Source organism: Candidatus Latescibacter sp. IFSED24, from assembly GCF_058273205.1.
In genome coordinates this window covers 1036548-1094218 of record NZ_CM177850.1, presented here as the reverse complement: position 1 = coordinate 1094218, position 57671 = coordinate 1036548, and the positions used below count along the sequence as shown (strand labels likewise).

Genomic DNA, 57671 nt, shown 5'->3' with positions numbered 1-57671 from the left:
GCCCAGCAGGATCAGGAACTCGCCGACGAATCCGCAGAGGCCCGGCAGGCCGACGCTGGCCAGGGTCGTGATCAGGAAGATCGTGGCGTAGGCCGGCATCTGGTTGGCCAAGCCGCCGAATTCGGACATCTCGCGCGTATGACGGCGTTCATAGATCACGCCCACCAGGAGGAAGAGCGCGCCGGTGGAGAGGCCGTGTGCCAGCATCTGGAAGATGCCGCCGGCCGCGCCGCGCGCGGTCATGCTGAACAGCCCCAGAACCACGAACCCGAGATGGCTGACCGAGCTGTAGGCCACCAGCTTCTTGACGTCGGTCTGGACCCAGGCGACCAGCGCGCCGAAGATGATGCCGATCACCGCCAGGATGGCCAGGACCGGCGCTGCGGCCACGCTGGCCTCGGGGAACAAGGGGATGGCGAAGCGCAGCAGGCCGTAGGTGCCCATCTTCAGCAGCACACCCGCCAGCACCACTGAACCGGCCGTGGGCGCCTCGACGTGGGCGTCGGGCAACCAGGTGTGCAGCGGGAAGAGCGGCACCTTGATGGCGAAGGCCAGGGCAAAGGCCGTGAAGAGCCAGATCTGCTCGCTGAACGTGAGGTCGAGGGCGAGCCAGTCGGCCAGATCCATGCTGCCGGCCTTGAACCAGCAGAAGAGGATGGCCACCAGCATGAACACCGACCCGGCCATGGTGAAGATGAAGAACTTCACCGCGGCGTAGATGCGCCGCTGGCCGCCCCAGATCCCGATGATGAAGTACATCGGGATGAGCATGGCCTCCCAGAACACGTAGAACAGCAGCATGTCCCGGGCCAGGAAGGTGCCGATCATGGCGGTCTGCAGCACCAGGTACATGGCCATGAAGAGCGGCACCCGTTCGGCCAGGGCGCGCCTGGTCGACAGCAGCACCAGCGGCCCCAGCAACGTGGTCAGCATGATGAGGACCAGGCTGATGCCGTCGCAGGCCAGGTGGTACTGGACGCGCCCGCCGAGGAACCAAGCGACCTTCTCGACGAATTGGTCGGTGCCGGTGGTCGGGTCGTAGCCGAACCAGAGCACCAGGGAGAGCGCGAGGTCCAGCACGGCCACGCCCATGGCGGTCCAGAACGCCGCCGAGGCCTTGCGGGGCAGAGCCAGCAGGATCAGCAACGCGCCGAAGAGCGGCACGAAGGTGACCCAGGTCAGGATATGGTCGGTGACGAATGACAAACCCAGATCCTCCTAGCCCGTGCTAGCCGTTGAAAGTCAGATAGACGGTGAACACCGCCACGCCCAGGGCGAAGACCCAGGCGTAGAACCGGACCAGTCCGTTCTGGAAGAGTCGCAGCAACGAACCGGTGAGCATGGTCACCGCCGCCGAGCCGGTCACCAGCAGGCCGTCGATGACCCCGCGGTCGATCCAGCGGAAACAGAAGACCTCGGCCAGCTTCGCCAGCGGCCGGTAGATGACCAGGCCGTAGAACTCATCCACGTAGTACTTGTTGGCGAGCACGCGGTGGGGCAGGCCGCCCACCCAGGCGCGCGCCTGCTCGGCCAGCCGGGGCCGGCGGGCATAGACCAGGAAACCGAAGACCAGGCCGGCGATGGCCACCAGGCTGGAGGCCACCGCCAGGGTGATCTCGAGCGAGGCGCTGTGGTGGCCGCCCCCGTGGGCCGCGCCGTGCCCGCTGGCGAAGACCGGCGCCAGCCACTCCTGCAGCCAGGCGCCGCCACCCATGCCGTGAGGCCAGCCGATCCAGCCCCCCACCACCGAGAGCACCGCTAGGATCACCAGCGGCACGGTCATCGTCAGCGGCGACTCGTGGATGTGCGCCTGGACCTCGCTGCTCGCCCGGTTCTTCCCGAGGAAGGTCATGACCAGCAGACGCATCATGTAGAAAGCCGTGAGCGCCGCGGCCGCGAACCCGATGAGCCAGACCCAGGGGAACCCGCCGTGGGCGCCGAGGTAGGCCTCGAAGAGGATCTCGTCCTTGGAGACGAAGCCGGCCAGCGGCGGCACGCCGGCGATGGCGATGGTGGCGACCAGCATGGTCGGCCAGGTCAACGGCAGCTTCTGGCGCAGACCGCCCATGACCCGCATGTCCTGCTCGTGGCTCATGGCATGGATCACCGAGCCAGCGCCGAGGAAGAGCAGCGCCTTGAAGAAGGCGTGGGTCATGACGTGGAAGATGCCGGCGGCGAAGGCGCCCACACCGCAGGCGGTCACCATGTAGCCGAGCTGGCTGACCGTGGAGTAGGCCAGGACCTTCTTGATGTCGGTCTGGGCCAGCGCGATGGTCGCCGCCACGATGGCCGTGGCGATGCCCACGCCAGCGACCACCGACATGGCCAGCGGGCTCAGCACGAAGAGGAAGCTCATCCGCGCCATGAGGTAGACCCCGGCGGTCACCATGGTGGCGGCGTGGATCAACGCCGAGACCGGCGTCGGGCCGGCCATGGCGTCGGGCAACCAGATGTAGAGCGGGATCTGCGCCGACTTGCCCGTCACGCCCAGGAACAGCAGGAGCGCCGCCGCGGTGGCGATCCCCTCGAGCGCGTGGGCATGGTGCTTCAGCACGCCGAAGCTGAACAGACCCTCGCCTGCGCCCAGGTGCGGCAGCAGCGTGACGCCGAGCAGGAACATGGCCAGCAGCACGCCGAAGTCGCCCACCCGGTTGGTGAGGAAGGCCTTGCGGCCGGCGTCGGCATTGGCGTCATCCTCGAACCAGAAGGCGATCAGCAGGTAGCTGCAGAGTCCCACACCTTCCCAGCCCACGAAGAGCAGCGGCAGGTTCTCGCCCAGTACCAGCGTGAGCATGGCGAAGATGAAGAGGTTCAGGTAGGCGAAGAACCGCTGGAACCCCTTGTCGTGCGCCATGTAGCCCAGGCTGTAGATGTGGATCAGCAGGCCGACCCCGGTCACCACCAGGATCATCACCGCCGAGAGCGGATCCAGCAGGAAGCCGATATCCAGGCGGACCGGACCGAACTCGATCCAGCGCGCCATGGTATCGGTGAGGAGCCGCTCGTCGGCAGGCAGGCCGGCCAGACGGATCACCGCCCGCACCGAGAGCAGGAAGCTGACCGCCACCGTGGCGCAGCCGAGCAGGCCGGCCAGCTGCCGGGGCAGACGGCGGTTCAGCAGGCCGTTGAGGATCGCCCCCAGCAACGGGGTCAGCACGATCCAGCGGAGTGAGGTCTCGATCACGTTCTTCTCCCCTACTCCATGAGCGTGGTCAGGTCATCGGCATCGACGGTCCGGCGGTGGCGGAAGATCTCCACCAGGATCGCCAGACCGATGGCTACTTCGGCAGCAGCCACGGCGAAATTCATCAGGACGAACACGTGCCCGGCCTCGTTGCCCAGCTCGCGGCTGAAGGCGACGAAGACCAGATTGGCGCCCGAGAGCATGAGCTCCACGCACATGAGCATGATGATGGTGTTGCGACGGATCACGAACCCCACCATGCCCACGAGGAAGACCAGGGCCGCCAGGACCAGATGATGAAGCAGGCCTACTTCCACGGCTGGCTCCTCTCGCTCTTGCCCAGGGCCAGGGCGCCGATGATGCCCACCAGCAGCAGCACCGAGATCAACTCGAACGCCAGCAGGTAATCGCCCAGCAGCAAACCAGCCACCCGCAGGGGCTGACCGAACTGATCGGGCAGCGTCGCCGTGAAGGGTATGGTGCCGAGCGGGCGCAGCCAGAGCGCGAGGGCGGCCAGCATCACGGCGGCCGGGATCAGGCTCAGCACCGGCACCCACAGGCGCGGCCGCCGGGTCTCCGCCGGCATGACCGGACCCTCGAGCATCATGATCACGAACATGAACAGGACCATGATCGCGCCGGCGTAGACCAGGACCTGCAGCACCGCCAGGAACGGCGCATGCAGCCCGGCGTAGAGCCCCGCCGAGCCGAGGAACGCCAGGATCAGCCAGCACGCCGCGGCCACGGCGCTCCGGCTGGTGACCATGGCGATCCCTCCGAACAGGAGCAGGGCCCCGCCGAAGTAGAAGAGGAAGGCTTCCATCAGAGTGTCCCGTCCTTGTCGTTGTTGAGGAGGAACTCCTTGTCGACGACGAAGCTCTCGCGGTTGTCGGCGGCGATCTCGTAGATCCCCGTGTCCATGCGGATCGCGTCGCAGGGGCACGCCTCCTCGCAGAGGCCGCAATACACGCACCGCAGGAGGTCGATGGTGAACGTCCGCGGATACTTCTCGATGGTGGGATCGGGATGCTCGGCAGCCTCGATCTCGATGCAGTCGGCCGGGCAGACCGTGCTGCACATCTGGCAGGCCACGCAGCGCGGCGAACCGTCGTCGCGCTGCGTCAGCCGGTGACGACCCCGGAACCGCGGACCGTACTCCCTTTTCTGCTCGGGGTACTGGATGGTCGGCATCTCGTCGGTATGCAGGAGGTTCTTCACCAGGTGGCGGCCGGTGACCACCAGTCCCTTGAAGATCTCCACGAAATAGGCGCTCTCCCAGAAAGTGCGTCGGCGGTTTGTGACGACGTCGGGGAGTCCCTTGTAGCTCATCGCAACGTTCCCTTCCGGCGGCGTGGTCGCATCAGCGGTGCACGGCGGTCAACCAGAGCGCGGTGACCACCAGGTTCACGAGCCCCGCGGGCAACAGGATCTTCCAGCCCAGGCGCATGACCTGGTCGTAGCGGAAACTGGGCACCGTCCAGCGCACCCAGATGAAGAGCCAGGCGAAGAAGGCCAGCTTGGCCACGAAGAAACCGGTCTGCATCAGCGTGGCGAAGATGGAGGCGCCGCCGCTGGCGATGGACCATGGCTGCAGGACGAGGGCGCCCAGCATGCCCAGCCCACCCAGCGTGGTTAGCGTGCCGAGGAACGCGGGTTCGCGCTCGCGGCTGTCACGATACCAGCCCCGCTCGCGGCGAGCGCGCCGGAAATACGCGGCGGCGATGACGAACGACAGCAGGCTGCCGGCGATCAGCAACCCGGTCAACAGCGAGCCCGCGTGCTGCTCCAGGACCGGCCGCGGCAGCCAGGGGATCTGGTAGCCGCCGAAGTAGAGCGCTGCGATCAGGGCCGCGGCCACCACCATGTGGGCGTACTCGGCCATGAAGAAGAGCGCGAACTTCATGCTGCTGTACTCGGTATGATAGCCGGCCACGATCTCCGAGTCGCGTTCGGTCATGTCGAAAGGCGTGCGGTTGGTCTCGGCGTAGGTGGCGGCGATGAAGAGCAGGAAGCCGAGCGGCTGCACCACCACGCCCCACTTGGGCAGCCAGCCCCAGATCAGGTCGCCCTGGCCGGCGACCACGTCGGTGATGCGCAGGCTGCCGAAGACCAGGAAGAGCCCCATGAGCGCCAGGCCCATGGTGAGCTCGTAGCTGATCATCTGGGCGGTGGAGCGCATGGAGCCCAGGAAGGTGTATTTGCTGTTGCTGGCCCAGCCGCCCAGCGCCACGCCGTAGGTGGCCAGGCTGCTGATGGCCAGGATGTAGAGCATGCCGACCTGGAGGTCGGCCACCACCAGCGGGTAGACCTTGTCGCCGATCTGCAGGTAATCGCCGAAGGGGATGACCACGTAGGTCGCCAGGGCGATCACCATCACCAGCACCGGGGCGAAGGCATAGAGGAAGGGATGCCGTTGCGCAGGCACCACATCTTCCTTGAAGAGCAGTTTGAAGACGTCGGCCACCGGGTGGATCAGGCCAGCGAGGCGGATCCCCAGGACCCCGGCACGGTTGGGCCCGGTCCGGTCCTGGATGAAGGCCGACCCCTTGCGCTCGGCCCAGATCAGCACCACCACGAATCCCATGATCAGGGCGATCATGAAGACGATCTTCAGGAGGGCCTCGAGAATCACGGGCAGCATCATTCTCCTCCTGCGGGAGCCCGGGCCGGCAACTGCGGCACCAGTCCCTCGGCGGGCAGACGGTTCAAGGCGTCCTCGTCGGGCAGTCCCAGTTCGCGGGCTACCAGGCGGCGCAGGGCCGGCAGCCCTGCGATCTCGGGGTCGGTGTCGACCTGGGTCAGCAGGTCCACCAGCAGGCGCCAATCCTCGCGCGCCGAACCGGGCGCCGCGATGGCGCGCTGGCCGCGCTGGATCCGCCCCTGGCGGTTGACCCACAGTGCGTCCTTCTCGGCCCACATGCAGGTGGGGATCACCAGGTCGGCCAGCTCGGCGGTGGCGTTGCGGCGGCTGCCCAGGTAGACCACACGCAGGCGCTGCAACGCCGTGGCGATCTCGGGCTGCGCCGCCGGGTCCCCGCCGTAGATCAGCACCGTCCCGCGGCCCTCCGCGAGCGCGGCCACCAGGTCGGCGGGAGCGATCTCGGGCAGCCCCAGCCAGACCAGGGCCCTTCGGTTGGGGCGCCGGTCGGCATCGAGCAGGATCTCGTCGCCCTCGGCCATGCCGTCGCCAGCCAAACCGCCAGCCATCTGGGCCTCCCCCACCAGGCGCCCGGCCAGGCGCCGGAAGAGGGTCAGCTCCTCCAGCGATGCCGACGGATCAGCCAGGGCGAAGGCCAGGCTGCCTGGCTTGGCCAGCCCCAGCAGTTCCTCGCGGGCGTCGCGCCATGACGTGGACACGAGTCCACCGTCGCGGCGCACCAGCGCCGTGGTGAGCCGGTCCTCGGTGTGGAGTTCCTTGTAGACCATCCGGCCCAGATCGCACATCCAGGCGCCGTTGACCGCGTCGTTGCGGCGCGGCTTGAGCCGGTAGACCCGGCCGCCCTCGTGGTCGATGCGCACGTTGCAGCCGGTGGCGCAACCCGGGCAGATCGACGAAGTGGCGCGCAGCATCCAGACCCGCTTCTGGAACCGGAAATCACGGCTGGTGAGCGCGCCCACCGGGCAGATGTCCACGGTGTTGAGGCTGTAGTTGTTGGCCAGCTCCTTGCCGGGTGCCACGCCGATCTCGGCGCGATCGCCCCGGTTGAAGATCCCCAGCTCGCCGGTCTTGGTGACTTCCTCGCAGAAGCGCACGCAGCGGCTGCAGAGCACGCAGCGCTCCTTGTCGAGGATCACGTGGGGGCCGATGACCTGGGCCTTGTCCTTGTGGACCTTGTCGGCCTTCGGCACCTCGGACTCGTACAGACCGTAGTCCATGTACTGGTCCTGCAAGCCGCACTCACCGGCCTGGTCGCAGATCGGGCAGTCCACCGGGTGGTTGATCAGGTGCATCTCGAGGACCTGCTGGACCGCCGTGCGAACCCGCTCGCTGCGCGTGTGCACCACCATGCCGTCGCGCACGATGGTGTTGCACGCGATGGTCAGCTTGGGCATGCCCTCGATCTCCACCTGGCAGAGCCGGCAAACTCCAGCCACGCTCAGGTCTGGGTGAAAACAGAAATGGGGCAGATCCTCGCCCCGCACCTCGCGGCAGGCGTCGAAGAGGCGGGTCCCGTCGGGAACCTCGATCTCCACACCGTCGATGGTCAACTTGGCCATGTTGGGTCCCTCGTCACTCGCCACGGGCCCAGCGCGAAGCCGAACCCGGGGTGGCGGTCTCGTGGATACGGGCCTCGAATTCGGGGCGGAAGCGCTGCAAGAAGCTCTGCATGGGCATCACCGCGGCATCGGCCAGCGGGCAGATGGTCAGCCCGGCCATGCCGTTGCAGACCTTGTCGAGCAGATCCAGATCCTCGGGCACGCCCTCGCCCTTGAGCAACTTGCCCACCAGGCGATGCAGCCAGCCGGTGCCCTCGCGGCACGGGGTGCACTGGCCGCAGCTCTCGTCCCAGTAGAAGTGCATGAGCACCTTGATCAGCTCGACCATGTCGGCGCTCTTGGGGATGATGATCATGCCGCCGGAGCCCAGCATGGTGCCGGCCTCCTGCAACGACTCGTAGTCGAGCGTGCAGCCCATGATCTCCTCGGCGGTGAGCACCGGCACCGAGCTGCCGCCGACGATGCAGGCCTTCAATTCCTCGCCCTCGACCATCCCGCCCAGCATGTCGCGATAGAACTCGGCGAACGGCATGCCCAGCGGAATCTCGTAGACTCCGGGCTTCTGTACCGGACCGCTCACCGACCAGAGCTTGGTGCCCGTCGACTTCTCGGTCCCGAACTGCTTGTAGCTGCTCGCACCGTTGGTCATGATCCAGGGCACGGCGGCCACGGTCTCGACGTTGTTGACGATGGTGGGCTTGCCGAGGAAGCCGCTCACCGCGGGAAACGGCGGCTTGATGCTGGGCTGGCCCTTGGTGCCGGTCACCGAATTGATGAGCCCGGTCTCCTCGCCGCAGATGTAGGCGCCGGCGCCCTTGTGCACGATGAGGTCCAGGCTGTAGCCGCTGCCCAGGATGTCCTGTCCCAGATAACCCGCGGCATAAGCCTCGTCCACAGCCTTCTGGACCCGGTCGATGAGCCAGCCGAATTCGCCGCGGATGTAGATGAAGCCCAGGTTGGCCCGCACCGCGAAACAGCTGATGATGGTGCCCTCGATGGTCTGGTGCGGATCGTAGTCGAGGAGGTAACGGTCCTTGAAGGTCCCCGGCTCGGACTCGTCGGCATTGACGAAGAAATAGACCTGGTCGGCGTCCTTGGGCACGAAGCCCCACTTGACGCCGGTGGGAAAGCCTGCGCCCCCGCGGCCGCGCAGTCCCGACTCCTTGACCACGTCGATGACCTCGTCGGGCTGCATCCCCGCGAGCACCATGCGCAGCGCGCGATAGCCGCCTTCGGCCTCGTAGGTCCTGAGCAGGTGTCCGTCCTGGCGGCCGAAACGCGCCGAGAGGATGTTGCACTCGGGTCTGCTCATGCGTCCTCCTCCAGCTCGCGATCGGTGTCCGCGCGCGGCACGTCGCTCTTGCGCAGGCTCTCCAGCAGCGCATCGACCTTCGCGGTCGTCAGATGCTCGTAGAGATGCTTGCCCAGCTGCAGCACCGGACCGTGACCGCAGGCGCCCAGGCACTCCACTCCGTGCAGCGCGAACTTGCCGTCCGGCGTGGACTCGCCGAGCCGGATCCCCAGCCGCTTCTCGAGCTGGGCGATGACCTCGCGTGCGCCCATGATGTGGCAGCTGATGTTGTGGCAGACCTCGAGCACGTGCTCGGCCGGCGGCTCGGTGCGGAACATGGTGTAGAAGCTGAGCACTTCCTCGACCCGTGCTGGCGCCAGGTCCAGGGTCTCGGCGAGGAAGCCGACGCCCGCAGGCGACACGTAGCCCAGCTCTTCCTGGATCACCCAGATGCAGGGCATGAGCGCGCTCTGCCGCGTGGGATATCGGTCCAAGATGGCGGCGATGCGCTCGCGAGAGGCTTCGCTCAGCTGGAAGGCGGTGGCGGTGTCCGGATTCTCCATCCTCTGCTCCGTGTCGTGGGGTCGTGCCGCCTAGCGGTCCAGTTCCCCGGCGATGATGTTCAAGCTACCCAGAGTGGCGATGGCATCGCTGATCATGCCGCCGCGCGCGATCTCGGCGAAGGCTCCGAAGATGGGGAAGCACGGCGGCCGCACCTTCATCCGGTAGGGCCGGCCGCTGCCGTCGGAAACGCAATAGAATCCCAGCTCGCCGTTGCCGCCCTCGCCGAAGCCGTAGGCCCGGCCCGCCGGCACCTGGATCCCCTCGTACACCAGCTTGAACTGGTTCATGACGCCTTCGATGCTCCCGTAGACCTTTTCCTTGGGCGGCAGGATCACGCGGGCATCGTCCACGTTGACCGGACCGTCGGGAAGCCGCTGCAGCGCCTGCTCGATGATCCGCTTGCTCTGGATCATCTCGGCCATGCGCACCATGATGCGCGCGTGGGTGTCGCCGTCCTCCCCGGTGGGCACGTCGAAATCGTAGTCCTCGTAGCCCAGGTAAGGGTGCAGCTTGCGGGCGTCGTAGGCCGCACCGGTGGCGCGCAGGCACGGTCCGGTGAAGCCATAGCTGATGGCGTCCTCGCGGCTGATCACGCCGACATCGATGGTCCGGTCGAGGAAGATCCGGTTGCGCGCGGCCAGCTTGACCACGTCGGTGATGGACTCCTCGAGCATGCGCAGCTTCTCGCGCACTTCCTCCTCGAAGCCCGTATAGAGGTCGTGACTGAGGCCGCCGATCCGCGCGTAGTTCGTGGTCAGGCGGCTACCGCAGAGCTTCTCGATGATCTGGTACATCGCCTCGCGGACGTTGAAGGTGTACCAGTACATGGTCAGGGCGCCCATGTCCACGAGGTTGGTCCCCACGCAGACCAGGTGGTCGATGATGCGCGACAGCTCCGAGACGATGACCCGGATCACCTGACAGCGCTCGGGGACCTCGACCCCCAGCATCTTCTCCACCGCCTCCGCGTAGATCACGTTGTTGAGCATGGGCGAGCAGTAGTTCAGGCGGTCGGTGTAGGGCATCACCTGGGCCCAGGTGTGATCCTCGGCCTCCTTCTCGAAGCAGCGGTGCAGGTAGCCGATCTCGGCGCGGGCCTCGACGATGGTCTCGCCGTCGAGGAGGCACTCGGCGCGCAGGCAACCGTGCATGGCGGGATGGCTCGGCCCCAGGTTCACCGTGAGCAGATCCGAAGGATGCACCTCGTCGCCCATGCCGTCGGGGTTCTGCTCGAGACTGGCCCGGTGCGCTGCCCTGGCGATGTGATGGTCGGCCAGCAGCTTCTCGGGCTCGGTCAGCTCCTGCCCCAGCTCGATGGGATAGTCCTTGCGGAGCGCATGGCCCTCGAACTGGTGGTGCGTCAGGATGCGTCGCAGGTCGGGGTGGCCGTCGAAGGGCACCCCGAAGAGGTCGTAGACCTCGCGCTCGTGCCAGTCGGCCGACTTCCAGAGGCCGGTGGCCGTGGGCACGGCCTCGCCCTCCTCCACGTCGACCTGGACCCAGAGCTGCTCCGGTCGCTCCACCGAGCGCACGTAATAGACCACCTCGAAGCGCTGCTCTCGTTCGGGATGGTCGAGGCCGATCACGTCGGCCAGCATGGTACATCCCTCGCGGTTCTTCAGGTGCGCCAGGACCTCGGTCAACCGATCGCGGCTGACAGTCACGGCATGATCCCCGCAGTGGGAACCCGCCGCCAGAACCGTCTCGCCGAATTCCTGCCGCAGCGCCTGCACCAGCCTGTCGCTCATGTTCCCTTCCCGCTGCTTAACGGCCCACCTGGGCCGAGTCGCCGTGTCGCTCCGTGCTGGAGGCCAGCCCCTCTTGTTCGATCTTTTCCTGCAACTGGATCAGCCCGTGGAAGAGGTTCTCGGGCGTGGGCGGACAGCCCGCCACGTAGACGTCAACCGGGATGACCCGGTCGATTCCCTGCAGCGTGCCGTAATTCTTGTAGAAGCCGCCGCTACAGGCGCAGACCCCCATGGAGAGGACCCACTTCGGCTCGCACATCTGGGCGTAGATGGTCTTGAGGATGGGCGCCTGCTTGTAACTGATGGTCCCGGCCACGATCATCAGGTCGCTCTGGCGGGGCGAGAAGCGGACCAGCTCGGCGCCGTAGCGGCTCAGGTCGTGGTAGCTGGAGACGGCGGCCATGAACTCGATGGCGCAGCACGCGGTCCCGTAGGGGATGGGCCAGAGCGAGTACTTGCGTCCCCAGTTGACGGCCTGGCGCAGCCGGGTGGTCATGATGTTGGTGGGCTGGTTGAGATCTACTGCCATTCGAGGCCACCTTTCCGCCAGACATAGACCAGCCCCGTCACCAGGATGGCCAGGAAGACCCCCAGCTCGGCCAGCGCGAAGAGCCCGGCGCCACTCTCCAGGAGTCCCTGGAAGGCCACCACCCAGGGATAGAGGAACACGGCCTCGAGATCGAAGAGCAGGAAGAAGAGGGCCACCAGGAAGAAGCGGATGAAGAAGCGGATCTGGATGGTGCTCCGCGCCGGAATGCCGCATTCGTAGGGCGTTTCCTTAAGCGCGTCTCGCCGCCGGGGCCCCAGCCAGTAGCTCAAGCCGAGGAATGCGCCCGCGAAGACGACGGCGACAAGCAGCACGGTCAGCACTGGAAGGGCGTACGCGGTCATCTCAACTCCCCGGTTCGTCCAGCTTGGTGCTTGTGGGTGGGCAAATCTACGATACAACGGGTCCTATTGATAAGGGAAAACTCGCATAAATGCCATATGAATTGTTGCCGACTCGACATTTTCTGCGTCTGCGCTCACAACCTGGAGCAAAGTTGGCCCTTTTTTGATCAATACCAGCCCGAATGGCAGTATCCTGGCCACAGCTCGGCATCACGTCGGGTTCAGGGGTGAAAGATCGCGACCCTGTCGAAATATTATCTGCTTTATTCACTTTACTTTAAAGGCCTATCTCCTGGAAGGCACGTTGGTTGCAATGGATCGCCGCAAGGTCACCTGATGGTCAGGCGACCCCATGTTCCGAGGAGCGTATCATCATGTCCACCGACCAACGTGAAGAAGCCCGCCATGAAGAGTTCGTGGCCCTGGTGGCCGCCGGCCGGCAAGCCCTGGCCGACGGGGACCTGGACACTGCCAGAGCACGCTTCGAGGAAGCTGCCCGTCGCTTCTCCCAGGACCCCCTGAGCCACAACAATCTGGGCGCCTTCTACATCGGCCTCGGCGAGTACGAACTGGCCGAGGGGTGTTTCCTGCACGTGGTGGACCTGCTGCCCGACAACCCCAGCAGCCACTTCAACCTGGCCATGGCGCGCTACCGGCAGGGGCGCTTCGCCGAGGCCGCCGAGGGATTCGCGGCCGTGGCGGCCCGCACCCCCGAGGATCCCGAGGTCTTCAACAACCTGGGCGCCACGCGGTATCTCGTGGGTCAGGTGGAACAGGCTCGCCAGGATCTGGAGACGGCGCTCAGACTCCAGCCCAACTTCCCCAACGCGGTCCTGAATCTCTGCGATCTGGAGTACGGGACCGGCAATGTGGATGCCGCCATCGCCCTGTGCGAGGCCTACCTGGCCCACAACCAGGACCTCGGAGTCCTGCGTCGGTTGCTGGAGATCCTGGACGAACAGGCCACGGCCGTCGTGAACAGGGCCATCCCCCACGCCGAGGCCTGCGTGGCGGCCAACGCGCAGGACCAGCGAACCCGGCGCCACCTGGGCCGTCTCCTGGAGGCCCGGCAGGCGCTCACCGCGCGGGGCTGACCACCGGCATGGTTCCGAAAGACGGCCGGCCACCCGCTGAGCGGATGGCCGGCTTTCTCGTCACGTGCGACGATCAGAAATCGAAGGTCGTGTCCTGGACCTTGAAATCGTCGAAGCCATCGGCCGCCGTATCGATATCGTTGCGGATCTCCCGCTGCGGCGCCACGTTCAGCGCGACCTGATCCTTGAGGCTGGCCAGATCGATATAGCAATCCGCGGCCGCGATCAGGTCGGTGCTGGTCATCTCCCGCAGTCCGCAGACCTCGATGTGCTTGCCCCGCCGTGCCAGCGCGTCGACCAGCGGTCGGAAATCGCCATCGCCGGTGCAGATGACCACCGTGTCGAGCTGGGAGGAGAGCTCGATGATGTCCATGGCCATCTCCATGTCCAGCGAGTTGCGCACGCTGCGGGTGGCCCCGTCGCTGTCGGCGAAGGACTTGACCTCGCGGGTCACCACGGTGAACCCGTTCAGCTTCAGGAAGTTGATGAAATCGATCTTGCCCTCGGACTGCGAACTGACGGCGGTGTAGAAGTAGGACCGCACCAGCCGCCGCTCCCCGGCCAGGAGTCGGCAGAGCTTGAGGTAGTCCAGTCGCATGTTCAGGTGCTTGGCGCTGTAATGGATGTTCTCGCCATCGATGAAGATGGCCACGCGGTCGAGTGGGCTATGGGTATACATGGTCGTCTCCTGTCTTTCACGCGGCGCCCCGGTTCCGCGGCGCCCGGGAGCATCGACCGGCGGCAGCCCCCCAGGGCGCGTCGGAGATGCCTGTTCAATACGCCGCAGGCACGGCAGAGCCGGGCCCGGGCGGAATTCCCTCATGATTGCTGCTTGGCATCGATTAGGGTCGTGATAACCGCACCGATGGGTTTTTCATCAATCAATGGCCGCGTCAGGATGGGGCGGCGCCATGGGACCGGTCTGGATTGCCCCCCGGGCCAGTCCCGCCGCTCGTTCCAGCCAGCGCGATGTCAACCAATAATAGGCTGGTAGGACCAGCAGGGTCAAGAGCGTGCCTGCGGCCAGCCCGCCGCAGATGGCCCGGGCCATGGGATAGTACTCCAGCCCCGAGAGGTGCGTACCCTTCAGCAAGGCCAGGGGCAGCAGGCCCAGGATGGTGGTGCCCGCGGTCATGAGGATGGGGCGCAGGCGCTCCGAACAGGCCAGCAGGAGCGCCTCCTGGGGATCCAGTCCGCCGCGACGGCGCTGTCCGATATGGTCGATCAGGACGATTCCGTTGTTCACCACGATCCCGATGAGGATCACGATCCCGATCATGGCCATGAGGTTCATGGGAGTGCCGGTGGCCATGAGGGTCCAGAACACGCCCAGCGAGGCGAAGGGGATGCAGATGATGACGATCAGGGGCAAGGTCAGCGATTCGAAGAGGCTGGCCATGACGAAGAACACGCAGGCCAGGGCCAGCAGCATGTTCAAGCCCATCTCCGACTGCTGCTCCTGACTGCGCCGGATGTTCTCGCCGAACGACCAGCCGTAGCCCAGGGGCAGTTCGGTCTCATCCATCACCTGGCGTACCTGCCCCAGGAGCTGGTCGAAGTTCTCGGTCTCGGCGCTGGCGCGCAGGGTCAACCCCGATCGCTGGTCCCGGCGGAAGATCCGCTCGGGCCCGCCGCCGAACTCGAAGGACGCCACCTGCCCCAGCTGAACCGGCTGGCTGTCCTTCATCCCCACGGTCAGGAGCGCCAGGTTCTCCAGCGACTCACGATCGTCGGGCAGGAGCGAGACGATGACATCGATCTCGCGGTCGGCGGTCTGGAGCCGGGGCAAGGGCACGCCGCGGTAGGTCAAGCCCATGATCTCGGCCACGGCCGCCGGTTCGACCCCGAAGCGCGTGGCTTCTTCGGGCTGGACGCGCACCCGGATCTCGGCGTGGCCATCGTCGGCCTCGCTCAGAACGTCGCTGACGCCGGGCAGGCCGCCGAGGCGATGCCGGATGGTGGTGGAGAGGTCGCGCAGGACCTCGGTCTCGCGGCCGTAGATGGTCACCGCGAAGGTGCGCGCGCCCGAACCGCCCCCGTCATCCCGCCCGAAGCGGTAGGTCAGTCCCGGCTGCACCGGCAGGTTCTCGCGCAGGTCCTTGCGCATCTCGCGCAGGAATTCCTCCTGCAGCACTCCGCGCTCGAAGAAGAGGGTGACCCCGCCGGCATCGCCCGCGAAGAACGAGTAGATGTCGCGGATGCCCAGCTCCTCGCGGCGCGTCTCGAGGTATTCCTCGGCCTGGGCCACGTAGCGGCTGCTGAGCCGGTGGTCGACGGCATCGGCGAAGTCGAAGCCGATGTACAGGCTCTCGCGGCGCACCCCCTCGTCGCCGAACACGTCCATGTTCAGGTTGGTGGCCTTCATCAGGAAAATCGTCCCCGCCATCAGGACCGGCAGCAGCACCAGGGTGGTCAGCAGTGGATGCTTCAGCGCGGTCCAGCGCAGGATCTGCAGGTAGATCCGGCGCAGGGGCGGCAGCCAACCGGGTTCGCGGGGCGCCTCGTTGCCGGCCACCCGGGCGGCTAAAAGCGGGATCACGGTCAGGCTGATCAGCAGCGACACCAGCAGGGTCACGCTGATCGTGACGCCGACCTCGCCCAGCCAGACAGCCAGCTCGTCGTTGCTGCTGACCACCACCGGGGCGAAGACGATGATCGTGGTCAGGGTCGAGGCAGCCACCGCCTTGCCCACCTCGCGCGTTCCCCGCAGCGCCGCCACCAGCGGCGGTCGACCCGCGTGCAGGTGGCGGTGGATCGACTCCAGTACCACCACGGCATTGTCCACGAGCATGCCCACCCCGAGCATCAGCCCCATCATGGTCAGGATGTTCAGGGTCCGGCCCGTGAGGTAGAGGAAGATGCACGCGCCGAGGAGCGACAGCGGGATGGCCGCGGTGGTCACCAGCGTCAGGCTGACGCGCCGCAGGAAGAGCCAGAGGATGACCACGGCCAGCAGCGATCCCAGCGCCCCGGCCTGGAGCAGGCCCCGCAGCGAGTCGGTGATCTCGTCGGCCTGATTGAAGAAGGCGAAGCTGTGGATCCCGGCCAGCGCGGGATCCTGATTGATACGCGCCAGCTCGGCCTCCACCGCCCGACACACCTCGACCGTGTTGGCGCCCGAGCCCTTCTGGATCCAGAAGGCGATGGCGGGCTCCCCGTTGAGCCGGCGGCCGTAGGTCAGGCCCGGCACGCCGTAGACCACCTCGGCCACGTCCTTCAGGCGCAGGCCCCGGTCGTCGACTGGCAGTTCGGCAAGGTCCTCCACCGAATGGAGATTGCTCACTGAGCGCAGGTCGTAGCGCAGGCCGCGGTCAGTGACCCGGCCCACGGTGAGCTCGACGCTCGCGGCCTGCAGCTTGCGGAACAGCAGCGAGACGTCCACGCCGTACTCGAGGATGCGGTCGAAGCGGAGATAGACCGAGGCCTGGGTCGGCGCCACACCGTCGATGTTGACCCGGCCCACGCCGGGGATGCGCTGCAGGGGTGCGATGACGTGCTGTTCGAGGAGGTCCCAACTCGTTGATAGGTCACGACCGGTAGCTGCGATCCGACCCTCGATCACCGGGATGTCGCTGGAGTCGAAGGTCAGCAGCAGGATCTGGCGGATATCGTCGGGCAACTCGCCACGGATCTGGTCGAGCTTCTCCTTCACTTCCAGTCGCAGGAGGTTCACGTCGCGGCCCCAGTCGAACTGGACACCGACCTGGACCTGATCCGCATCGCTGTAGCTGTTGATGCTGCGCACTCCGCCCAGGGTCGCCAGGACCTCCTCCACCGGGCGGACGATCAGCCGCTCGTTCTCCTCGGGCAGGCCGCCGGGATACGGGATAAACACCGCGATGAAGGGGAAATCGACGCGCGGCAGGAAGTCCAGCCGCAGGCGACCGATGGAGACCACGCCCAGGACCAGGATGGTCACCAGGGCCATGGCCAGGGTCACCGGTCGGCGCAGCGCGAGGCGCGTCAGTTCCACGGCCCGACCTCCGGCTCGCCGGGCACGGCTCCAGCGGGCACGCCGGCGCCGCCCGCCGGTGCGGGAGCGGTCGCTGGTTGGCGGCGGACCGTCATGAGGGTGTAGAGCACGGGCACCGCCACCAGGGTCAGGCCCGTGGCGAGCAGGAGGCCGCCGATCACGGTGACCGCCAGGGGCGCGCGCAGCTCGGCGCCCTCACCCAGGCCCAACGCCATGGGCAAAAGGCCCAGAACGGTGGTGGCTGTGGTCATGAGGATGGGGCGCAACCGCTCCCGGCCCGCTTCCCTCGCCGCAGCGTGGACATCCCGACCGCCGCGTCGCAACTGGTTCATGCGATCGACCAGCACGATGCCGTTGTTGACCACGATGCCCGCCAGCATGATGGCCCCGATCACCGCGAAGACGCTGAGGGGTCGACCCACCAGGGCCAGCCCATAGATCGCGCCGGCCAGCGCCAGGGGCACGGTCACCATGATGATCAGCGGATAGACCACCGACTCGAACTGGGAGGCCATGACCAGGTAGACCAGGAACACGGCCAGCAGCACCGCCAGCTGGAGCGAACGGAAGCTGCGGGTCATCTCGCGGTTCTGGCCGCCGAGAGTGGCGGTCACGCCGGCCGGCAGGGTCAACGAGCGCAGCTGAGCCGCGATGTCCTGGCTCACCGAGCCCAGGTCGCGGCCGGCGAGGTCGGCCGTCACCAGCGCGGCGCGCCGACCGCCGAGACGGTGGATCTCGGCGGGGCCGCGAGCCTCGCTGAGGTCGGCCACCGCCGACAGCGGCACGGTGATGCCGTCGCGCTCGGCGACCACCAGGTCCTCCACGGCGGTCAGGGTCGATCGCTGGTCCACCTGCCCCTGGACGCGGATGTCGAGGTGCCGCTCGCCGTCGCGGAACCGGCCCGGAACCACACCGCCCACCTTGGCGCGCACGGTGTTGGCCACCTGCTCCTGATCGAGGCCGAGCAGCCCCAGCTTGTCACGGTCCAGGGCGATGCGGATCTCGGGCGACCCGGGCACCATGGCCTGACGCACGTCGCGCAGGCCGGCGATTCCCTGCAGACGCGCGGCCACGGCATCGGCGCCGCGCTGCAAGGCGTCCAGGTCCTGTCCGTAGACATCGACCTGGACCGGTGCGCTCAGGTTGAGGAGCGCCGGCCGCCGCACTTCCAGGCGCATCTGCGGTCCGGCGGCGGCCAGCTCGCGGGCGGCCGCCAGCACACGCGCCTCCACCTCGGGATCCGAAGACGCCAGCTGCAGGTGCACCTCGGCGCGGTTCTCCTTCTGCCGGGTGGCGCCGCCCCCGGCCTCGCGACTGATGCCGACCTCGGCCGCCACCCGCGTGATGCCCGGCGAGTCGGCGAGCTGCCGCTCGAGCTCGGCGCAGATCCGTTCGGTCCGATCCAGCGGCGTGCCCTCGGGCAGCTCCATCTGCAGGGTCAAGGATCCCTGGGCCAGCGGTGGCACCAGCTCGGTGCCCAGGCCGCCAACCAGCAGGAAAGCGCCACCTCCCGCCAGCACGACCACCAACAGGACCACGGCGCGGGCCCGCAGGGCGCTGGCGAGCAGACGGTCATAGCCCGCGGCCAGCCGGGTCCAGAGCCGGGCATGCGTGGCGGTCAGGGGGGTCATCATCATGGTGAACGCCCAGTGCAACCCCCGGCCGAGCAGCTTCAGCAGGCCGACCACCGCCAGCGGCAAGCCAAGCGCCAGGAAGTGCCCGGCCTCGGCGAGCATCCGGCGCCACCACCAGCGGTGTGGTCTGGTCGGGCGCCAGCGGGCCCGCCAGCCCACGCTGGCGGTCGCCGTGCGGCCGGCACCGAGCGACGCGGCCATGGGTGTGAAGGTCAGCGAGACGAGGAGGCTGACGAAGAGCGAGAAGGTCACGGTCAGGGCCTGGTCGCGGAAGACCTGGCCCGCCACCCCGACCACCACGAACACGATGGGCAGGAACACGGCCACCGTGGTGAGCGTCGACGCGGTGACGGCGCCGGCCACCTCGGCGGCGCCGGCGGCTGCGGTCTGTCGAGGATCGGCGTCGGGATTCGCTTCCCGGCGGCGCTGGATCGCCTCCAGCACCACGATGGAGTTGTCCACCAGCATGCCGACCCCCAGCGCCAGCCCGCCCAGGCTCATGACATTGAGCGACACCCCGCGCGAATGCATCAGGATGAAGGTGGCGACGATGCTCAGGGGAATGGCCAGGCCAATCACCAGCGTGCTGCGCACGTCGCGCAGGAACACGAAGAGGACCAGCACGGCGAGGATGCCGCCGATGAGCGCGTTGGAGCGGACCTCGTTCACCGCCTGGGAGATGTAGACCGACTGGTCGAAGAGGATGTCCTGCTGCAGCCCGGCAGGCAGGCGATCCTGGATCCGGTCCATGGCCTCGCGCACTCGGCGGGCCGTCTCCACCGCGTTGGCGTCGCCCTCCTTGAAGACGGCGACCTCGACGCTCTCGCGGCCGTCGACATGGGTGATATCCACCCGTTCCTTGTGGCTGCGCACCACCTCGGCCACCTCGCTCAGGGCCACCGGCCGCTCGCCGGCCTGCCCCACGGTGACCTCGCGCAGGTCATCCAGATCCTGGAAGCGCCGCAAGGTCCGCACGATGTATTCGGCGCCCCGATCGCGCAGCCGACCGCCCGAGGCGTTGACATTCTGCCGCGCGAGCGCCTGCTCGACCTGGCCGATGCTCAGCCCCAGGGCCGCCAGGCGCCCCTCGTCCACCAGGACCTGGATCTCCTCCTCCAGACCGCCGGACACGCGGGCGGCCGCCACTCCCTGGATCGCCTCGATCTCGGTCTTCACCACGTCCTCGGCCACGGTCCGCACCCGCGCCAGCGACGCCTCGCCCCAGAGGCCGATGCGCAGCACGGGATCCAGGGCCGGATCATACTTCAGGAGCACCGGCTGGGTCGCGTCGTCGGGGAGCCGGACCAGGTCCAGCTTCTCGCGCACGTCGAGGCCGGCGTAATCCATGGCCGTACCCCAGTCGAACTCGAGCGTGATCTGGCTGAGGCCCGCCTGGCTCACCGAGTGCACCTGGCGCAGTCCGGGAACCACGCCCACCGACTCCTCGAGCGGCCTGGTCACCAGGTTCTCCACGTCCACCGGCGCGGAGCCCGGCAACTCGGTCTGCACGGTGAGGGTCGGGTAGCGGATCTCGGGCAACAGGCCGACATCGAGGCGGCCGAGAGACACGAGACCGAAGACGACCGCGGCCACGGTGGCCATGCCGATGGTGACGGGACGGTTGACGGCAAACTGAACGATCTTCACGGGGCACTCCTCTGGTCGCGCTAACGGGAAGCCAGTTCGGCCAGGTCGCTGTCCGTGAGGATCTCGACGCGGCTGCCGGTGCGCAGGCCGCCACGACCGAGGGTGACCACGTTCCAGCCTTCATCCAGTCCGCCGGTGACCTCCACGTGCGTCTCGTCGTAGAGACCGGTGGTGATCTCCACCTTGCGCACGGTGTCGGCCTCGGCCACGAACACGCTGCGCAGGCCGCCCTCCTCCACGAGGGCCAGCTTGGGCACGGCCAGGACGTTGCGCTTCCGATCAGTGGTCAGGCGCGCCTTGACGAACCCGCCCACGCGCGCCAGCGCCCCATCGGGCAGACGCAGGGTGACGCACACGGTGCCGGTCTGCGGATCGACCACCGGGCTGATCCTCTCGACGGAAGCCACGAGATCGTCACCGGTCATCTCGGTCTCCACCATCACCGTCTCGCCGACGCCGATCTTGGCGGCCACCGGCTCGGGCAGGTGTACGCGCACGCGCAGCGGCGAGAAATCGGCGAGTGTGAACGCCTTCGCGCCCGGCTCGACTTGCTGGCCCGCCACCACGGTGCGGGCGGTGACCTGCCCCGCGAAGGGCGCCTTGACATAGGTCTCGTCGAGGACGATCTGGGCGAGGTCGCGCTCGGCTTCGGCCTGATCATTAGTGGACTGGGCCGTGTCGAACTCCTCCTGGCTGATCAGATCCTCGGCCACCATCTGCCGCGAACGTTCGAGCTTGCGTCGCTGTTCGGCGAGCTTGAGCTCGGCTCGGCGCAATTCCACCTTCTGGCGGTCGTTCTCGAGCTCAGCCAGCACCTGTCCGCGCTCGACCCAGGCGCCCTCCTCGCTGAGCACGGTGCGCACGCGGCCGGAGGCACGGCAGGGGACATCGACCAGGCGGTCGGCCTCGATGCTGCTGGCCGCGCGATGGAAGGCCGACACCGAGCGACGCTCGACGGTGGCGACCTCCACCGGCACCGCCGGCTTCTCGTCGGCCTCGGCTGCGGCATCCTCGGCCAGGGTGGCCGTGCTGTCGGCCGGCGCGCCGTTGGCGCTGGCCACGAAGGGCAGTTGCACGCCGGACTTGACCGCCAAGCCGACGGCGATCGCGAGAACGACCAGCGTCACGCTGGCTCCCGCGAGGACGATACGCATTCTCCTGATGGCCATGATCGTGTTCCTCGGGGCTGGGGAGTGGCTCCTGTGGCGTGGACATGGACATGACGCACCAGCGCCGCCCAAGGTTGCATATCGAGGCCGCGGGCTGGAAATCCCCGGGCTCGTCGTGTATTTTGGCGGTCCCGGCTGCGATCCCGCGCGCCGTGACGGTTGCGAACCCGAGCCCAGAGGTTTACGGCGATGAAGAAGCTCGTCGAATGCGTCCCCAATATCAGCGAGGGCCGCGATCAGGCCGTGATCGACGCGGTCACCAGCGTCATCGAGGAGGTCGAAGGGGTCAGCCTGCTGGACGTGGATCCCGGCGCCGACACCAACCGGACCGTGATCACCTTCATCGGCCCCCCCGCCGGCGTGGCCGAAGCAGCGTTCCGGGTGGTCAAGCGCGCCGGCGAGCTCATCGACATGCGACACCAGAAGGGCGCCCATCCCCGCCACGGCAGCACCGACGTCTGCCCCTTCGTGCCGGTGCGCGGCGTGACCATGGCCGAGTGCGTGGAGATCGCGCGCCAGGTGGGCCGCCGGATCGGCGAGGAGCTGCGGTTCCCGGTCTACCTCTACGAGGAGGCCGCCTCGCGTCCCGAACGCCGGAATCTGGCGCACGTCCGCAAGGGCGAGTACGAGGCCCTCGGCGACAAGCTCGGCACCGACGAATGGGCGCCCGACTTCGGCCCCAACGAGTGGAACGAGCACACCGCCCGCTCCGGCGCCATCAACGTCTCGGCCCGCGGCTTCCTGGTGGCCTACAACGTCAACCTGAACACCCGCTCCAAGAAGATCGCCAGCCAGATCGCCCTGGATATCAAGGAAGCCGGCCGCGCCCAGCGCGACGCCGACGGCAAGCTGCTCAAGGACGAGCACGGCCAGAACATCATGGGGCCCGGCCCCTACCGCCTCGAGGCCTGCAAGGCCGTGGGCTGGACCATCGACGAGTACGACAAGGCCCAGGTCTCCATCAACCTGGTCAACACCGCCATCACCAAGCCGCACCAGGCGTTCGAGGGTTGCCGCAAGAGCGCGGTCGACCGCGGCGTGCGCGTCACCGGCAGCGAGCTGGTGGGCCTGATCCCCGAGGGCGACCTCCTGGCCGCGGGCAAGTACTACCTCAAGCAGGCCGGACAGTCGGCCGGCATTCCCCGCCGCCAGATCATCGAGACGGCGATCCAGAGCCTCGGCCTCCGCGAGCTCGGCGAGTTCGATCCCGCCGAGAAGATCATCGAGTACCAGGCGGGACTGGTGGACGGTCCCCTTGTGAGCATGACCAACCGCGAATTCGTCGACGAGCTGTCCAGCGATTCCCCCGCCCCGGGCGGCGGTTCGGTGGCCGCTCTCTGCGCCGCCCAGGCCGCCGGCCTGACCGCCATGGTCGGCAACCTGACCGTGGGCAAGATGAGCTACCCCAAGGCCCAGGACCGGGTCAAGGAGATCGCCGAAGCGGCCCAGGCGCTCAAGGACTTCTTCCTCGACGCCATCGACCTTGACACCGACTCCTTCAACAAGGTCATGGATTGCTTCGGGATGCCCAAGAATACCGAGGCACAGATCCAGGCCAAGAACCTGGCCATCGCCGAGGCGACGCGCGGCGCCACCAGGATCCCGCTCTCGGTGCTCGAAAAGGTGCCGGCCGTGCTGGACCTGGCGGCCGAGATCGCCGAGATCGGCAACCAGAACAGCCTCTCCGACGCCGGGGTGGCGGTCCTGACCGCGCTCTGCGGCGCCGAGGGAGCCTATTACAACGTGCTGATCAACCTGGCCGGACTGGCCGAGATGGACCAGAGCGACGCTCCCGGTTTCCTCGCGGAAACCCGTCAGGCGGCGGTCCAGCTCATGGCGACCTGCGAAGAGAAGGCGACCACGGCCAGGCAACGGATCCGCCAGAAGCTCGAAAACGCCTTCTAGCCCCGGGCTGTCAACGGTGTTAACCTTGTGGCGAGGGCCGCTCCGGCGGCCCTTGACCGTCCCCTGATAAGGGCATTACCTTAGCCCGCAATACGACCCCCCGCTCGCCTTAGTCTCCAGGAAGGATGTCACCACATGGCAGTAGCGCCCGCCGGCGGACCCGAGCGCAAGGATCCGCTCAAGGAAATCGTCCAGCCCTTCATCGACCTGGTCCACGCCCCCCGGGCGCTCTGGGGCATCAACCTGGCCTACTTCCTCGAGGGCTGGGTCTACTTCGGAATGCTCGGCTACCTGGCCATGCATTTCTCGGACTTCGTCTTCGTGAACGAGGCGCACCCGGACGAGCTCTCGCACCCCATGGTGGGCTTCCTCACCGCGGGCATCACCATCTCCATGTTCTTCCTGGGGTCGGTGGCCGACAAGGTGGGCGTGCGCAAGACGCTGCTCACCGCCTTCACCTTCCTGCTCGCCGGTCGCATCATCTGGTCGCTGGCGCCGTCCATCTTCCCGGAACCGGGACTCTGGAGCCACCTCCACCTGATGACCATGCTGGGCATCTTCCTGGTCATCGTGGGCTACGGCATGTACCAGCCAGCAGCCTATGCAGGTGTCCGCAAGTTCACGAATCCCAAGACGGCTGCCATGGGCTACGCCATGCTCTATGCCCTGATGAACCTGGGTGGCTGGCTGCCCAGTTTCTTCACCTTCGTGCGCGAGCACGTGGGCATCACCGGCGCCTTCTGGGTCTACACCTGCATCACGGCGGTCGCCCTGGTGACGACCTGGCTGATCCTCTCGCGACGCACCGAGGAGGACGCCATCGCCCGCGCCGAGCGCGAGCGCAAGGAGCTGGAGGCGGCCGAGGGGACGGCCAAGACCGAAGCCGAGAAGGAGGCCGCCAAGGCCGAGGCGGACGTCCGCTACGCCACCCGCCGGGTTCCCATCCATCTCTGGGGCACCCTGGCCGCGGTGGTGGCCGCCGTCTATCTCGTCGCCGAGCCGTATCGCTACTACATCTGGGGCGTGTTCGCCCTGGCGCTCCTGGTCCTGGTCGGCGTGCGGCAGCTTGGTGCTCCCGCCTATCGCTGGCTGGCCAACCATCCTCTGTCCGATGGGAAATTCTTCTTCTTCATCTTCGCGCTCATCCCGGTGCAGACCCTGTTCACGTACAACTGGCTCGTGCTGCCCCAGTATCTCGAGCGGGCCTTCGAGGGCGGGTTCGTGAGCGAGCGTTTCGAGCTCTTCGCCAATCTCAATCCCATCCTGATCTTCGTGGCCGTGCCCATCGTGACGGCGTTGACCATGAAGAAGAAGGTCTACAACATGATGGTCATCGGGACCTTCATCATGGCCGCCCCGGCGTTCCTGCTGTCGCTGGGCACGAGCCTGTGGCTCCTGCTGGGCTACCTGCTGATCATGACCATCGGTGAGGCCATGTGGCAGCCGCGCTTCCTGCAGTACGCCGCCGAGATCGCGCCCGAGGGCCGCACCGGCGCCTACATGGGTGTGGCCCAGTTCCCCTGGTTCCTCACCAAGATGCTCGTGCCGCTCTACTCGGGCATCATGATGCAGCGCTTCTGCCCGGCATCCCCGCCCCGCAATCCCGAGACCATGTGGCTGATCTACGCCTGCATCGCCATGCTGTCCACGGTCTTCCTGCTCATGGCTCGCAACTGGGTCGGGAAGGACTTCAAGACCAAGGCGGCGTGAGGGACCGGTGACCGCGATGATTTTGGGGCCCCACCGCGAGGTGGGGCCCCTCTTCCATTAATTCCAGGGGAGGTGACCTAACGACGAGCCTTGCTGCGGTCGTAACCGTAGTATTTCCGGTCGTAGTAGTATGGCAGGACCTCGGCCAGGTTGTTGGCCACCACGCCGAGGATGTTGGCTCCGGCCGAGCGGAGGATCTCGATGCCGCGCTGCGACACGTCGCGGTGGGTCTGGCCGGCCATCACCAGGAAGAGCACGCCGTCCACCCCGTCGAGGTAGTGGAGCGGGTCGGAGACCGGCACCACCGGGGGCGAGTCGAAGAGCACGATGTCGAAGCGCTCGTAGAGCTTGCGCACCGTATCGCGGATGCGGGTCCCGCTGAACAGCCGGCTGGGGTTGCCGCCGCCGAGGCCCGCGGGCAGGAAGTGCAGGTTCTTGACCTTGGTCGGGCGCGGCGCCTCGGCGATGGAGACGTCGCCGGTGAGCAGTTCGGCGAAACCGGGCGAGAGCGGCACCTGGAACACCGTGTGCTGGACAGGCCGGCGTACGTCGGCGTCCACCAGAAGGATCTCTTTTTGGAGATGGTAGGCCAGCACCAGCGAGAAGTGCAGCGAGAACAGGCTCTTGCCCTCGCCGCGCTCGGCGCTGGTGATCATCAAGGCGCGCTTGCGCTCGAGGTCGAGCTGGCGCCCGAGCCGGATCATGATCCGGCGCAGCTCGATGGCCATGGGCGACTCGATGTCGAAGAGGCCGCCGCTCGTGCGTTTTCCCTTTTTTGCCATGCTAGACTCCGCCCTAGGTGATGCGGGGATAGACGTAGAGGAGGAACACCGCGGCCACCACCAGCACCGCCACCACGATGGAGATCCAGCGCAGGAGTCGCAGGCGGCGCTTGCGCTTGAAGTGTTCGTCGTTGATCACGGGGAGGGTGCCGATCACGTTCACGCCCAGGGCGCCCTCGATCTCCCCGACGGAGGTAAAAGTGCGGTCGAGCATGATGGAGAGCACGACCAGGCCGAAGCCGAGGGCCAGCGAGAGGACGAAGCCCATGAAATAGAGCTTGAGCTTGTCGGGCTCGACAGGGTATTTCGGCATGCTGGGATCGCGCCGCACCTCGATGCGGTACCCCACCTCGGACATGCTCGCCTCGAGGTTCATGGTCTGCTGCTGGATCTCGCGGTCGATGTTCTCAAGCATGTCACGGCGGTCAGCCACCGCCTCCTGCAGGTCGGCCAGGTGCGCCGACTGGACGGGTTGCCGCGTGGTGAAGTCTCGATAGTCCCTGATATAGCCAGCCAGTGTGTTCATGGCCCGTTCCTTACTCAGGCGAAAGACCATGAAGTAGAGGTACTGGGTCAGGCGGTTGCGGTCCATGATACCGAGCTGGCTGTACTGCTGACCGACCCGCTCATCCACCAGGTTGTTCAGGCGCAGACGCGCGCGCCCCAGATCGTTGGCCAGGTTCGTGTCGCTCTCACCCAGAAGACCTGCGAGTTGAAGTTCCTTCAGGTCGGTGATCAACGTTGCTGCCTGTGGATCCCGCGCGATGGCGTCGGTTCCGGGCAGGTTGCTGACCACGGTCTTGGCCTGCTGCTCGAGTCGGGCCATCTCGTTGACGTCGTTGTTATAGAACTGGTCCTGCAAGCGTAGGAGGCCCGATTCGGCGGAAGAGAGATTGGAGGCGTTGATGGGATTGCCGGCCAGCGAGGAACTCATGATGGTCCGCTGATAGGTGGCCAGGGTGTCCTCGGCGGCCTGCAACGCGGCGGCATAGGTCTGACGTTGCCGGTTGAGGAAATCACGCGTGGTCGTGCGCGGGGCCACGCGGGTGGCCCGTTCTTCTTCAAGGAACTTGTCCAGGACGACCCGGGACAGTACGAAGGCCTGGTGCGGATCGGTGTTCCGGACGGAGATATTGAAGATGTGATGGCCATCTTGAGCAACTCGAATAAAGCGGTGTAAGCGGGCCGAAGCACGCTCTACTGCCTCCAATTCATCCGGAGCCAACACCTCGGGCAGGGTTTCCCCACCAGTCTGTGGAACACGCACACGCCCGGTGTGCAGCTGGGTTTCGCGAACCACAGATTGAAGAAACTTCGGGCCAGTGACAATCGTCCAGAGTGTCGCCAGAGCTTCCCGGTCGAGATCTCTGGATCGCTGGTAACGTCCTCCCGAGTTCTCCAGCAGATCGCTATTGGTCACCTCGTATACGACCCGTATCTGACCGGTCGACTCGTAGATCGGAGTCATGGTCCGCACGGCCACGAAGGCCATGGCGAGGCAGAGCACGAACGGCACGAAGAACAGCACCTTGCGGCGCCAGAACATGCGCAGCAGGGTCAGCGGATCGAAGCGGCTCTGTTGGCCCTGCTCCTCGTCGAGGAATGGATCCATGAACGGTCACGTCCTCTCAGCTTCGAATGACACCCAGGCGAAGACCTCAGATTAAGGGTCTCCGGCGACCTCGGCAACCGGCGTTGTCCCATGCCCCGAACCTGACAGCGATGGGCGACACCCTTCCCTGAATCCTGCGGGGGAGGATATCCACCAGATGGCCTGGGGTCCATGCCTTTTCCGGCTTCGCTGCCGGGGGTCCGGATCGTGCTGCAAGCCGCCCGGCCCCCTCCCGCAGGCAGGTCGACATGGTTCCGCGCAACGCCGTTCTGCTGAGCGCACTGGTCTCAACCGCGTTGCTGGTCTACGGTTGCAGCCCAACCGAGGCACCATCGCCAGCACCCACCCTCCAGATCGGCACCGGACAGGCGATCCTGAAGGACCCCTTGCTGCTCCGGGAAGGCCACTGGCGCTGGTCCTGGTACAGCGAGGCGGGTCGTTCCGGTGAGGCCAGGCTCGAAGCTGCGGCTGGTCGCTACGTCTGGACCTTGAGTGGGGAGCCGGCAGAGACGACGCTGACCCTGGTCCCGGCGGACTCCTGCTGGCTGGCGATCCGGGTTCCCAGGCCCCTGGCGCTCGGCGAAACCCCGCCGCTGCCTCGACTGGCCACGGAATCGGCGGCCTACCCAGACCTGGTCAGCCTGCTCCGCTCGCTCACCCTGCCGCGCTTCGACGCCATGGTGGTGCACTGGCCGGAATCGCCGGTTCCGGTGAGCGCACCCGAGGCGATCAGCGGCGCGGTCGATCTTGCGGCCTGCCTGCGCGAGGCGGTCCAGCGCTGGAATGACGGAGAAGCGGCACCATTCTTCGTCTGGGATGCCGACGCGGCCTGGGGCGTGCGCCTGGCGCACTATTCAGGAACGCGGCGGTCTCCGCCGCTCATGGCCCAGCTCACCCGCCGCAATGCGAGCGGACAGCCGCTGCACGTGCGGATCGCGGCGGGCGATAATTACGACGGCCCCGAGGACCGCCCATATGCCGTGCGGGGGCTGGCTCACGAACTGGGTCACGCCCTGCTCCTCTGGGGACATACGTCAGACAGGATCCATCTCCTCTGGGGCGATGCGCCACCACTGGTGGATGGACCTTCGCCGGATGAACGCCGCGCGGCCAGGCTCTGGCAACGGTTGCCGGAAGGCCTCGACCTGAAGCGCTACGGGACCGTCACCCCACCTTGACGGGGCACGTCCCGCCAGGGCATGAGGGCCAGAGGGCGACCGTCGAGCAGGGGTGCCACGTCGGCCAGCCCCGTCCGGGCCAATGCTCGCGCTGATTCGGCCAGAGGCGCCGGCAACGACTGCAGAGGGTCCTGGGCCGCCACGGTGGCCAGACCGCCATGGGAACGCAGCGCATCCAGCATGGCCCGCTCGAGCCAGGAGAGCTTCTTACGATAGGTGTGGACGGCCACCTTCTCGTCCGGAGCGGCGCCCACCAGGGCCTTGACCGACTGCAGCGCGCGATCCAGGCCGCCGAGCCCGTCGACCAGTCCGTGCGCCATGGCCTGGCGGCCGGTCCATACCCGGCCCTGGGCCACGGCGTGAACCGCATCGCGGTCCAGGCCGCGTCCGGCCGAGACCTTGGCGAGGAAGCGCTCGTAGAACCGGTCGAGCTGGGCCTGGAAGAGCTGGCGCTGTGCCGGCGTGAAGCCATCGCTGTCGTGCCAGAGGAGGGCATTCTCGCCGCGCGTGATGAACTCGCGGTGGACGGCCAGCTTGTCGTAGAGGCCGGACCAGTTCATCTTGCCGGCGAAGACCCCGATGGACCCCGTGAGGGTGCCGGCGTCGGCGAAGATGGAGTCGGCACCACAGGAGATGTAATAACCCCCGCTGGCGGCGTAGCCGCCCATGCTGACCACCACCGGCTTCACCTCGCGCAGGCGCTCGACCTCGCGCCAGATGAGGTCGCTGGCAAGCGCACTGCCGCCGGGGCTGTGCACCCGGAACAGGACGGCCTCGATATCGTCATCCTCGCGGGCGGAAGCCAGCTGGTCGATCACCGTGTCGCTGCCGACCAGCTGACCCTGGAAGTTGTCGCGCCGGGATTCTCCGGAGACGATGGTCCCGGACGCCACCACCAGCGCGATACGGTGCGAAGCACCACCGCGACCGCCGCCACGGGCATAATCCTCGAGGTCGGCCACGTCCTCATCGGGCAGCAATCCGTCGAGCAGGTCGTCCACCGTGAGCAGGGTGTCCACCAGACCCGTGGCCAGCGCAGTCTCGGCGTCGAACATGCCGATATCGATCCAGCCGCGCACCGTGGCTGCGTCCACCCCGCGGCCCCGGGCGATGAGGTCCACCAGCAATTCGTAGCGCTCGTCGACCAGGGCCTTTGTCATTTCCCGGTTGGCCTCGCTGGCTTCCCGGCGCGTGAGTTGCTCGGGCGCGCTCTTGTACTTGCCCACGTGCACGAAATCAGCTTCCAGGCCGGCCTTGGCCAGGGTGTCCTTCAGGAACGCCAGCTCGGCGGAGACGCCCAGCACCATGAGCATCCCCTCGGGCGCCATGACGATGTGGTCGGCCGCCGCCGCCAGGGCGTAATCGGCATTGCCCCCGGCCTCGAGGCAAGCCCAGACCTCCTTGCCCCCTGTGCGCACGCCCTGCACCGCCGTGTAGAGCTCCCCGAGCTGCGCCCAGTTCAGAGCCAGCCCACGCAGGTCCAGGACCAGGGCCTTGACCTCGTTGTCAGCAGCGGCGCGCTTCAGGCCGAAGAGCAGCTCGCGGAAGCTGATCCCACTGCCATACTGCAACTGTTCCAAGAAATCGTCGGTGGACTGCTCGGGATAGGGACCGCTGGCATGCCAGTGCAGCACACCTCCCGAGCTGGTCGTGGCGGGTTCGAACGACGTGGCGGCACGCCACAACAATCCCAACCCCCCACCGATCACCAGGGCGATGATGGCGAAGACGATCCAGAACTTGCGCATGATGGCTGACCTCTCCGGACTGTGAGAATGTTTCGCACGCGTTCCATGCTAGGCTAAACGACGGGAGGGGGCCAGTCGTTTCACCGCCCCCTCCCTCGCCTTGGCAATTCCGGATCAGCCACCGGCGCGGCAGAATGCCGCCAGGGCCCGGGCGGCCCGATCGATCTTGCGGAACACCGGCACACCCGCCGCTTCGAGCTGGCGGCAGAGCGGGTCGTAGAGGTCGCCGGCGTCCACCACCACCACTGCGGGCTTCACACTGGCAGCCATGATCTCGAGCCAGCGGTGTCCGAGCGCCTTTGGACGTGAAAGGTCCTCGCCATGACTTCCGTCACAGGCCGCGGCCAGTGTATCCAGGGCTCCCGTCACCGGCACCGCCGAGAGGATGGCCGCATCCACCTGCGGGCAATCTAGGATCGCCGCCGAGGTCGCCACGTAGGAATCGGTATTCGCCATGGGAGTGGCATCGATGGGGTTGTCACGGTGCGCGATGGGTGGCAGCGCTGCTGCCAGCCGCGCCAGGGTCGCTTCGTCGAAGGGGGCCAGTTCGAGTTCGCCGAGGGCATCCATCACCGTGCTGCACTCGAACCCGGCGTTGCTGAGGATGCCCACGCGCTGTCCCTTGGCCGGTCGTCCGGCCAACAGGGTGAAGGTCTTCAGCAGGTCCTCGAATTCGTCGAGTGTCTCGGCAACGTCGGCACCGGCCGCCTCGAGGCAGGCCCTCGCCACGGCGTAGTCCCCGGCCAGCGATGCCGTGTGACTGGCGGCAGCCTGGGCGCCCAGGGGCGTCTTGCCCGCCTTGAACACCACCACGCGCTTGCCGCTGTGTCGTGCCGCGGCGATCCCGTCCAGGAATCTCGCCCCATCGCCCGGCTTGAACCCCTCGATGTAGCAGGCGATCACATCGACCCGCTCGTCCTCGAGGAAGTGCGCCAGGAAGTCGGCCACCGTCAGATCCATCTGGTTTCCGTAGCTGATGCTGGCCCGGGGCTGGATGATGCCGTCGTAGTTGCTGGCGAAGGTCACCAGATAGGCACCCGACTGGCTGACGATGGCGAGGTTGCCGCCGCGTCCCGGATGGAAGGGAAGCTTGTACAGCGGGATGAAGAAGGTGTTGTAATGCTCGCGGCTGACGATGCCCAGACAGTTGCCACCGACCATCACCGGCCCCCCACCCGCACCGGCGTGGCCGCGCTCGAGCTGGGCCTCGATCTCCCGGGCCAGTCCGTGCTCGCCGGTCTCGGCGAACCCGCCCGGGATCAGGATGATGGACTCGGCACGATCGGTCTCCACCAGCTCGGTGATGGCCGCAAGAGCCCCCTCGGCCGGGATGGCCACCACGGCCAGGTCGACCTTGTCGGGGAGATCCGCACAGGTGGGGAAGCACGGGACTCCGGCAATCTCCTGCTCGCGTGGATGGATCACGGCCAGGTTGTCGCGGACCGGGCCCTCGCTCCGCTTGAGGTTGTCGAGTATGATGCGCCCCGGGTTGGCGCCCTTGCTGCTGACGCCCATGACCACGGCGCTGCGTGGTTCGAGCAACGGCCGGATCTTGGCAGTGGGGCGCAGGCTGTCGGGCCAGCGACGGTCCGAGACCATGCCGACACCATCCAGGGCGACGAGCCGTCCATCGCTGGCCACGGCAGGATTGATTTCGAGCTCTTCGATGGTCGGCCGGTCCTCCCGGTCGGGGCCGAAGGCCTTGCCCAGGGCCCCCAGGGCTATGATGGCCTCGATCAGGCGGCTGACGGCGATGGGCGGCTCCGCATACAGGCGCGAAGGCCAGGCGAGGATCGAGAGCAGGGGGTGAGCCTGCAGGACCTCGGCCAGGCGATCGCGGTCGAGATCCTGCGCCGGAAAGACCAGGGTGGACCGTCCCCCGCTGCCCTTCCCATACCATTCCGTCAGTGTCCCACCGATGCCGACCACGACGACCGGTCCGAAGGCCATGTCCTGCTTGAGGGTCAGCAGGACCTCTTGCCCGGGCGTGTTCGCTCGATGCGGGACGAAGCTACAGGCCAGCACGCCCTCGATCTCTTCCCCCATGCCGTGGGCCTCCACGGCCGCGATCATGGCCTCGGCCGCCCGGAGGATGCGATCGACCACCGCCGCTTCTCCGGCCAGGTACAGGATCTTCACGCCGCCGGCCTCGGTCTTGTGCAGGATCCGCCGTCCGCAGATCTTGATCAGCAGTCGTCCTTCCTCATCGGCAAGATCGGCTGCAGCGCTGGCCCATGCCTTGCGGTCCGTCTCTGGGGCATGCGAGGGCAGGTAGGCCGCCGGGCCGCGGTCCAACCCCAGCCGGTCGAGGATCTGATAGCATTCCCACTCGTTGAGACGCCGTGGCCCCTCGGCGAAGGGGGCGCTGGGGTCTGAGGTCAGGATCTCCTTCACGTCCTCGATCTGCTGTTCCTTCATGTCGCGACCATCCCGGACAGAGATTTTCACCGAACGATCCCGGCTAAGATAGGCGCCGATACCGCCTGGCACAAAGAAGAGGACCGCCGAATTTCGATGGTCCTCTCCTGATGGTTTAAAAGAGAAAGACCCCCGATTGCTCGGGGGTCTTTCTGGAGAATCCGGCGGCGTCCTACTCTCCCACAGGGGCTACCCTGCAGTACCATCGGCGCAACGAAGTTTCACTTCTGTGTTCGGAATGGGAACAGGTGGTTCCATCGTGCTATGGCCGCCGAAAGTCAAGCCGTTCACTTGACAACCAAATATAGAGGGCATCTACACGCGAGGAGGAATCTCTTCTCAGAAATGATTAAGCCGCACGGCTTATTAGTACTGCTCGGCTGAACACATCACTGCGCTTACACCTGCAGCCTATCAACCAGGTCGTCTACCTGGAGCCTTTAGAGACTTACGTCTGGGAGAACTTATCTTAGGAGGGGCTTCGCGCTTATATGCTTTCAGCGCTTATCCCGGCCGTACATAGCTACCCTGCGATGCCTCTGGCGAAACAACAGGTACACTAGAGGTACGTCCATCCCGGTCCTCTCGTACTAGGGACAGCTTCCTTCAATTCTCCTTCGCCCACAGCAGATAGGGACCGAACTGTCTCACGACGTTCTAAACCCAGCTCGCGTACCACTTTAATTGGCGAACAGCCAAACCCTTGGGACCTTCTTCAGCCCCAGGATGTGATGAGCCGACATCGAGGTGCCAAACCTCCCCGTCGATGTGGACTCTTGGGGGAGATCAGCCTGTTATCCCCGGAGTACCTTTTATCCGTTGAGCAACGGCCCTTCCATGCGGAACCGCCGGATCACTAAGACCAGCTTTCGCTCCTGCTCGACTTGTCGGTCTCGCAGTCAAGCTCCCTTATGCCTTTGCACTCGACGCGTGATTGCCAACCACGCTGAGGGAACCTTTGCGCGCCTCCGTTACTTTTTAGGAGGCGACCGCCCCAGTCAAACTACCCACCACGCACTGTTCCCGGCCCGGATTACGGAGTCGGGTTAGAGCCCAAGCATTACCAGGGTGGTATTTCAAGGTTGGCTCCACGAACACTGGCGTGCCCGCTTCACAGCCTCCCACCTATCCTACACAAGCAATACCTAAACCCAATGCGAAGCTGTAGTAAAGGTTCACGGGGTCTTTCCGTCTAGCTGCGGGTAGGCGGTATTTTCACCGCCACTCCAATTTCGCCGAGTCCCTGGTAGAGACAGTGCCTCGATCGTTACACCATTCGTGCAGGTCGGAACTTACCCGACAAGGAATTTCGCTACCTTAGGACCGTTATAGTTACGGCCGCCGTTTACCGAGGCTTCGGTTCAGAGCTTCGCGTAAAGCTAACCCCTCCCCTTAACAGATCGGCACCGGGCAGGTGTCAGTCCCTATACGTCGTCTTACGACTTGGCAGAGACCTGTGTTTTTAGTAAACAGTCGCCAAGGCCTTTTCACTGCGGCCACTTTTAGCTCCACGGGTAAACCGCTTCACTTACTTATGGCGCCCCTTCTCCCGAAGTTACGGGGCCATTTTGCCTAGTTCCTTTACCAGGGTTCTCTCGAGCGCCTTAGGATACTCTCCTCGCCTACCTGTGTCGGTTTACGGTACGGTCTGGCCAATCTCTCCTTAGAGGTTTTTCTCGGCAGCATGATTAGGTTCAGTTGGCTTGCCCGAAGGCTCGTTTCCCCATCAGATCTCGGGGTTAAGAAGATCCGGATTTACCTAGATCTTCCCCCTACATCCTTGGACGCACATCCATCAGTGCGCTGAACTTTCACTTCTGCGTCACCCCATCGTACAAACGAAATTGACCAGGTTCCGGAATTTTAACCGGATTCCCATCACCTACGCCTTTCGGCCTCGGCTTAGGGGCCGACTTACCCTGAGCGGATTAGCCTTCCTCAGGAAACCTTAGGCTTACGGCGAACAGGTTTCTCACCTGTTTTATCGCTACTCATGCCGGCATAGGCTCTTCCGATATGTCCACAATATCTCGCGATACTGCTTCAACCACCTACGGAATGCTCCCCTACCATCCGTTGCAAGCAACGGATCCCTGGCTTCGGTACCAACCTTAAGCCCCGAGTATTTTCGGCGCCGAACCACTTAACTAGTGAGCTGTTACGCTTTCTTTAAAGGATGGCTGCTTCTAAGCCAACCTCCTAGCTGTCTGGGCAGTTCAACTTCCTTCTATCACTTAGGTTGGATTTAGGGACCTTAGCCGAGGGTCTGGGCTGTTTCCCTCTCGGCTACGGATCTTATCACCCGCAGCCTGACTCCCGTGCATCATTTAACCGGCATTCGGAGTTTGATTGGGTTCGGTAAACCTTGTGGGGCCCCTAGCCCATTCAGTGCTCTACCTCCGGCAAACTAACACGAGGCTAGTCCTAAAACTATTTCGGGGAGAACCAGCTATCACCGAGTTTGATTGGCCTTTCACCCCTAGCCACAACTCATCCAAGCCGTTTTCAACCGACCCTGGTTCGGACTTCCACGTCATGTTACTGACGCTTCCTCCTGGTCATGGCTAGATCACTCGGCTTCGGGTCTACCGCATGCAACTCTTCGCCCTATTCAGACTCGCTTTCGCTACGGCTTCGCGCCTTCGACGCTTAACCTTGCTGCACACGATAACTCACCGGCTCATTATGCAAAAGGCACGCCGTCAGATCCGAAGATCCTCCGACCGCTTGTAGGCACTTGGTTTCAGGTACTATTTCACTCCCCTCCAGGGGTACTTTTCACCTTTCCCTCACGGTACTGGTTCACTATCGGTCGCTGTGTCATATTTAGCCTTAGCTGATGGTCCAGCTAGATTCCCGCAAGATTTCTCGTGTCCCGCGGTACTTGGGAAATCCACCAGGAGGTCCATGTCTTTCGCCTACAGGGCTATCACCTTCTGTGGCCAGACTTTCCAGACTGTTCGACTAGGCATGGACTTTGTAACTCCTTGGGAAAAAAACGGTTTTCCCAGGTGGCTCCCGCAACACCGACTACGCAACGCCCGTTCGCTTTAACACGAAGTCGGTTTAGGCTGTTTCCCGTTCGCTCGCCGCTACTTAGGAAATCACAATTGTTTTCTTTTCCTGGGGTTACTGAGATGTTTCAATTCACCCCGTTCGCCTCCCAAGACCTATGTGTTCAGTCAAGGGATACTGCAGGTTTACCCGCAGTGGGTTTCCCCATTCGGAAATCCCCGGATCAACGCGTGTTTGCCGCTCCCCGAGGCTTATCGCAGCTAACCACGTCCTTCATCGCTGCACAGCGCCAAGGCATCCGCCAAGTGCCCTTAGTAGCTTAATCAGTGTGAGAAGAGACGCTCTCCTCGACGATGTAGCTACCCTCTATATTTGGTTGTCAAAGAACGGACAAGGCATGTGAGCCTGGACGTTGGTGGAGATAGCCGGGATCGAACCGGCGACCTCCGGCTTGCAAAGCCGGCGCTCTCCCAACTGAGCTATATCCCCAGCGAACGACTGATCCTGGTGGGCCTAGCTAGATTTGAACTAGCGACCTCACGCTTATCAGGCGTGCGCTCTAACCAACTGAGCTATAGGCCCATCAAGCCGAGGACAGGATGACAATCCTGCCTTTGGCAAGGGAATAGCGTGCGCGACCCAGCAGTTCCGTTCTACCTGAGCTCCCGACGGACAGGCCGTCAGGACTCTAGGCTCCTTAGAAAGGAGGTGATCCAGCCGCACCTTCCGATACGGCTACCTTGTTACGACTTAGTCCCCCTCGCCAACCACACCTTGGGCACCTGCCTCCCTTACGGGTTAGCTCAGCGACTTGGGGTGCAGCCAACTCGGTTGACTTGACGGGCGGTGTGTACAAGGCCCGGGAACGTATTCACCGCGTCGTTCTGATACGCGATTACTAGCGATTCCGACTTCATGGAGTCGAGTTGCAGACTCCAATCCGAACTGAGGCCGGCTTTTTGGGATTCGCTCCACCTCGCGGTATCGCAGCCCATTGTACCGACCATTGTAGCACGTGTGTAGCCCTGGACGTAAGGGCCATGATGACTTGACGTCGTCCCCACCTTCCTCCGGTTTGTCACCGGCAGTCTCTCCAGAGTTCCCAGCATGACCTGATGGCAACTGAAGACAGGGGTTGCGCTCGTTGCGGGACTTAACCCAACATTTCACGACACGAGCTGACGACAGCCATGCAGCACCTGCACAGGGGTCCGAAGAAGGGTACATTTCTGCACCTGTCCCCTGCATGTCAAGTCCAGGTAAGGTTCTTCGCGTTGCATCGAATTAAACCACATGCTCCACCGCTTGTGCGGGCCCCCGTCAATTCCTTTGAGTTTCAACCTTGCGATCGTACTCCCCAGGTGGGGCACTTAATGCGTTAGCTGCGGCACTGAAGGGGTAGACTCCTCCAACACCTAGTGCCCATCGTTTACGGCTAGGACTACCAGGGTATCTAATCCTGTTCGCTCCCCTAGCTTTCGTGCCTGAGCGTCAGTACCGGGCCAGATGGCTGCCTTCGCCATTGGTGTTCCTCCTGATATTTACGCATTTCACCGCTACACCAGGAATTCCACCATCCTCTCCCGGACTCAAGCCTGGCAGTTTCAGGGGCCGTTTGCCGGTTGAGCCGACATATTTCACCTCTGACTTATCAGGCCGCCTGCGCACCCTTTATACCCAGTGAATCCGAACAACGCTTGCACCCTCCGTATTACCGCGGCTGCTGGCACGGAGTTAGCCGGTGCTTCCTCTGATGGTACCGTCAAGCTTCGCGGGTATTAACCACGAAGTTTTCTTCCCAATCTGACAGAGCTTTACAACCCATAGGGCCTTCATTCGCTCACGCGGCGTCGCTCGGTCAGGCTTTCGCCCATTGCCGAAGCTTCTCGACTGCTGCCTCCCGTAGGAGTCTGGGCCGTATCTCAGTCCCAGTGTGGCCGGACACCCTCTCAGGCCGGCTACCCATCGGAGCCTTGGTAGGCCGTTACCCCACCAACAAGCTAATGGGACGCGGGACCATCCTTAAGCGGCAGCTTCCAAGGAGAGGCCACCTTTCTTCCCAGGACCATGCGATCCTGGGGACACATGCGGTATTAGCAGGCCGTTAGGCCTGTTATCCCCCACTTAAGGGCAGGTTTCCCACGCGTTACTCACCCGTTCGCCACTATACTCATTCCCCGAAGGGAACTTTCCCGTTCGACTTGCATGCCTAATCCACGCCGCCAGTGTTCGTTCTGAGCCAGGATCAAACTCTCCGTTGTCAAAAAATATTTGAACAACAGAAGCGATTGCTCCCGTGTGTTCTCGCGTTCGCAAGGCCCCTCGGTCCAGGTGCCTAAGCACCCTCGCCTCGAGGCTCGGAACTGCGGTTAATCGGGCCGTCGCACGCTATTCCGTTGTCAAAGATCAGAACCGTCGATCTTGCCGCCGGTTGGGCCGGCCCGAGTTGACTCAGGCGCGGACCGGGTAAGTTAAGCGAGACTTGAAGTTCTGTCAACCTGGAAGTCGATTTTTTTTCAAGTCTCTCGGCGATTCCACCCGGTGGTCTCCTCGCCGGTCACCCGCTGGTGCTGCGTTCAGCAGCATGGGCAACGGGGGCGCAATCTATGCGCATCTCGTTCCCCTGTCAAACCGAAAAACACATTTCCTTCAAATTATTTTCAGGCCTGGCCTTTGCGTTTCTTTACGTGGTGTCGCCATTCTCCTAATGTAGTATCGGCAAGGACGCCCGTCGACATCTGGAGAGGGAACGAGGATCATGGCCAATATCCTGAATAAGTCCATTCCACAGCGATGGGTGAGGCGACTGCTCGCTCTCTTCCTGTTGCTATTCCTGGCGGCGGCGGCCAGCTCCCTCCTCTTGCTCGACCGGCTCTCACAGGACCTCCCCTCCCTCGACAACCTGCGCAACATCCAACCCTCCGAGAAGACCGTCATCTTCGCCGCTGACGGGGATACGCTGCAGGAATTCTTCACCCAGAACCGGACCGTCGTTCCGCTCGAACGCATCCCCACCCACCTCCAGCAAGCCGTGGTGTCCATCGAGGACCGCCGTTTCTATTCGCATTACGGCATCGACCTCAAGCGTCTGGTGGGTGTGGTCTGGATCAACCTCTCCAGCAGTAGCAGCCCGGGTGCCAGCACCCTGACCATGCAGCTGGCCCGCAATCTCTTTCCCCGGCTGCTGCCTAGCGAGAAGCTCATGACGCGCAAGCTGCGCGAGATGATCGTGGCGGTGCAGATCGAGCAGATCTACACCAAGGACGAGATCCTGGCCATGTACCTCAACCAGATCTACCTGGGCAAGGGGACCTATGGCGTGCAGGCCGCGGCCAACCTCTTCTTCGGCAAGGATGTCTGGGATCTCGAGCCCGCCGAGACCACCATGATCGCCGGCATGATCCAGCTCCCGGAACACTACTCCCCCCTGCGCCACCTGGACCGAGCCTATCGCCGCCGCGCGGTGGTCCTGCAGTCCATGGTCGCCGCCGGCAAGCTGACCCGCGCCCAAGCCGAGACCATCGGCGCCACCGAAGTGGTGGTCTTCGATCCCCAGAACGCCCCGGTGGAGGCGGGTTTCGCCGCCTATTTCGTCGAGGAAGTCCGCAAGGATCTGGAACAGAACTACGGCGCCGACAAGCTCTACACCGACGGCCTGCGGGTCTGGACAACCCTGATCCCCCGCTACCAGACCTGGCTCGAGGCGGCGGCGAGCGAGCACATGGCCACGCTCGAGGACGAATTCGACTACCCCATGACCAAGGCGCTCTTCGACAGCCTCAGCACCGCCGGTGAACGGCCAGAGACCGCCGACTACCTGCAGTGCGCCGGCCTGCTGCAGGATGTCCGCACCGGAGCGATCCTGGCCATGATGGGTGGCCGCGATTTCGCCGACACCCGCTGGAACAACGCCTGGCAAGCCTCCCGTCAGCCCGGCTCCATCTTCAAGCCCTTCGTCTACCTCACGGCCCTGCAGCAGGGCTACACTCCGGCGAGCATCCTGCTGGACACCCCCTTCGTCCTGGATACCGGTAGCAGCCTGTGGCGCCCCAAGAACTTCAGCAACCGCTTCCGGGGTCCCGTGACCCTGCGTTACGCCCTGAGCCGCTCGATCAACACGCCCACGGCGAAGCTGTACCTCGACTTCGGCCTGCAGCCGGTGCTCGACAACGTCCGCCGGCTGGGATTCACCAGCGAACTCCCCCACGTGCCCGCCCTCTTCCTCGGCGCCGGCGAGGTGACCCTGCGCGAGGTGGTGGGCGCCTACGCCACGTTCGCCAACCATGGCGTCCGGGTCGACCAGCACCTGATCACCCGGGTGGAGACCCTCGATGGCGAGGTCCTCTTCCAGGCACGGATCCGTCAGCACGAGGTGCTCGACCCCGCCGAGGCATACCTCATCACCGACCTGCTGCAGACGACCCTGCGGGAGGGCACGGGCAAGAGCGCGCGCTGGCGCGGCTTCACCAAGACCGGCGCCGGCAAGACCGGCACCACCAACGAGAGCACCAACGCCTGGTTCTGCGGTTACACGCCGAGCTTCTGCGGCGGCATCTGGGTCGGCTTCGACGCACCCAGGCCCATGGGGCGCAACGCCACGGGTGCGCACCAGGCGCTGCCCATCTGGGCGCGATTCATGGGTCAGATCACCGACGAGAAGGGCGACGAGCCCTTCGTGCGGCCACCGGCGATCATCGAGAAGCTGATCTGCCTCGAGTCGGGGCTGCTGGCCACCAGCAACTGCGACTCCACCGCCATGGAGGTCTTCCTGCCCGGGCGGTTCCCCCAGACCGTCTGCGACGTGCATGGTGGGGAATTGCACGACCTCTCGGGTGTGGACAAGGGTTTCGAGACCCTCGACAACCGCAACGAGGACGACGAGTTCTGAGCCTGGTGGCTCAGGAGAGGCGTTCCAGCACGATCGGCAGCGGGGTGCGGGGTTCCTCGTCCACGCGGAACGCCGCGCTCAGCCGCTGAATGCTGGCTGCGAGGTCGCGATCGGCGGGCGCTCGCAAGCGCGCCACCGGCTGCCCCGCCTGGACCCGGTCGCCGGTGCGGACGAGCCAGTCGATGCCCACGCTGTGATCGATGGCATCCTCCACCTGCAGGCGTGCGCCGCCCAGATCGGCCAGGGCCAGGCCCACCGCCCGGCAATCGGTGACCGTGAGCCAGCCGTCGCGCGGAGCGGTGACCTCTCCGGCCACTGGCGCGACCACGAGACCCAGGTCGTCGGCCTCCCAATCGAGCTGGCCGCGCTGGGCTTCGATCCAGCTCCGCAGGCATCCCCAGGCAGCACCGCCGTCCCAGGCGGTCCGCACCTGGGCCAGGGCCTCCGTGGCGTCTGACGCCAGACCGGCTGTGGCCACCATGGCCGCCGTGAGCTCCTCGGTGATCTCGACCAGATTCGCCGGCGCAGTGGCGCGCCCCCCCGGACGCAGGGCCGCCAGGGCCTCCAGCGTCTCGCTGGCGTGCCCCACCGCCACGCCCAGGGGCTGGGACATGTCCGTGAAGAGCACCGCCATGCGGCGATCGTAGGCCCGGCCCACGCCCACCAGGGCTCCGGCCAGCCGTCGCGCCTGTGCCAGGTCGGTCATGAAGGCGCCCGAACCGCATTTGAGGTCGATGACGATGGTCTCCGGCCCGGCTGCCAGCTTCTTGGACATGATCGAGGCGGTGATCAGCGGCACGCAATCCACGGTGGCGGTGACGTCCCGCAGCGCATAGATGCGCCCGTCGGCCGGGGCGATGTCGCCGCTCTGACCGACGATGGCGCAGCCGACTCGCCGGACCACGTCGAGGAACGCGTCGTTGTCGAGATGGATCCGGTAGCCGGGGATGGCCTCGAGCTTGTCGAGGGTGCCGCCGGTATGGCCCAGGCCGCGCCCCGAGAGCATGGGGACCCGCAGACCGCAGGCCGCCGCCAGCGGGGCCAGCAACAGCGAGACCTTGTCCCCCACGCCACCGGTGGAGTGCTTGTCGGCGCTCGGCCCGCCCAGGTCCGAGGTGTCGAGCTGGGCGCCGCTGCGCAGCATGCAGTCGGTCAACGCGGCGGTCTCCTCCGCGGTCATGTCGCGGAACCAGACCGCCATGAGGAACGCCGCCATCTGGTAGCGCGGTACCTGGTCGGCGGTGAAGCCGGTCACCAGCCTCGCGATCTGATCGGCGGTGAGTTCGCGACCGCGCTTCTTGGCCTCGATGATCTCCAGGATGTCCATGGCGCCCTCTCCTAGGCCAGGTTCTTGACGATGGCCACGCCGCTGCTGGTGCCCAGGCGGTTGGCGCCGGCGGCCAGCATGGCCTCGGCCGCGGCGCGGTCGCGGATGCCCCCGGCGGCCTTGACGCCCATGGCGCCTCCGACGATGCGCCGCATGAGTGTCACGTCGGCGATGGTGGCCCCGCCGCCGGCGAAGCCGGTGCTGGTCTTGACGAAGTCGGCGCCGGCGTCGAGGCAGAGCCGGCAGGCGGTCTCCTTCTCCTCGTCGGTCAGCAGCACGCACTCGATGATGACCTTGAGCACGGCCAGCCCCATGGTCTCGCGACGCACGGCGGCGATGTCGCGAAACACCGTCGCGTGGTCCCCGCCCTTGAGCGCTCCGATGGGGATCACGGTATCGATCTCGCCGGCGCCGAACTGCACGCAGCGCCGGGCCTCGAGCGCCTTGATCTCGGTGTCCGCGGCGCCCAGGGGGAAGCCGACCACAGTGCAGACCGCGACGGTACTTCCCTGCAGAATCTGGCTGCAGAGCGGTACGAAGCGCGGGTTCACGCAGACCGCGGCGAAGTTGTGCTGCTTGGCCTCATGGCAGAGGAGATCGATCTGGGCACGGGTGGCCTCGGGTTTGAGCAGGGTGTGGTCGATGCAGCGGGCCAGATCCTCCGGCGTATGCACGGCGGCGGGTTCCACGTCGCTCCGGCGGGCGCCCTCGCCGCCGTAGGCCCGCAGGAAGACTTCCTCGCGGCGAGCATTGCCACCGTGTGTCCAGGCTTCGCTCATGGCTGCTCCTTGCGCCCGGCGGCCTGACGGCCGCCCCGGTAGTCGATGAAGGCGTGTGGCACCAGTTCGCCGATGGTGGTCCGCAGGACCTCACCAGCCGGCCCCTGGTCCCCGGCCAGGATCACCTCCAGGTCGGGTGCGAACTCCAGCAGCACCTGGCGGCACGCTCCGCAGGGCGGGGTCGGGGAGACGCCGTCGGCGCAGATGGCGATGGCCTTGAACTGGCGGCGTCCCTCGGCCACCGCCCGCACCACCGCCGCCCGCTCCGCGCAGAGCGACAGCCCGAAGCTGGCGTTCTCCACGTTGGTGCCCGTGACCACCCGACCGTCGGCGCAGAGCAGCGCCGCGCCCACCCGGAATCCCGAATAGGGGCTGTAGCTCTCCTGGCGCGCCTCGCAGGCCGCCTGGATCAGCAAGTCGTAACTCTCACTCAATGGTCACCTCCTGGCTCCCGGCGCAGCTGGGCCAGGAAGCTGGTACCGGCCGCGGGCGGGGCGGCGGCGAAGAACTCGGCGACGGTGGCGCCGAGATCGGCGAAGCTGGCACGCAGACCGAGGTCGGGTCCCGGCTGGCGGTCACCCAGCACCGCCAGCAGCGGGACCTCCTCCCGCGAGTGATCGGTGCTCGGCGTGGTGGGGTCGTTGCCGTGATCGGCCGTCAGCAACAGCAGGTCGTCGGGGCGCAGCCGGTCAAGGAATCCGGCGAGCCAGCCATCGAATTCGACCAGGCCGCGGGCCATGCCCTCGGGGTCGTTGCGATGGCCCCAGAGCATGTCGAAATCCACCAGGTTGAGCATGAGGAACGCCGGGTCCGGCAGCGTCGCGTAGCGCTCGGCGAGCAGGTGCATGCCCTCGGTGTTGGACCGGCTCTTCCGGGTGGCGTCGATACCCGCACCGGCGTAGAGGTCGTAGATCTTGCCGATGGTCTCGACGTGGACCCCGGCCGCGCGCAGGGCATGGAGCGTGAGCCCGGGTCCTGGCGCCACCGAGTAGTCGTGCCGGTTGGGCGTGCGCTCGTAACTGCCCGCGGAGCCGCGGAACGGACGGGCGATAACGCGGCTGACCTCGTGAGGCGGCACGAGCATGGCGCGGGCCTCCTCGCAGACCCGATACAGCTCGTCGAGCGGGACGACCTCCTCGTGCGCCGCGATCTGGAAGACCGAGTCGGCCGAGGTGTAGACGATGAGCTTGCCGGTGCGCACGTGCTCCTCGCCCAGTTCGGCGATGATGGCGGTCCCGCTGGCGGCCTTGTTGCCCAGCCAGCCGTAGCCGGTGCGACGGGTGAACTCGGCCATGACCTCGGCGGGGAAACCGTCGGGATAGGTCGGCAGCGGCGTGGTGGTCACCAGGCCCATGAGCTCCCAGTGGCCGGTGGTGGAGTCCTTGCCCGCGGAGACCTCGCGCAGGCGACCGAATCCGGCGCGCGGGGACACCGCCGGCGGCACGCCCGGTATGTCGTGCAGGTTGCCCAGCCCCAGGCCGGCCAGGGTCGGCAGTTCGAGACCGCCGACCCGCCTGGCGAGGTTGCCGAGGGTGTCGCTCCCCTCGTCTCCGTAGCGGGCCGCATCGGGTGCTCGGCCCACGCCCACGCCGTCGAGGATGATGAGGATCGCTCGGGCCATGGCCCCTCCTGACTGGCACATTTCAGCCATCGCAGCGAAGAGAGCAGGTTAGCCATCCTGGCCGGCCAAGTCAACGACCCGCGCGGCAACCGCCCTTGCACCAATCCACAGACACGCTAGAATGCCCGGCATGCATGCCGACCTCTTCAACCCAGCCGGCGGCGAGCCCGCCCCGCGTCGCGTGGATGCAGACCACGCGAAGACCCGGCCGCTGGCCGATCGCCTGCGCCCCCGGACCCTCGCGGAGGTTGTGGGCCAGGCCGACCTCCTGACCAGCGATGGGCCGCTGCGACCGCTGCTCGAGGGGGACGCGCTGCCGTCGCTCCTGTTCTGGGGCCCGCCCGGCTGCGGCAAGACCACGCTGGCTCGCCTGGTGGCCAGCCACACCGAGGCACGGTTCCTCGAGTACAGCGCGGTGCGTGTGGGCGCCAAGGAGCTCAAGGCGGTGATGGCCGAGTCGGAACGCCTGCGCCGCGTGACCGGCCTGCGCACGGTGCTCTTCCTCGACGAGATCCATCGCTTCAACAAGGCCCAGCAGGACGCGCTGTTGCCCTGGGTCGAACGCGGGGACATCACGCTCATCGGCGCCACCACCGAGAACCCCAGCTTCGAGGTCAACGCCGCGCTGCTCTCGCGCATGCGCCTGTTCGTGCTCGAGCCGCTGGCGCCGGCCGACGTGGTCGAGTTGCTCCGCCGCGCCCTGGCCAGCCCCGAAGGCCTGGCCGAGCGGGACATCACGCTGACCGACGCGGCCCTGAGCGCCCTGGCCGAGCTCTCCGAGGGAGACGCGCGCCAGGCGCTGGGCCTGCTCGACAGCGTCACCGGGGCCGTGGCCGAACGCCGGCGGTCCGCCGCGGAGCGTGGCGAACCCTCCGCCGACGGTGCCGTGGATGTGGCCGACCTCGACCAGCTCATCCAGCATCGCGCCGTGCGCTACGACAAGGACGGCGACGAGCACTTCAACCTTATCAGCGCGCTGCACAAGAGCCTGCGCAACAGCGACGTCCAGGCCAGCCTCTACTGGTTGACCCGCATGCTCGAGGGCGGCGAGGATCCGCTCTACCTCGCGCGGCGCCTGGTCCGCTTCGCCAGCGAGGACGTGGGACTGGCCGACCCCCAGGCCCTGCCCCAGACCCTGGCGGCCCGCGATGCGGTGCACTTCATCGGACTGCCGGAAGGAGCCCTGGCCCTGGCCCAGGCCACCGTCTACCTGGCGCTGGCCCCCAAGAGCAACGCGCTCTACATCGGCTTCAAGTCTGCGCAGCACGAGGTGCAGCACGGGCACAACCCGCCGGTCCCCGTGCATCTGCGCAATGCCCCCACGCGCACCATGAAGGACCTGGGCTTCGGCCGCGACTACGTCTATGCTCACGACACCGAGGCGGGCATCGCCGCCATGAGCTGCCTACCCGAAGCTCTCGCCGGGCGCGAGTTCTACCGTCCGCGGGGCAAGGGCTGGGAGCGCGAGCTCGTCGAACGGATGGAGAGGATCGCGGCCTGGCATCGCCGCCGGGCCGCACCACAGGACCCAGAGCGGGAGCGGCCGACGCCGCCCACAGGAGGCACGACATGAAGCGGATCGGGGTCTTGACCGGTGGCGGTGACGCGGCCGGCATGAACGCAGCCGTCCGGGCCGCGGTGCGCACGATCTGGCATCACGACCTCGAGGCCATCGGCATCCGTCGCGGCTGGAAGGGGCTGGCCGAGGGTGACGCCGACGTGATGGAGCACGGCTCGGTCAGCGGTATCCTCCACCAGGGCGGCACCATCCTGCGCACGTTCCGCTACCCGGAGTTCGCCACCGACGAGGGCACCGCGCCGGTGGGCAAGGCGCTCAAGAAGCTCAAGCTCGACGGGCTGGTGGTGATCGGCGGCGACGGCAGTTTCCGCGGCGCCGACAAGCTCATGCGGACCTTCGACCTGCCAGTGATCGGCGTGCCGGCCACCATCGACAACGACATCAACGGCACCGACCGCAGCATCGGTTACGACACCGCGCTGAACATCGCCGTCGACGCGGTGGACAAGATCAAGGACACCGCCTCGAGCCACGGACGCATCTTCGTCATCGAGGTGATGGGCCGCAACTACGGCCTGCTCGCCGCGCAGGTGGCCATGGCCACGGGCGCCGAGGAGACGCTGGTACCCGAGATCCAGTACGACATCAACGAGATCTGCCACCGCATCGAGGCCGGCTACGACGACGGCAAGTATCACGCGCTGATCATCGTCGCCGAGGGTGCCGGCCGGGCGAGCCAGATCACCTACGAGATCAACCAGCGCCTCAACCGCCCCGTGCGCATGGTGGTGCTCGGCCACATCCAGCGGGGTGGCGCGCCCAGCGCCTTCGACCGCATCCTCGCCACCCGCATCACCCACCACGCCACCGAGCTGCTCATCAGCGGCAAGAGCGGCGTCATGGTGGGGATCATCGCCAACAAGTTCAAGACCAGCGCGCTGCGCAAACGCGCCGGCGCGGACAATGCGATCGTGCGCACGAACTGGGAGCTCGCCCAGCTGCTCGGCTGAGCTGGACCGGCGGCGTCCCACGCAGAAGCCCCCGGCCGCGCTGGCCGGGGGCTTCTCCTTGATCCTGCACCTCGAGCGACGGGCCGGGGCGGCTAGTCCTCGCGGGACCCCTGCACGAAGGTGTTGGCATACTTGAACCAGTTCAGGCGCAGCGTGCCGACCACGTGGCCCAGCACCTCGTGCTCGATCTTCCGGTTCTGGTACTCCAGGTCCATGCTGATCGGCGAGATCGAACCGATGATGGGCAGGTCCTTGTCGATCAGCATGTGCAGCATGTAATCCACGCCGGGCGCCAGGTCCACGAGCTGGAACGAGGCCTCGGGAAGCACGGCGTAGAACGCCATGTCATCCTCGCTGGGATTCTGCTTCACGCTGTCGGGCAGGTCGTGCTTGGGCACCCAGACGATCTTGTCGATGCCGAACTGGAAGCGCAGCGGCGGATCTTCCTCGTTCTCGGGGAGGAAGAGCTGCAGCGACTCGCGCTTGTTCCACTTGGCTTCCTTCAGGTTGTTGCCCGGCTCCTTGATGTCGATGGCGCTGGCGCGCAGCAGGCGCGGCAGGACGTAGGGCTCGGGCGCGGCCATGCTGTCGGCCTCGATGACGCCGTTGCGCTTGATCCGCTCGAGCACCACGTGCGTGGGCTGCGGGCTGAAGGTCTGCTTCACGCCGAGCAGCGCACCCTGCAGACGCGGGTAAAGATTCTCGAGATCCCTGGCCACGAAGAAGTGCAGCTGGTTGCCGTCACGCACGATACCGACCTGGCCGCGCACGTAGTCGAACTGCGGGGCGTCGATCTCGAAGGTGAAGTTGCGCGTGACCGTATCCTGGATGGCACCCTTCATGATGTCGTTCAGGGAGGCGTACAGGTAGGGGTCGACCTCTTCCTTCTCGCCGCAGCCGACCAGGCCGGCGAGGACCAGCAAGGTCAGCGAACCAAGCACGAACAAGGACGCCCAGCGACGCGACACCTTCATGAAATCAACCTCCCTATGGGTACTCGGATGGCGGCGCGAGCGGGCGCCGCAACAGCTGGCTCGAGGCGGAATGTAATCCGCTGGTCACCAGGCCGTCAACACTCTAACCGGCTTGGGGCGGCCGGTGTCATGAAAGTGGGGCCTCGACGTGAAAAATGCAAATGCCGATGGCTGGAAACCGCGTCACCAGCGCGGCCGACGCGACAGTGGCGGCAGCAGGCGGACCTTGGCCAGGACATCGGCCTGGTCGGCGATCCGTCCTTCCCAGAACCCGTTGAAGATGGTCCAGTGCCGCGGCGTGAGCACTCCGGCCGGCGAAAAAAGCCGCAGGAATCGCCGGCGGCGCTCGGCGGCGCTGAGGTGCGGCAGGCCTTCGCGCTGCAGCCGGCCGTCGATAGTGACGAGCCAGGCCTCCTGGAAGGCCTCGGCCAGCGAGAGGGGGATCTCGGCCGGAACGAGCTTGCCGTCGAGGATGTCGCCGACCAGGGTCAGCTGCTGGTAGAGGAAGCGCTGGGCGTTGGGGGCCGAGAACTCCGCCAGCGCCGGCGGCGCATCCTCCGCCGGCGCCGGCGCCAGCACCCAGTCGCGAGCCACGGGGCGCGCAGGGTCGTGGCCGGGACGGTCGCCCAGCACCTGATCGGGATGTAACCACAGGGTGAGCGCCGGAGCGTCCGCCGGTCCCTCGAGGCGGAGCCAGCCGCGATCGTCGGCGGCGATGGCGTCCACGACCACGGTCAGGCTACCGAGACGTCCGGTCAGCCCCAAGCGTTCCGCGGCGCCCCACACCAGCGGTGTAAGGGCGGCTTCCAGGGGCCAGTCAGCAGGAACCAGCAGCATCTTCACGTGCGTCGCATCCGACCTCAGGTGGTGATGAGTTCACCGTCCCCCACGGGGCGCAGCCGGCAGAGGAAGTGGCGCAGCGCCGGGGGCTGCCAGACGATCTCGAGACCCTGCAGCCTTTCGCCAAGGTCGCGGACCCGGGCGCAGGCATCGGCGACGTAGTCGAGCTGGGTGTGGGTGTAGACGCGCCGCGGGATGGCCAGGCGGACCAGCTCCATCTCGGGCGAGACCATCTCCCCCGTCTCGGGATCGGCATGTTCGAACATCAGGCTGCCGATCTCGCAGGCGCGGATGCCAGCTTCCAGGTAGAGCGCCGCGGTGAAGCTCACGCCGGGGAAGCGCGCCGGGGCGATGTGGGGCAGCATGGCCTTGGCGTCGAGGTAGATGGCGTGGCCGCCGGCGGGGCGCAGGTAGGGCACGCCGTGCTGGTCGAGCCGCTCGCCGATGCGGGCGACCTGCTCGATACGGTAGGTGAGGTACTCCTCGTCCAGCACCTCGCGCAGGCCCTCGGCCACCGCGGCCAGGTCGCGGCCGGCGAGGCCGCCGTAGGTGGGGAAGCCTTCCTGGATGATCAGCCGCGCGGCGAGTCGCTGGGCCAGGCCGCCGTCCTTGAGCGCGATGAACCCGCCGATGTTCACCAGCGCATCCTTCTTGGCGCTCATGGTGCAGCCGTCGGCGTGGCCGAAGAACTCGCGGGCGATCTCCTCGATGCTCCGGTCCTGCTGGCCGTCCTCGCGGCGCTTGATGAACCAGGCGTTCTCCGCGAAGCGGGCGCAGTCGAGATACAGGGGCACTCCCTGCTGCTTGCAGAACGCCGAGACCTCGCGGACGTTGGCCAGGCTCACCGGCTGGCCGCCGCCGCTGTTGTTGGTGATGGTCAGCATCACGAAGGGAATGCGGCCGGGATAGCGCTCGAACGCGGCGGCCAGCTTGGCCAGCGACATGTCGCCCTTGAACGGGGCCTCGAGGTTGGGGTCCAGGCCCTCGTCGCAGACGCAGTCCAGCGCCACGGCGCCGCGGAACTCCACGTTGGCCCGGGTGGTGTCGAAGTGGATGTTGTTGGGGATCACGTGTTGCTCGTTGACGAGCACGCCGAATAGCAGGTTCTCGGCGGCGCGTCCCTGGTGGCAGGGAATCACGTGCGGATAGCCGGTGACGCGCACGATGGTGCTCTGGAAATCGTCCCAGCTCCGACTCTGGGCGTAGGCCTCGTCGCCGGTGATCATGGCCGCCCACTGGCGGTCGCTCATGGCCGAAGTGCCGCTGTCGGTGAGCAGATCGATGTAGATGGCCGCCGAGGGGACCTTGAAGATGTTGTACTCCGCCTCGCGGAGCAGCCGTTCACGCTCGGGCCGCGGGACGCGGTGGATGCGTTCGACCATCTTGATGCGATAGGGCTCGAAGGGCAGATCCCGATCCATGTGCGGCTCCTTGTTGCCGGCGTCTTGTCATTCGGGACGCGGCACACCGGCGGCGTCCGATGAAACCAGAGCTCCGAAGTTAGCCCGCGCCGCCGGGCGAGTCCAGGAAAGCCGACTCCTGATCGAACGGTCCGCGGCCGGATCAATGACCTTGATCGCTGTCCCGTTCGCCCGGCAATGGCGAGTGCTCCTGATACAGCACCAGCAGCCGGTCGGTGGCGCGGGCCAGGACCGTCCGATGGACCGCCGGCGGCTCCGGACCAAAGCAGACGTACACCACCGATTCGGCCAGCAGCCCCTGTGGCTGGGTGGCCGAGGCCAGGCAGGCGGCAGCCGGGCCCACGGCCAGGTCGCCGCGGTCCAGCACCGACGCCAGTTGGCGGCGCCAGGCCTGCCAGAGATCGGCCGGGATGACGTCGCCGGGCGCACCGGATGCGGCGGCCAGGAACGCCGTCACGCGCCCGCGAGCCTGGGCGCGGACGCGCGCCAGCGGGCTCCAGGGCGTCCGCCTTAAACGCTCGGTGAAGACCGCCGTGTCCTCCAGCACCGCTTCCGGCAAGGAGCGCAACCAGGTACCCCAGTCGGCACCTTCGGCGGCCGGCAGCAGCGAAGCCAGCAGCCAGGGGCTGTCGGGCGCGAGAGCCCGGCCGGCGGCACCGGGCCAGTGGCCGTGCCGGCGGCGGTGCGCGTCGGCCAGGGCGGCCAGCCATTCGAGCATGCCGGGCATGAGCAGCGGCTCGAGGTCGGCGCGGGCCACGGCCGCCCAGCCGCGATCGGCCAGGGCCCGCAGCAGCAGTTGCACATCCTCGGCCAGAGGGGCCGTCAGGTGGATCAGCTCACCGATCCGTCCCGACCCCGCCGCCGCGGTCACCGCGGCCGCACACTCGTCCAGCGTGCCGGCCGGCCGGGATTCCACCTGCCCCTTCTCACGTCGCTGGCTGCGGGGTTCGCTGGACTCCTGGCCAAGGAGCGGACGCGTGACCCGCCAGGGCAACTGGGCCTGCAGCATCTGCACGCGAAGCCGCTGGACGTCGTCGCGGCGCGGCGTGGTCAGAAAGAGTTCCTCCCAGGGCCCGCCAGCCGCCGCCTCGTCCACATCCACGGTGAGCAGCAGGCTCCCCTGACGCGCCATGTCCTGCAGGCGATAGCGGTCCTCGCGAGCGAACCGCTGCAACTCGACGATGGCCACGGTATGCCGCTCGGCCGGCGCGGTGATCCGGCGCTGCGGGGCCGGCTCCTTCCCGGTCCAGACCTGCAGGTCGGGTACCCAGTCGGGATGGCGCCTGCGGATCTCCAGGTGGACCCGCACCGCCGTGGCCAGATCCGGGCACCAGATCTCGGCCAGCCGTCCGTGCTCGCTGGCCGCCAATCCGCTCACCAGGGCCTCGGTCCGACCGCTGCCGCAGGGCCCGGCCAGCACCAGCACGCCAGACGACGCGTCGAGGCGTGTCTTGATCTCCTCCAGGGTCGAGTTCAGCAGTTCCTGACCGCGACCGCGTCGCCACCAGGCGCTCGCGGCCGGACTCGCTTCCGGCGTGGCATCCGCGGCGTCCAGCACGGGCACGGCCCCGCCCGCGGGCGTGCCGGCCAGCCGAGCGCGCCAGGCATCCCGCTCGGCTGCCAGGTCGGCCAGCAGGCCGACGGCCGCGGACCCCCGTGCCAGGGCAGCCGACTCCTGCAGCCGCACCAGCAGCGCCCGCGGCACGTGGTCGGACCCCGCCGGCGCCGTGACGGCCCAGAAGCCCAGCTCCTGCCCCAGCAGGACGAAGCGCTGGGTGGCGGGCGAATGGTGGGCCGGCAAGGCCAGCAGGAAGCCCCGGTCCACCCGCGATGCCTCGGTGAAGACCTCGCGGATCCAGGCTGCGAAGCCGTCGAGTTCACCAACGAGCGCCGCGGTGAGCCGTTGGCGATCGCCCAGCCAGCCCACCTGCCGGCGCGCCGAGAACCAGGCGCCGCGCGGGGCGCGGTAGAGGAGGCGGTCGCCGGAGCTCAGGCCCCATCCGGCGGCCAGACCGAAGAACCGGTCGAGCGAGGCCGTGACCTCCTGGCCCGCTCCCGGCGCCATGGGCGGGTGGGCCACCTCGTGCCAGGCCCCGGCCACGTTGCCGGCGAGCAACGCCGCCAGCGCCGGTTCGACCTCTCCCGAGAGGGCCGCCAGCCGGAGCTTGATGTCCTGCAGCGGCGTGCTCACCAGGAGCCGGGTGCTGCTGGCCTCGCCACCGACGGCCACCTCGGTGGGCAGCAGCTGCCCCGCCAGGATCCCCGCCCAGCGCAGCAGCTGGAGCGCACGCCGGACGGCGTCCTCGTTCAACCCGGATTGCCAGGCCAGGCGGGCCAGGGGCAAGGCCACGGGAACCGGGACGCGCGGCAGATCCGCCACGGAGCTCTTCTCGAGCCAGGTCCCGGTGGCCAACAGGATCCGCAGGCGTTCCACCCCGGCCGCCAGGTCGCCCTTTTCGAGTTCAGCCCGGTCGTAGAGCATGCTCAGCGTGGCGGTCCCAGACAGCGGCGCCAGGGGTCGCAGGGAGGCGGGATCGCCCTGGGGGCGCAGGCACACGGCCTGCCCCGTCTCGGCCCGAGCGGTCAGCACGGTTTCACGGAGGCGCCAGCGCCGGCCGTCTGGCAGATTCAGGTCGCGGGAGTCGGCGGTGATGCCCGGCAGGCCGGCTTTCTGGACCTCGGTCGCCAGGCGCGTGAGATCGTCCGCCCTGCCCCAGATCTCCAGGACCTCCTCTCGTCCGAGATCCGTCTCGGCCAGCAGGTTGCGCGCGCGGACGGCGATGGTGTCCAGGGCCTCCCCCCTGGGTCCGGGGCCGGCAAGCCCGTAGCCGCAGGCTGCACACAGCAGGCCGTCCACCACTCCGGGACCCTGACGGCCGCACTGGGGACAATGCCGGGACACCGCCGGCGCGGTTCCCCGGCGCAACGAGCGCCAGCCACCGATCTCGGCGCCGCTGTCGAGTTCGGGACAATCCAGCCGGGACGCGAGCAGCTTCTGCCAGGCGGGCGTGAGTTCGCGGCCCACCAGGTCGAGCCGGCGCGCGCCGGCGTCGGCGAGCCAGCCCAGCAGGACCGCACCGCTCTCGGCAGCCTCGCCATCGGGAGGCAACATGGCATCGAGATCCTGGACGAGGACTCCCGTCGCCGCGGGCAACGCCCAGCCTCCGACCACCAGCCGGGCCAGGTCCACCGGCCGGACCCAGGCCACTGGTCCCATGGGCCGCCCCTGCTCTCCGGTGAGCACCGACGCGCCCGGTCCCGGCAGGGCCGCCAGCAGGGCTCGCAGTTCGGGCGGCGGCTCCGCGGCCACCACCAGCAGGCGTCGTGCTGCGTCGCCACGCTCGAACGCGGCGAGTAGATCGGCCGAGAGGTCGCGCCAGATCGTGGCCGCCGGCACGAGGTGGCGCTGGATGCCGCCCGACACCAGCGGTCGCGCCTCGCCGAGCGGCGGGCCCGTCCAGCCGGGTAGAAGCCCGGGCACAATCCCTTGCTCGGTGAGCCAGGCCGCCACGCCACGCCAGACGGCGACGGCGTCCGCGCCGGCAGGTTGGGCCGGCAGATCCACGAACGCCGCCGCGGACTGCGCCGCCGCGGTCAAGGCGGGCTCGGAATCGATCGCCAGGTCGAGCAGACAGCGCCACCAGCGGGCGTCGAGCACCTCGACCTGGGCCGCCGGTCCGGACAGCAAGGCCGCGGTCTCCAGGGCCACGAGCCGGCGGCGCGCCGCCACGCGGGCGGCCCGCTGATCGTCGCCCTGCTGCCAGGCAGCCACGTCGGCGCGACGGGGCAGGATCGGCTCGGCGGCATCGTCCAGGGCGGTCAGCCGCGGCACCACCAGCTTGATGGGCGGCTCACCGTCCTCGTTCGCCAGTGCCCAGGTCACCGCGCCGAAGCGTCCGCGCGCGGCATCCTGCCAGAGCGCTGCCGCCGCGTGTTCGCGGGGCAGCAGGACCTGTGTGCCGCCGGGGGCAGCCTGCAGGTAGATCAGCGGCGCCGCCGACGCGGCCACCGGGTCGAGCACCGCCGTCGGCAAGGGAGCGCGGTGCGCCAGGGTCAGCCGGGGCGCCGTGTGGTCCGTCAGGTTCAGATGGTATGGGCGGCCGTAAGCGGCCAGGGTCGTGTCGAACCAGGAGGCCAGGTCGTCGGCGAACAGACCGGTGGCGGCCAGCACCGAGAGGTGACGCCGCCCTCGCGTGGCGAGCAGGCCGTGCAGCGCCGCGCCGCCGGCATCGTCCCGGGCCTGCAGCTGCCAGTGGACCATGGCGCTGTCGAGGAACACCCAGCTGACGTCGCTGCCGTCGAACACGCCCCACAATGCATCGAGCATGGACGCCGACGCCGGCAGATCGCCGACCAGGCCGGCCACCAGACCCGAACGCCTGACACGCTGGGCGTACTGGTCTCCCCAGTCGCCGGCCGGACCGGTCTCCCTGACCGGTGACTGACGGGGCAGCACGGCGATGCGTGCGGCATAGCGGTCGAGAAGCGGACAGCTGCCGGGCGGTCGGGGCCGGAGCACGGCGTGGTCGAGCAGATCGCCGTTGTGGGTCTCCACCAGGCGGATCCAGTGACAGACCGCCAGCAGTCCCCCGTCCTCGGCAGCCTCGGCAGCCAGCTCGTCGAGCAGGGCCAGCGCCGCTGTCAGTTCGTGCACCGATCCGCCGGTGGGCACCACGGTGACCGGGCCGTAGGTCTCGCGGGCCTGCTGACGCAATTCGCTCAGTCGCTCGAGGCGGTCGAGCACGACCCGGAAGCGTCGGTCGCCGTCGCTCCAGGCCGCCAGCGCCCGGCTGGCCTGCCGGGTGGCGACCACCGCCACGGCCTGGCCAGCCAGGTCGGCTTGCTCCTGGGCGCCGGCACCCGCGCCACCACCGGCACTCAGGGGATCGGGTCGGGTCCATAGCAAGGGCAGGGTCCACGGCTGGCACGCGGCATCCATGGCGGCACGGTCGGCGGCCCCGAGCACCGCGCACTGGTGCAGGAACGCGGCGGCTGGATCGCCGCGGCGGCCGAGTTCGAGCAGTCCGGCCCGCAGGGCGGGATCGGCCTGGTTGACCCGGTGGAGTACCGCGAGCCACAGCAGCCCGGCCTGGAGTGCAGGCTCCAGTTCGCGCTGCCCCGGCGGCAGGACGCCGTCGGCGCCAGGGGGCGCGAGACGGGAGTCCCCCCTCGACGGCGACCACGCCTCGCGCCAGGCGCCGCTGCGGGCCAGGGCCAGGCGCCGCGCCAGATCCTCGGACCAGCCGTCGGCCGGCAGCAGCGGTTCGAGCACCGCCTCGAGAAAAGGGTCCAGGCTGTGGCCGGGATGTCCGGTCGGCCAGGCCTCGGCCACGACGGCGTCCGGACCGGCGCCGGCCCAGACCAGACGCCCGGCCGCAGGCAAGAGCCAGTCCGCCAGCGCCTCGGAGTCCTCGCCCGGGCGCCAGGTGGCCACGTCGCGCGGCTCCTCGCCCCACCAGGCCACGGCCTGGACCGTGCCCTCGGCGTCGCTGGCCGCCGAGATCCAGAACCGGGTCGGCTGGTCGCCGGGCTGGCGATGAGCCAGGAACGCCAGCACGGCATCGCGTCGCGCCGCCCCCTCCAGGTCGGCCACGTCGGCGAGCGCGGCGGCCAGGCGGCGCGCGGCGGCGTAACGCGGCACGGCCAGGCGACGCCGGGGGTGGCCCGCCAGGATCTCGAGGCGACGCAGACGCCCGAGCCGCTGGCGGTCCGCCGGCAGCATGGTCCGTTCGCATGCTTCCCAGCGGGTCAGCACCTCGTCGACATCGTCGAGGTGGGCATCGGCGAGTTCGGCGGCGAGCCAGCACCGGCGCGCGTCGGCGTCCGCGGACCAGGCGAGCGAATCCACGGCCAGCAGATCCAGCACGGCCCGGGTCCAGGCGAGGCGCGCCGCGGGATCGAGCCGGGGAAAGCCGCGGCCAGCCAGCTCGGCCAGTTCGAGACGGTCGGCTACCGTGAGGTCGAGGTCCGGATGCAGGACCGAGGCCTCGCCGAGACGCCCGGTGATGGGCAGCAGGCGGAAGAGGGCGAGCAGCAAGGGAGCCACCGGGAGGTGACGTTCGGCCAGCCGGCTGTCCACCGACAGGTACAGCGCGGCCTCGAGCAGTTCGCGCGACTGGTCGGGATCGTGTTCGGGGCCGAGGTCGAGCTGACGACGCGCGCGAACCACGGCGGCCTCGGCACGGCTGCGGAACTCGGCCACGAACTGCGATACGGCCTGTGCCCAGCGTCCCGGCGTCGCACCGTCGTTCTGACGCCCACGCACGCGTTGCCAGAGACGGCCGAGACCGTCGGGCAAGGTCTCGGACACGAAGACCCGTCGACCGTCCCGATCGCGCGCCGCCAGGGCGCGCGCGTGCGCTGCCTCGGCCGCCCGGAAATCTCCGGCGGCCAGCGCGCCCCGCGCCTCGTTCAAGATGTGCCAGTAGTTCATGTGCCGGGCGCCTCCTGCGTGCCGGCGAGATCGTCCTCGGGTTGCCTGGCGCATCATAGCGGAGGGTCCGGAGCGTGACCACCGCTTTCGGGAGGTCAGCCCGCGTCCGGATAGTGGCGCAACACCAGACCGCGCCCGGGCCCGGCGAAATCCACGGTGACCACGTCGAGCCGGAGTCGCACCGCGCCCGGCGGCTGTTCGTGGCACCAGCGCCCGACGAGCCGCCGCAGACGCCGGAGCTGGGACCGCTTGATGCACTCCCGGGCCCGGGCGTAGCTGCCCGGACCACGGGTCTTGACCTCCACGAAGACCAGGAGTCCAGGGCGCTCCACGACGAGATCGATCTCTCCCCCGCCACGACGCCAGCGGCGTTCGCGGCACACGAATCCGGCGGCCTCGTAGACGGTCAGGACGAGGGCTTCGCCGCAGCGGCCGAGGGTCGCGGCATCCATGGATTCTTATCCGGTCCGGGAGGAGGGAACGCGCCGGAGGTTCGAGGGCGGATCAGCGGGGTCGGATCAGCAGGAATCGTTCCACAGGCTGGTCTGGTCGAGTGCGGCGATGGGCTTGTACGTGCGGCGATGCAGCGCGCAGGGGCCGAGACGCTGGAGCGCCTCCCGATGCACCGGCGCTCCGTAGCCCTTGTGTGCGGCGAACCCGTAGCCGGGGTAGCGTCGGTCCCAGACCACCATCACCCGGTCACGCAGGACCTTGGCCAGCACCGAGGCTGCGGCCACCGCGGCGCTGGTGGCGTCGCCCTTGACCAGGGCCCGGGAGGCGCAGGCCATGGGCGGGGTCTGCAGACCGTCGACCAGCACCAGGTCTGGCGCCGGCCTGAGCCTGGCGACGGATCGGGCCATGGCCTGCAGCGTGGCGGCCAGGATGTTCTCGGCCTCGATGACGCGGGGTCCCACCGCGCAGGCGGCCCAGGCCACCGCCCGGGCACGGATCCGCACGGCCAGATCCTCGCGACGGGCAGGAGTGAGCTGCTTGGAATCGTCGAGATCGGTGGGCAGCCAGTCGGCGGGCAGGATCACCGCAGCAGCGACGACGGGGCCGGCCCAGCAGCCGCGCCCCG

37 protein-coding genes, 2 tRNA genes and 3 rRNA genes (2 of these 42 cut by a window edge) are annotated in these 57671 nt (G+C 67.1%); 7 read left to right on the top strand and 35 right to left on the bottom strand.

All coding sequences use genetic code 11. The features are described 5' to 3' along the window. The 12 genes in view from IFSED24_RS04360 to IFSED24_RS04305 are tightly spaced (at most 31 nt apart) and all read right to left on the bottom strand, a layout consistent with a single transcriptional unit that may run on beyond the window. Nucleotides 1–1206, bottom strand: partial view of an NADH-quinone oxidoreductase subunit M gene (locus IFSED24_RS04360; protein ID WP_491334000.1) — the 5' portion only. The gene continues 375 nt to the left of window position 1, outside the view; 1206 of the gene's 1581 nt are visible here — the first part of the coding sequence; the start codon lies at nucleotides 1204–1206; its stop codon lies beyond the left edge, outside the window. Nucleotides 1207–1228: 22 nt separating this feature from the next. After that, complete coding sequence (nuoL, locus tag IFSED24_RS04355) at nucleotides 1229–3184, bottom strand: NADH-quinone oxidoreductase subunit L (protein WP_491333999.1); 1956 nt, start codon at nucleotides 3182–3184, stop codon at nucleotides 1229–1231. Nucleotides 3185–3195: 11 nt separating this feature from the next. Then, nucleotides 3196–3501, bottom strand: a complete 306-nt coding sequence (gene nuoK, locus IFSED24_RS04350; protein WP_491333998.1) for an NADH-quinone oxidoreductase subunit NuoK — start codon at nucleotides 3499–3501, stop codon at nucleotides 3196–3198. After that, nucleotides 3492–4007, bottom strand: coding sequence for an NADH-quinone oxidoreductase subunit J family protein (locus tag IFSED24_RS04345; protein ID WP_491333997.1), 516 nt, complete (start codon nucleotides 4005–4007; stop codon nucleotides 3492–3494). Before IFSED24_RS04345 ends, nuoK begins: the two co-directional genes overlap by 10 nt. Further along, complete coding sequence (locus IFSED24_RS04340) at nucleotides 4007–4513, bottom strand: NuoI/complex I 23 kDa subunit family protein (protein ID WP_491333996.1); 507 nt, start codon at nucleotides 4511–4513, stop codon at nucleotides 4007–4009. Before IFSED24_RS04340 ends, IFSED24_RS04345 begins: the two co-directional genes overlap by 1 nt. A gap of 31 nt (nucleotides 4514–4544) precedes the next feature. Then, nucleotides 4545–5825, bottom strand: coding sequence for a complex I subunit 1/NuoH family protein (locus IFSED24_RS04335; RefSeq protein ID WP_491333995.1), 1281 nt, complete (start codon nucleotides 5823–5825; stop codon nucleotides 4545–4547). Continuing rightward, complete coding sequence (locus tag IFSED24_RS04330; RefSeq protein ID WP_491333994.1) at nucleotides 5825–7402, bottom strand: NADH-quinone oxidoreductase subunit G; 1578 nt, start codon at nucleotides 7400–7402, stop codon at nucleotides 5825–5827. The genes IFSED24_RS04335 and IFSED24_RS04330 overlap by 1 nt, the downstream gene beginning before the upstream one ends. Nucleotides 7403–7415: 13 nt before the next feature. Further along, complete coding sequence (gene nuoF, locus IFSED24_RS04325) at nucleotides 7416–8714, bottom strand: NADH-quinone oxidoreductase subunit NuoF (RefSeq protein WP_491333993.1); 1299 nt, start codon at nucleotides 8712–8714, stop codon at nucleotides 7416–7418. After that, nucleotides 8711–9256 (bottom strand): NADH-quinone oxidoreductase subunit NuoE family protein, encoded by a 546-nt coding sequence (locus IFSED24_RS04320; RefSeq protein WP_491333992.1) that lies wholly within the window; start codon nucleotides 9254–9256, stop codon nucleotides 8711–8713. Before IFSED24_RS04320 ends, nuoF begins: the two co-directional genes overlap by 4 nt. 30 nt (nucleotides 9257–9286) lie before the next feature. Continuing rightward, complete coding sequence (locus IFSED24_RS04315) at nucleotides 9287–11005, bottom strand: NADH-quinone oxidoreductase subunit D (RefSeq protein ID WP_491333991.1); 1719 nt, start codon at nucleotides 11003–11005, stop codon at nucleotides 9287–9289. A gap of 16 nt (nucleotides 11006–11021) precedes the next feature. Next, entirely contained in the window at nucleotides 11022–11534 is a 513-nt protein-coding gene (locus IFSED24_RS04310; protein ID WP_491333990.1) for an NADH-quinone oxidoreductase subunit B, read from the bottom strand. Then, nucleotides 11525–11896 carry an NADH-quinone oxidoreductase subunit A gene (locus tag IFSED24_RS04305; protein WP_491333989.1) on the bottom strand — a complete coding sequence of 124 codons (372 nt, stop codon included), beginning with the start codon at nucleotides 11894–11896 and terminating at the stop codon, nucleotides 11525–11527. The genes IFSED24_RS04310 and IFSED24_RS04305 overlap by 10 nt, the downstream gene beginning before the upstream one ends. Nucleotides 11897–12270: 374 nt before the next feature. Between IFSED24_RS04305 and IFSED24_RS04300 the strand changes: the two genes are divergently transcribed. Next, entirely contained in the window at nucleotides 12271–12990 is a 720-nt protein-coding gene (locus IFSED24_RS04300) for a tetratricopeptide repeat protein (protein ID WP_491333988.1), read from the top strand. A 73-nt stretch (nucleotides 12991–13063) separates the two neighbouring features. Here the strand turns inward: IFSED24_RS04300 and IFSED24_RS04295 are convergent, their stop codons facing one another. The 4 genes from IFSED24_RS04295 to IFSED24_RS04280 all read right to left on the bottom strand — a co-directional run bounded on the left by IFSED24_RS04295 (nucleotide 13064) and on the right by IFSED24_RS04280 (nucleotide 21413). After that, nucleotides 13064–13669: a LabA-like NYN domain-containing protein gene (locus IFSED24_RS04295; protein WP_491333987.1), complete on the bottom strand. Its 606-nt coding sequence runs from the start codon at nucleotides 13667–13669 to the stop codon at nucleotides 13064–13066. A gap of 198 nt (nucleotides 13670–13867) precedes the next feature. Then, entirely contained in the window at nucleotides 13868–16963 is a 3096-nt protein-coding gene (locus IFSED24_RS04290; protein WP_491333986.1) for an efflux RND transporter permease subunit, read from the bottom strand. Further along, a complete protein-coding gene (locus tag IFSED24_RS04285) occupies nucleotides 16954–20244 on the bottom strand; it encodes an efflux RND transporter permease subunit (RefSeq protein WP_491333985.1) in 3291 nt (1096 codons plus the stop codon). The genes IFSED24_RS04290 and IFSED24_RS04285 overlap by 10 nt, the downstream gene beginning before the upstream one ends. Nucleotides 20245–20264: 20 nt before the next feature. Then, the gene (locus IFSED24_RS04280) at nucleotides 20265–21413 is read right to left on the bottom strand and encodes an efflux RND transporter periplasmic adaptor subunit (protein WP_491333984.1); all 1149 of its coding nucleotides are present in this window, start codon (nucleotides 21411–21413) and stop codon (nucleotides 20265–20267) included. 189 nt (nucleotides 21414–21602) lie between these two features. Between IFSED24_RS04280 and ftcD the strand changes: the two genes are divergently transcribed. Next, on the top strand, nucleotides 21603–23318 hold the full coding sequence (gene ftcD, locus IFSED24_RS04275; RefSeq protein WP_491333983.1) for a glutamate formimidoyltransferase: 1716 nt from the start codon (nucleotides 21603–21605) through the stop codon (nucleotides 23316–23318). 135 nt (nucleotides 23319–23453) lie between these two features. Further along, a complete protein-coding gene (locus tag IFSED24_RS04270; RefSeq protein ID WP_491333982.1) occupies nucleotides 23454–25028 on the top strand; it encodes an MFS transporter in 1575 nt (524 codons plus the stop codon). Nucleotides 25029–25105: 77 nt separating this feature from the next. On the opposite strand, the gene IFSED24_RS04265 is transcribed toward IFSED24_RS04270, so the two are convergent. Next, nucleotides 25106–25810 carry a CpsD/CapB family tyrosine-protein kinase gene (locus IFSED24_RS04265; RefSeq protein ID WP_491333981.1) on the bottom strand — a complete coding sequence of 235 codons (705 nt, stop codon included), beginning with the start codon at nucleotides 25808–25810 and terminating at the stop codon, nucleotides 25106–25108. A gap of 13 nt (nucleotides 25811–25823) precedes the next feature. Further along, nucleotides 25824–27422, bottom strand: coding sequence for a GumC family protein (locus IFSED24_RS04260; protein WP_491333980.1), 1599 nt, complete (start codon nucleotides 27420–27422; stop codon nucleotides 25824–25826). Nucleotides 27423–27670: 248 nt separating this feature from the next. Here IFSED24_RS04260 and IFSED24_RS04255 point away from each other — a divergent pair, with 248 nt between their 5' ends. Beyond that, nucleotides 27671–28600, top strand: coding sequence for a hypothetical protein (locus IFSED24_RS04255; protein ID WP_491333979.1), 930 nt, complete (start codon nucleotides 27671–27673; stop codon nucleotides 28598–28600). Here IFSED24_RS04255 and sppA read toward each other — a convergent pair. The 7 genes from sppA to IFSED24_RS04220 form a co-directional block, all read right to left on the bottom strand. Beyond that, a complete protein-coding gene (sppA, locus tag IFSED24_RS04250; protein WP_491333978.1) occupies nucleotides 28576–30348 on the bottom strand; it encodes a signal peptide peptidase SppA in 1773 nt (590 codons plus the stop codon). The genes IFSED24_RS04255 and sppA overlap by 25 nt on opposite strands. A gap of 114 nt (nucleotides 30349–30462) precedes the next feature. Then, nucleotides 30463–32766 carry an acetate--CoA ligase family protein gene (locus IFSED24_RS04245; protein ID WP_491333977.1) on the bottom strand — a complete coding sequence of 768 codons (2304 nt, stop codon included), beginning with the start codon at nucleotides 32764–32766 and terminating at the stop codon, nucleotides 30463–30465. A gap of 159 nt (nucleotides 32767–32925) precedes the next feature. Then, nucleotides 32926–33042, bottom strand: a 5S ribosomal RNA gene (gene rrf, locus IFSED24_RS04240). Nucleotides 33043–33111: 69 nt separating this feature from the next. Further along, nucleotides 33112–36106 (bottom strand): 23S ribosomal RNA (locus IFSED24_RS04235). 88 nt (nucleotides 36107–36194) lie between these two features. Further along, nucleotides 36195–36270: transfer RNA gene (locus tag IFSED24_RS04230), tRNA-Ala, on the bottom strand. A 16-nt stretch (nucleotides 36271–36286) separates the two neighbouring features. After that, a tRNA-Ile gene (locus IFSED24_RS04225) sits at nucleotides 36287–36363 on the bottom strand. Nucleotides 36364–36482: 119 nt separating this feature from the next. After that, a 16S ribosomal RNA gene (locus IFSED24_RS04220) occupies nucleotides 36483–38042 on the bottom strand. The 16S, 23S and 5S rRNA genes sit together here with 2 tRNA genes alongside, the layout of an rRNA operon. A 536-nt stretch (nucleotides 38043–38578) precedes the next feature. Here IFSED24_RS04220 and IFSED24_RS04215 point away from each other — a divergent pair. Beyond that, nucleotides 38579–40669, top strand: a complete 2091-nt coding sequence (locus IFSED24_RS04215; RefSeq protein WP_491333976.1) for a penicillin-binding protein 1A — start codon at nucleotides 38579–38581, stop codon at nucleotides 40667–40669. Between the two features lie 10 nt (nucleotides 40670–40679). Here the strand turns inward: IFSED24_RS04215 and IFSED24_RS04210 are convergent, their stop codons facing one another. The 4 genes from IFSED24_RS04210 to IFSED24_RS04195 are packed head-to-tail and all read right to left on the bottom strand — an operon-like array spanning nucleotide 40680 to nucleotide 44396. Continuing rightward, nucleotides 40680–41996: a thymidine phosphorylase gene (locus tag IFSED24_RS04210; protein WP_491333975.1), complete on the bottom strand. Its 1317-nt coding sequence runs from the start codon at nucleotides 41994–41996 to the stop codon at nucleotides 40680–40682. Nucleotides 41997–42007: 11 nt separating this feature from the next. Then, nucleotides 42008–42775, bottom strand: a complete 768-nt coding sequence (deoC, locus tag IFSED24_RS04205) for a deoxyribose-phosphate aldolase (protein ID WP_491333974.1) — start codon at nucleotides 42773–42775, stop codon at nucleotides 42008–42010. Further along, nucleotides 42772–43209: a cytidine deaminase gene (locus tag IFSED24_RS04200; protein WP_491333973.1), complete on the bottom strand. Its 438-nt coding sequence runs from the start codon at nucleotides 43207–43209 to the stop codon at nucleotides 42772–42774. Before IFSED24_RS04200 ends, deoC begins: the two co-directional genes overlap by 4 nt. Beyond that, nucleotides 43206–44396, bottom strand: coding sequence for a phosphopentomutase (locus tag IFSED24_RS04195; RefSeq protein WP_491333972.1), 1191 nt, complete (start codon nucleotides 44394–44396; stop codon nucleotides 43206–43208). The genes IFSED24_RS04200 and IFSED24_RS04195 overlap by 4 nt, the downstream gene beginning before the upstream one ends. 130 nt (nucleotides 44397–44526) lie before the next feature. Between IFSED24_RS04195 and IFSED24_RS04190 the strand changes: the two genes are divergently transcribed. Together IFSED24_RS04190 and IFSED24_RS04185 are read left to right on the top strand one after the other, a co-directional pair. Further along, a complete protein-coding gene (locus tag IFSED24_RS04190; protein ID WP_491333971.1) occupies nucleotides 44527–45969 on the top strand; it encodes a replication-associated recombination protein A in 1443 nt (480 codons plus the stop codon). After that, nucleotides 45966–46925, top strand: a complete 960-nt coding sequence (locus IFSED24_RS04185) for an ATP-dependent 6-phosphofructokinase (RefSeq protein WP_491333970.1) — start codon at nucleotides 45966–45968, stop codon at nucleotides 46923–46925. The genes IFSED24_RS04190 and IFSED24_RS04185 overlap by 4 nt, the downstream gene beginning before the upstream one ends. A 92-nt stretch (nucleotides 46926–47017) precedes the next feature. Here IFSED24_RS04185 and IFSED24_RS04180 read toward each other — a convergent pair whose 3' ends face one another. The 6 genes from IFSED24_RS04180 to rnhB form a co-directional block, all read right to left on the bottom strand. Continuing rightward, nucleotides 47018–47899: a hypothetical protein gene (locus IFSED24_RS04180; protein ID WP_491333969.1), complete on the bottom strand. Its 882-nt coding sequence runs from the start codon at nucleotides 47897–47899 to the stop codon at nucleotides 47018–47020. A 183-nt stretch (nucleotides 47900–48082) separates the two neighbouring features. After that, on the bottom strand, nucleotides 48083–48742 hold the full coding sequence (locus tag IFSED24_RS04175) for a hypothetical protein (RefSeq protein ID WP_491333968.1): 660 nt from the start codon (nucleotides 48740–48742) through the stop codon (nucleotides 48083–48085). A gap of 17 nt (nucleotides 48743–48759) precedes the next feature. Continuing rightward, entirely contained in the window at nucleotides 48760–50160 is a 1401-nt protein-coding gene (locus IFSED24_RS04170) for a tryptophanase (RefSeq protein WP_491333967.1), read from the bottom strand. 142 nt (nucleotides 50161–50302) lie between these two features. Next, nucleotides 50303–56593, bottom strand: a complete 6291-nt coding sequence (locus tag IFSED24_RS04165) for a hypothetical protein (protein WP_491333966.1) — start codon at nucleotides 56591–56593, stop codon at nucleotides 50303–50305. A 95-nt stretch (nucleotides 56594–56688) separates the two neighbouring features. Beyond that, complete coding sequence (locus IFSED24_RS04160; RefSeq protein WP_491333965.1) at nucleotides 56689–57045, bottom strand: YraN family protein; 357 nt, start codon at nucleotides 57043–57045, stop codon at nucleotides 56689–56691. Nucleotides 57046–57111: 66 nt separating this feature from the next. Next, nucleotides 57112–57671, bottom strand: partial view of a ribonuclease HII gene (rnhB, locus tag IFSED24_RS04155; RefSeq protein ID WP_491333964.1) — the 3' portion only. Its footprint extends 85 nt past the window's final position; 560 of the gene's 645 nt are visible here — the last part of the coding sequence; its start codon lies off the right edge, out of view; the stop codon is at nucleotides 57112–57114.

What these genes read in the sequence shown, in the direction of transcription:
- IFSED24_RS04345 (WP_491333997.1), bottom strand. Translation starts at nt 4,007, where the DNA reads ATGGAAGCCTTCCTCTTCTACTTCGGCGGGGCCCTGCTCCTGTTCGGA.
- IFSED24_RS04340 (WP_491333996.1), bottom strand. Translation starts at nt 4,513, where the DNA reads ATGAGCTACAAGGGACTCCCCGACGTCGTCACAAACCGCCGACGCACT.
- IFSED24_RS04335 (WP_491333995.1), bottom strand. Translation starts at nt 5,825, where the DNA reads ATGCTGCCCGTGATTCTCGAGGCCCTCCTGAAGATCGTCTTCATGATC.
- IFSED24_RS04330 (WP_491333994.1), bottom strand. Translation starts at nt 7,402, where the DNA reads ATGGCCAAGTTGACCATCGACGGTGTGGAGATCGAGGTTCCCGACGGG.
- nuoF (WP_491333993.1), bottom strand. Translation starts at nt 8,714, where the DNA reads ATGAGCAGACCCGAGTGCAACATCCTCTCGGCGCGTTTCGGCCGCCAG.
- IFSED24_RS04320 (WP_491333992.1), bottom strand. Translation starts at nt 9,256, where the DNA reads ATGGAGAATCCGGACACCGCCACCGCCTTCCAGCTGAGCGAAGCCTCT.
- IFSED24_RS04315 (WP_491333991.1), bottom strand. Translation starts at nt 11,005, where the DNA reads ATGAGCGACAGGCTGGTGCAGGCGCTGCGGCAGGAATTCGGCGAGACG.
- IFSED24_RS04310 (WP_491333990.1), bottom strand. Translation starts at nt 11,534, where the DNA reads ATGGCAGTAGATCTCAACCAGCCCACCAACATCATGACCACCCGGCTG.
- IFSED24_RS04305 (WP_491333989.1), bottom strand. Translation starts at nt 11,896, where the DNA reads ATGACCGCGTACGCCCTTCCAGTGCTGACCGTGCTGCTTGTCGCCGTC.
- IFSED24_RS04300 (WP_491333988.1), top strand. Translation starts at nt 12,271, where the DNA reads ATGTCCACCGACCAACGTGAAGAAGCCCGCCATGAAGAGTTCGTGGCC.
- IFSED24_RS04295 (WP_491333987.1), bottom strand. Translation starts at nt 13,669, where the DNA reads ATGTATACCCATAGCCCACTCGACCGCGTGGCCATCTTCATCGATGGC.
- IFSED24_RS04280 (WP_491333984.1), bottom strand. Translation starts at nt 21,413, where the DNA reads ATGGCCATCAGGAGAATGCGTATCGTCCTCGCGGGAGCCAGCGTGACG.
- ftcD (WP_491333983.1), top strand. Translation starts at nt 21,603, where the DNA reads ATGAAGAAGCTCGTCGAATGCGTCCCCAATATCAGCGAGGGCCGCGAT.
- IFSED24_RS04270 (WP_491333982.1), top strand. Translation starts at nt 23,454, where the DNA reads ATGGCAGTAGCGCCCGCCGGCGGACCCGAGCGCAAGGATCCGCTCAAG.
- IFSED24_RS04265 (WP_491333981.1), bottom strand. Translation starts at nt 25,810, where the DNA reads ATGGCAAAAAAGGGAAAACGCACGAGCGGCGGCCTCTTCGACATCGAG.
- IFSED24_RS04260 (WP_491333980.1), bottom strand. Translation starts at nt 27,422, where the DNA reads ATGGATCCATTCCTCGACGAGGAGCAGGGCCAACAGAGCCGCTTCGAT.
- IFSED24_RS04255 (WP_491333979.1), top strand. Translation starts at nt 27,671, where the DNA reads ATGGTTCCGCGCAACGCCGTTCTGCTGAGCGCACTGGTCTCAACCGCG.
- sppA (WP_491333978.1), bottom strand. Translation starts at nt 30,348, where the DNA reads ATGCGCAAGTTCTGGATCGTCTTCGCCATCATCGCCCTGGTGATCGGT.
- IFSED24_RS04245 (WP_491333977.1), bottom strand. Translation starts at nt 32,766, where the DNA reads ATGAAGGAACAGCAGATCGAGGACGTGAAGGAGATCCTGACCTCAGAC.
- IFSED24_RS04210 (WP_491333975.1), bottom strand. Translation starts at nt 41,996, where the DNA reads ATGGACATCCTGGAGATCATCGAGGCCAAGAAGCGCGGTCGCGAACTC.
- deoC (WP_491333974.1), bottom strand. Translation starts at nt 42,775, where the DNA reads ATGAGCGAAGCCTGGACACACGGTGGCAATGCTCGCCGCGAGGAAGTC.
- IFSED24_RS04195 (WP_491333972.1), bottom strand. Translation starts at nt 44,396, where the DNA reads ATGGCCCGAGCGATCCTCATCATCCTCGACGGCGTGGGCGTGGGCCGA.
- IFSED24_RS04190 (WP_491333971.1), top strand. Translation starts at nt 44,527, where the DNA reads ATGCATGCCGACCTCTTCAACCCAGCCGGCGGCGAGCCCGCCCCGCGT.
- IFSED24_RS04185 (WP_491333970.1), top strand. Translation starts at nt 45,966, where the DNA reads ATGAAGCGGATCGGGGTCTTGACCGGTGGCGGTGACGCGGCCGGCATG.
- IFSED24_RS04180 (WP_491333969.1), bottom strand. Translation starts at nt 47,899, where the DNA reads ATGAAGGTGTCGCGTCGCTGGGCGTCCTTGTTCGTGCTTGGTTCGCTG.
- IFSED24_RS04170 (WP_491333967.1), bottom strand. Translation starts at nt 50,160, where the DNA reads ATGGATCGGGATCTGCCCTTCGAGCCCTATCGCATCAAGATGGTCGAA.
- IFSED24_RS04165 (WP_491333966.1), bottom strand. Translation starts at nt 56,593, where the DNA reads ATGAACTACTGGCACATCTTGAACGAGGCGCGGGGCGCGCTGGCCGCC.
- IFSED24_RS04160 (WP_491333965.1), bottom strand. Translation starts at nt 57,045, where the DNA reads ATGGATGCCGCGACCCTCGGCCGCTGCGGCGAAGCCCTCGTCCTGACC.